Origin of the sequence: Bradyrhizobium sp. th-b2, from assembly GCF_000426785.1 — a bacterium.
Classification (GTDB): Bacteria; Pseudomonadota; Alphaproteobacteria; order Rhizobiales; family Xanthobacteraceae; genus Bradyrhizobium; species Bradyrhizobium septentrionale.
Map to the genome: position 1 here is coordinate 1 of NZ_AUGA01000025.1, position 56,592 is coordinate 56,592.

Annotated in this window: 54 protein-coding genes and 2 pseudogenes (1 of these 56 only partly in view); 25 read left to right on the plus strand and 31 right to left on the minus strand. The window is 64.8% G+C overall.

Annotation, left to right across the window (positions count from 1 at the left end):
• Nucleotides 1-269 (minus strand): transposase (locus tag K359_RS0127315; RefSeq protein WP_029082167.1); only part of this gene is annotated, 269 nt, incomplete at its 3' end.
• Nucleotides 270-364: 95 nt separating this feature from the next.
• On the opposite strand from K359_RS0127315, the gene K359_RS0127320 reads away from it, so the two are divergent.
• Entirely contained in the window at nt 365-682 is a 318-nt protein-coding gene (locus tag K359_RS0127320) for a hypothetical protein (RefSeq protein WP_029082168.1), read from the plus strand.
• 12 nt (nt 683-694) lie between these two features.
• On the opposite strand, the gene K359_RS0127325 is transcribed toward K359_RS0127320, so the two are convergent.
• The 7 genes from K359_RS0127325 to K359_RS0127355 all read right to left on the minus strand — a co-directional run bounded on the left by K359_RS0127325 (nt 695) and on the right by K359_RS0127355 (nt 12,182).
• Nucleotides 695-1,021 carry a BA14K family protein gene (locus K359_RS0127325; protein WP_245284731.1) on the minus strand — a complete coding sequence of 109 codons (327 nt, stop codon included), beginning with the start codon at nt 1,019-1,021 and terminating at the stop codon, nt 695-697.
• A gap of 11 nt (nt 1,022-1,032) precedes the next feature.
• Complete coding sequence (locus tag K359_RS0127330) at nt 1,033-1,344, minus strand: hypothetical protein (RefSeq protein WP_029082170.1); 312 nt, start codon at nt 1,342-1,344, stop codon at nt 1,033-1,035.
• 8 nt (nt 1,345-1,352) lie between these two features.
• Nucleotides 1,353-2,804, minus strand: a complete 1,452-nt coding sequence (locus tag K359_RS0127335; protein ID WP_029082171.1) for an efflux transporter outer membrane subunit — start codon at nt 2,802-2,804, stop codon at nt 1,353-1,355.
• Between the two features lie 33 nt (nt 2,805-2,837).
• Nucleotides 2,838-6,122 (minus strand): efflux RND transporter permease subunit, encoded by a 3,285-nt coding sequence (locus K359_RS0127340; RefSeq protein WP_029082172.1) that lies wholly within the window; start codon nt 6,120-6,122, stop codon nt 2,838-2,840.
• A gap of 3 nt (nt 6,123-6,125) precedes the next feature.
• Entirely contained in the window at nt 6,126-9,233 is a 3,108-nt protein-coding gene (locus tag K359_RS0127345) for an MdtB/MuxB family multidrug efflux RND transporter permease subunit (protein ID WP_029082173.1), read from the minus strand.
• Nucleotides 9,230-10,558 carry an MdtA/MuxA family multidrug efflux RND transporter periplasmic adaptor subunit gene (locus K359_RS0127350; protein WP_051346441.1) on the minus strand — a complete coding sequence of 443 codons (1,329 nt, stop codon included), beginning with the start codon at nt 10,556-10,558 and terminating at the stop codon, nt 9,230-9,232. Before K359_RS0127350 ends, K359_RS0127345 begins: the two co-directional genes overlap by 4 nt.
• Nucleotides 10,559-10,736: 178 nt before the next feature.
• Complete coding sequence (locus tag K359_RS0127355; RefSeq protein WP_029082175.1) at nt 10,737-12,182, minus strand: DASS family sodium-coupled anion symporter; 1,446 nt, start codon at nt 12,180-12,182, stop codon at nt 10,737-10,739.
• Nucleotides 12,183-12,407: 225 nt separating this feature from the next.
• On the opposite strand from K359_RS0127355, the gene aat reads away from it, so the two are divergent.
• Entirely contained in the window at nt 12,408-13,088 is a 681-nt protein-coding gene (gene aat, locus K359_RS0127360) for a leucyl/phenylalanyl-tRNA--protein transferase (RefSeq protein ID WP_029082176.1), read from the plus strand.
• 113 nt (nt 13,089-13,201) lie between these two features.
• On the opposite strand, the gene K359_RS0127365 is transcribed toward aat, so the two are convergent.
• Nucleotides 13,202-14,221: a DUF2155 domain-containing protein gene (locus K359_RS0127365; protein ID WP_051346442.1), complete on the minus strand. Its 1,020-nt coding sequence runs from the start codon at nt 14,219-14,221 to the stop codon at nt 13,202-13,204.
• A gap of 258 nt (nt 14,222-14,479) precedes the next feature.
• Between K359_RS0127365 and K359_RS0127370 the strand changes: the two genes are divergently transcribed.
• From K359_RS0127370 to K359_RS0127385, 4 genes are all read left to right on the plus strand, one after another.
• Complete coding sequence (locus K359_RS0127370; protein ID WP_029082178.1) at nt 14,480-15,259, plus strand: SDR family NAD(P)-dependent oxidoreductase; 780 nt, start codon at nt 14,480-14,482, stop codon at nt 15,257-15,259.
• 36 nt (nt 15,260-15,295) lie between these two features.
• Complete coding sequence (locus K359_RS0127375; protein WP_029082179.1) at nt 15,296-16,237, plus strand: alpha/beta hydrolase; 942 nt, start codon at nt 15,296-15,298, stop codon at nt 16,235-16,237.
• Between the two features lie 176 nt (nt 16,238-16,413).
• The gene (locus K359_RS0127380; RefSeq protein WP_029082180.1) at nt 16,414-17,637 is read left to right on the plus strand and encodes an SLC13 family permease; all 1,224 of its coding nucleotides are present in this window, start codon (nt 16,414-16,416) and stop codon (nt 17,635-17,637) included.
• A 202-nt stretch (nt 17,638-17,839) separates the two neighbouring features.
• Nucleotides 17,840-18,283, plus strand: a complete 444-nt coding sequence (locus K359_RS0127385; protein WP_245284732.1) for a hypothetical protein — start codon at nt 17,840-17,842, stop codon at nt 18,281-18,283.
• Nucleotides 18,284-18,890: 607 nt separating this feature from the next.
• On the opposite strand, the gene K359_RS0127395 is transcribed toward K359_RS0127385, so the two are convergent.
• Nucleotides 18,891-19,829 (minus strand): GlxA family transcriptional regulator, encoded by a 939-nt coding sequence (locus K359_RS0127395; RefSeq protein ID WP_029082183.1) that lies wholly within the window; start codon nt 19,827-19,829, stop codon nt 18,891-18,893.
• Nucleotides 19,830-19,957: 128 nt separating this feature from the next.
• On the opposite strand from K359_RS0127395, the gene K359_RS0127400 reads away from it, so the two are divergent.
• Nucleotides 19,958-20,644: a DJ-1/PfpI family protein gene (locus K359_RS0127400; protein ID WP_029082184.1), complete on the plus strand. Its 687-nt coding sequence runs from the start codon at nt 19,958-19,960 to the stop codon at nt 20,642-20,644.
• Between the two features lie 477 nt (nt 20,645-21,121).
• On the opposite strand, the gene K359_RS0127405 is transcribed toward K359_RS0127400, so the two are convergent.
• Nucleotides 21,122-21,532, minus strand: a complete 411-nt coding sequence (locus tag K359_RS0127405; protein WP_029082185.1) for an NADH:ubiquinone oxidoreductase subunit NDUFA12 — start codon at nt 21,530-21,532, stop codon at nt 21,122-21,124.
• 255 nt (nt 21,533-21,787) lie between these two features.
• Between K359_RS0127405 and K359_RS0127410 the strand changes: the two genes are divergently transcribed.
• On the plus strand, nt 21,788-22,414 hold the full coding sequence (locus tag K359_RS0127410) for a BA14K family protein (protein ID WP_084518525.1): 627 nt from the start codon (nt 21,788-21,790) through the stop codon (nt 22,412-22,414).
• A gap of 66 nt (nt 22,415-22,480) precedes the next feature.
• On the opposite strand, the gene K359_RS0127415 is transcribed toward K359_RS0127410, so the two are convergent.
• Complete coding sequence (locus K359_RS0127415; protein WP_029082187.1) at nt 22,481-23,377, minus strand: DMT family transporter; 897 nt, start codon at nt 23,375-23,377, stop codon at nt 22,481-22,483.
• A 179-nt stretch (nt 23,378-23,556) separates the two neighbouring features.
• Between K359_RS0127415 and K359_RS0127420 the strand changes: the two genes are divergently transcribed.
• Nucleotides 23,557-23,961 carry a response regulator gene (locus K359_RS0127420; RefSeq protein WP_029082188.1) on the plus strand — a complete coding sequence of 135 codons (405 nt, stop codon included), beginning with the start codon at nt 23,557-23,559 and terminating at the stop codon, nt 23,959-23,961.
• Nucleotides 23,962-23,980: 19 nt separating this feature from the next.
• Nucleotides 23,981-26,218 (plus strand): CHASE3 domain-containing protein, encoded by a 2,238-nt coding sequence (locus tag K359_RS0127425; RefSeq protein WP_029082189.1) that lies wholly within the window; start codon nt 23,981-23,983, stop codon nt 26,216-26,218.
• A 350-nt stretch (nt 26,219-26,568) separates the two neighbouring features.
• On the opposite strand, the gene K359_RS0127435 is transcribed toward K359_RS0127425, so the two are convergent.
• Nucleotides 26,569-27,462, minus strand: a complete 894-nt coding sequence (locus K359_RS0127435; RefSeq protein ID WP_029082190.1) for a DMT family transporter — start codon at nt 27,460-27,462, stop codon at nt 26,569-26,571.
• Between the two features lie 821 nt (nt 27,463-28,283).
• Between K359_RS0127435 and K359_RS0127440 the strand changes: the two genes are divergently transcribed.
• Nucleotides 28,284-32,057, plus strand: coding sequence for a vitamin B12-dependent ribonucleotide reductase (locus K359_RS0127440; protein ID WP_029082191.1), 3,774 nt, complete (start codon nt 28,284-28,286; stop codon nt 32,055-32,057).
• 561 nt (nt 32,058-32,618) lie between these two features.
• Here K359_RS0127440 and K359_RS0127450 read toward each other — a convergent pair.
• Together K359_RS0127450 and K359_RS0127455 are read right to left on the minus strand one after the other, a co-directional pair.
• Nucleotides 32,619-32,888: a DUF2312 domain-containing protein gene (locus K359_RS0127450; protein ID WP_029082193.1), complete on the minus strand. Its 270-nt coding sequence runs from the start codon at nt 32,886-32,888 to the stop codon at nt 32,619-32,621.
• Between the two features lie 145 nt (nt 32,889-33,033).
• Complete coding sequence (locus K359_RS0127455; protein ID WP_029082194.1) at nt 33,034-34,158, minus strand: metallophosphoesterase; 1,125 nt, start codon at nt 34,156-34,158, stop codon at nt 33,034-33,036.
• Between the two features lie 329 nt (nt 34,159-34,487).
• Between K359_RS0127455 and K359_RS53155 the strand changes: the two genes are divergently transcribed.
• Nucleotides 34,488-35,321: a hypothetical protein gene (locus tag K359_RS53155; protein WP_051346443.1), complete on the plus strand. Its 834-nt coding sequence runs from the start codon at nt 34,488-34,490 to the stop codon at nt 35,319-35,321.
• Between the two features lie 2 nt (nt 35,322-35,323).
• Here K359_RS53155 and panD read toward each other — a convergent pair whose 3' ends face one another.
• Both panD and K359_RS53165 read right to left on the minus strand, forming a co-directional pair.
• Nucleotides 35,324-35,713, minus strand: coding sequence for an aspartate 1-decarboxylase (panD, locus tag K359_RS53160; RefSeq protein ID WP_051346452.1), 390 nt, complete (start codon nt 35,711-35,713; stop codon nt 35,324-35,326).
• Nucleotides 35,714-36,030: 317 nt separating this feature from the next.
• A complete protein-coding gene (locus K359_RS53165; RefSeq protein WP_035977225.1) occupies nt 36,031-36,297 on the minus strand; it encodes a hypothetical protein in 267 nt (88 codons plus the stop codon).
• Between the two features lie 36 nt (nt 36,298-36,333).
• On the opposite strand from K359_RS53165, the gene K359_RS61580 reads away from it, so the two are divergent.
• Together K359_RS61580 and K359_RS0127480 are read left to right on the plus strand one after the other, a co-directional pair.
• Nucleotides 36,334-36,759, plus strand: a complete 426-nt coding sequence (locus K359_RS61580; RefSeq protein WP_156928690.1) for a hypothetical protein — start codon at nt 36,334-36,336, stop codon at nt 36,757-36,759.
• Nucleotides 36,737-37,744: an LLM class flavin-dependent oxidoreductase gene (locus tag K359_RS0127480; RefSeq protein WP_029082196.1), complete on the plus strand. Its 1,008-nt coding sequence runs from the start codon at nt 36,737-36,739 to the stop codon at nt 37,742-37,744. The genes K359_RS61580 and K359_RS0127480 overlap by 23 nt, the downstream gene beginning before the upstream one ends.
• A gap of 61 nt (nt 37,745-37,805) precedes the next feature.
• Here the strand turns inward: K359_RS0127480 and K359_RS0127485 are convergent, their stop codons facing one another.
• Entirely contained in the window at nt 37,806-38,222 is a 417-nt protein-coding gene (locus tag K359_RS0127485) for a DoxX family protein (protein WP_029082197.1), read from the minus strand.
• Nucleotides 38,223-38,531: 309 nt separating this feature from the next.
• Between K359_RS0127485 and K359_RS61585 the strand changes: the two genes are divergently transcribed.
• Both K359_RS61585 and K359_RS53170 read left to right on the plus strand, forming a co-directional pair.
• Nucleotides 38,532-38,672: a hypothetical protein gene (locus tag K359_RS61585; protein WP_156928691.1), complete on the plus strand. Its 141-nt coding sequence runs from the start codon at nt 38,532-38,534 to the stop codon at nt 38,670-38,672.
• Between the two features lie 159 nt (nt 38,673-38,831).
• Nucleotides 38,832-39,782, plus strand: a complete 951-nt coding sequence (locus K359_RS53170; RefSeq protein WP_165123417.1) for a LysR family transcriptional regulator — start codon at nt 38,832-38,834, stop codon at nt 39,780-39,782.
• A gap of 26 nt (nt 39,783-39,808) precedes the next feature.
• Here the strand turns inward: K359_RS53170 and K359_RS0127500 are convergent, their stop codons facing one another.
• The 7 genes and pseudogenes from K359_RS0127500 to K359_RS0127540 form a co-directional block, all read right to left on the minus strand.
• On the minus strand, nt 39,809-40,333 hold the full coding sequence (locus K359_RS0127500) for a GFA family protein (protein WP_029082198.1): 525 nt from the start codon (nt 40,331-40,333) through the stop codon (nt 39,809-39,811).
• Nucleotides 40,330-40,638, minus strand: coding sequence for a putative quinol monooxygenase (locus K359_RS0127505; RefSeq protein WP_029082199.1), 309 nt, complete (start codon nt 40,636-40,638; stop codon nt 40,330-40,332). Before K359_RS0127505 ends, K359_RS0127500 begins: the two co-directional genes overlap by 4 nt.
• A 26-nt stretch (nt 40,639-40,664) precedes the next feature.
• On the minus strand, nt 40,665-41,948 hold the full coding sequence (locus K359_RS0127510; RefSeq protein WP_029082200.1) for a cystathionine gamma-synthase family protein: 1,284 nt from the start codon (nt 41,946-41,948) through the stop codon (nt 40,665-40,667).
• A gap of 265 nt (nt 41,949-42,213) precedes the next feature.
• The gene (locus K359_RS0127515; protein WP_029082201.1) at nt 42,214-42,474 is read right to left on the minus strand and encodes a PepSY domain-containing protein; all 261 of its coding nucleotides are present in this window, start codon (nt 42,472-42,474) and stop codon (nt 42,214-42,216) included.
• Nucleotides 42,475-42,597: 123 nt separating this feature from the next.
• Nucleotides 42,598-43,335 (minus strand): ROK family protein, encoded by a 738-nt coding sequence (locus K359_RS0127520; protein ID WP_035977228.1) that lies wholly within the window; start codon nt 43,333-43,335, stop codon nt 42,598-42,600.
• Nucleotides 43,336-44,438: 1,103 nt separating this feature from the next.
• Nucleotides 44,439-45,068, minus strand: a pseudogene (locus K359_RS53175) (FMN-binding negative transcriptional regulator); the annotation flags it as partial.
• Nucleotides 45,069-45,153: 85 nt separating this feature from the next.
• Nucleotides 45,154-45,405: a hypothetical protein gene (locus K359_RS0127540; RefSeq protein WP_029082203.1), complete on the minus strand. Its 252-nt coding sequence runs from the start codon at nt 45,403-45,405 to the stop codon at nt 45,154-45,156.
• A 1,187-nt stretch (nt 45,406-46,592) separates the two neighbouring features.
• On the opposite strand from K359_RS0127540, the gene K359_RS63415 reads away from it, so the two are divergent.
• The 7 genes from K359_RS63415 to K359_RS0127575 all read left to right on the plus strand — a co-directional run bounded on the left by K359_RS63415 (nt 46,593) and on the right by K359_RS0127575 (nt 49,764).
• On the plus strand, nt 46,593-46,766 hold the full coding sequence (locus K359_RS63415) for a hypothetical protein (RefSeq protein ID WP_016840760.1): 174 nt from the start codon (nt 46,593-46,595) through the stop codon (nt 46,764-46,766).
• Between the two features lie 10 nt (nt 46,767-46,776).
• Complete coding sequence (gene pdxY / locus K359_RS0127550) at nt 46,777-47,634, plus strand: pyridoxal kinase PdxY (RefSeq protein ID WP_029082204.1); 858 nt, start codon at nt 46,777-46,779, stop codon at nt 47,632-47,634.
• A gap of 17 nt (nt 47,635-47,651) precedes the next feature.
• Nucleotides 47,652-48,278 (plus strand): LysE family translocator, encoded by a 627-nt coding sequence (locus K359_RS0127555; protein WP_029082205.1) that lies wholly within the window; start codon nt 47,652-47,654, stop codon nt 48,276-48,278.
• Nucleotides 48,279-48,623, plus strand: coding sequence for a tRNA-binding protein (locus K359_RS0127560; RefSeq protein WP_029082206.1), 345 nt, complete (start codon nt 48,279-48,281; stop codon nt 48,621-48,623).
• A 141-nt stretch (nt 48,624-48,764) separates the two neighbouring features.
• Entirely contained in the window at nt 48,765-48,995 is a 231-nt protein-coding gene (locus K359_RS0127565) for a hypothetical protein (RefSeq protein ID WP_029082207.1), read from the plus strand.
• Nucleotides 48,996-49,004: 9 nt separating this feature from the next.
• Nucleotides 49,005-49,175, plus strand: a complete 171-nt coding sequence (locus K359_RS63420) for a hypothetical protein (RefSeq protein ID WP_165123415.1) — start codon at nt 49,005-49,007, stop codon at nt 49,173-49,175.
• Nucleotides 49,176-49,527: 352 nt separating this feature from the next.
• A complete protein-coding gene (locus tag K359_RS0127575) occupies nt 49,528-49,764 on the plus strand; it encodes a hypothetical protein (protein ID WP_029082208.1) in 237 nt (78 codons plus the stop codon).
• Nucleotides 49,765-49,799: 35 nt separating this feature from the next.
• Here K359_RS0127575 and K359_RS53180 read toward each other — a convergent pair whose 3' ends face one another.
• From K359_RS53180 to K359_RS0127590, 3 genes are all read right to left on the minus strand, one after another.
• Entirely contained in the window at nt 49,800-51,392 is a 1,593-nt protein-coding gene (locus K359_RS53180; RefSeq protein ID WP_051346445.1) for a hypothetical protein, read from the minus strand.
• Nucleotides 51,393-51,636: 244 nt separating this feature from the next.
• On the minus strand, nt 51,637-52,158 hold the full coding sequence (locus K359_RS0127585) for a DUF1993 family protein (protein ID WP_029082209.1): 522 nt from the start codon (nt 52,156-52,158) through the stop codon (nt 51,637-51,639).
• 152 nt (nt 52,159-52,310) lie between these two features.
• Nucleotides 52,311-52,496, minus strand: coding sequence for a hypothetical protein (locus K359_RS0127590; protein ID WP_156928692.1), 186 nt, complete (start codon nt 52,494-52,496; stop codon nt 52,311-52,313).
• A gap of 188 nt (nt 52,497-52,684) precedes the next feature.
• Here K359_RS0127590 and K359_RS53185 point away from each other — a divergent pair.
• Nucleotides 52,685-53,414, plus strand: a pseudogene (locus tag K359_RS53185) (class I SAM-dependent methyltransferase).
• Between the two features lie 123 nt (nt 53,415-53,537).
• Here K359_RS53185 and K359_RS0127600 read toward each other — a convergent pair.
• Together K359_RS0127600 and K359_RS0127605 are read right to left on the minus strand one after the other, a co-directional pair.
• A complete protein-coding gene (locus tag K359_RS0127600; protein WP_029082211.1) occupies nt 53,538-53,717 on the minus strand; it encodes a hypothetical protein in 180 nt (59 codons plus the stop codon).
• Nucleotides 53,718-54,175: 458 nt separating this feature from the next.
• On the minus strand, nt 54,176-54,757 hold the full coding sequence (locus K359_RS0127605) for a septal ring lytic transglycosylase RlpA family protein (RefSeq protein ID WP_084518527.1): 582 nt from the start codon (nt 54,755-54,757) through the stop codon (nt 54,176-54,178).
• Nucleotides 54,758-55,141: 384 nt separating this feature from the next.
• On the opposite strand from K359_RS0127605, the gene K359_RS61590 reads away from it, so the two are divergent.
• On the plus strand, nt 55,142-56,209 hold the full coding sequence (locus tag K359_RS61590) for a hypothetical protein (RefSeq protein ID WP_051346446.1): 1,068 nt from the start codon (nt 55,142-55,144) through the stop codon (nt 56,207-56,209).
• A 75-nt stretch (nt 56,210-56,284) separates the two neighbouring features.
• Here K359_RS61590 and K359_RS0127615 read toward each other — a convergent pair whose 3' ends face one another.
• On the minus strand, nt 56,285-56,592 hold the final stretch of the coding sequence (locus K359_RS0127615; protein WP_224741651.1) for a L,D-transpeptidase. It continues 322 nt past the right edge of the window; the window shows 308 of its 630 coding nt (coding positions 323-630); its start codon lies off the right edge, out of view — the gene reads right to left on this strand; the stop codon is at nt 56,285-56,287.

Consider the following 56,592-nt stretch of genomic DNA (forward strand, 5'->3'; position numbering starts at 1 on the left):
GTCGTCAATGGCGCTTCGGCCACATCCCGCGGCGGCACAGACGGCCCAATCTCGACCGGCACCAACGGCGCTACACTCGTTTCACCGTGCTTGCAAAGCTCTTTGCGCCACCTGAACAGCTGGCTCACATGAAGGCCGGCCATGCGAGCCACCTCGGAAACAGTGGCTCCGGGCTCGAACGATGCTGCAACTAGCCGTTCCTTCTCATCCTGTGACCACCGACGCCGCCGCTCGACCGATGTGATCACCTCTGCCCGCGAAATCGTCATAGCGCTTCTCCTAGGATTACCCCTAGGACCTGCAGCGCTCGCGTCCGTCAAACAAGGCGGCCCTCAATGGAGGGATACCCTTCCTCTATGCGAGCATGAACCTGATCGGCTTCGACGACTGGAACGTGCTGATGTTGGCGGCAGACGAGCGCACCAGGCAAATGTGCGGCATCGCCGGCCATCCCGGCACCGTGCCTGCCGTCACCGACGTCGTGGCCAAGCACGTGACCGCATGGAAGGCGCGCCACGAGGCTGCGCTGGAATTATACGGCGTCACGGCCACCGGCGGCGAAGGCGGCATCACGCGCGAACAATATGAGACGGAGAAGGACACGCTGCGCCAGGAGATCGTCGACAAGGTCGGCTGGATGAAGCCGCGCATCATCGACGAGCTTGTGCGTATTCAGGGCTAAAACACCCGCCTCTCAATCCTGCCTGTCGCGGTGCCGCCGCGTCCGGTACTGGCGGCAATCCTGACACGGCGTGCCAAAGATCACCTGCGACGGATACGGCCGCGCAGAGTGCCACGGCGTCGAGCCGAACAGGCCCGCCGCCCCGAACCCTGCGCTGAAGGGATCGGCGGCAAAGCTGCCCGGGAAATAGCCGTTGCTGCGAAAATCGCGGTCGTCGTCCCGGCCGTCGAAATACGCGCCGCCGGTGTTGCCGTAGCGCAGCGGCCGCTCCTGTGCCGACGCCGCGGCCGCGCCGAGCGCGATGACGGCGCAGGCGATCAGTCCTCTGATGGCAGTCATGGCCAAAACCCTCATTGCGGATTGGTCCCCCAGTCGCCCTTCCAGGCGATCAGGCGACCCTTGCCGAATTGCAGATAGAGCCCGTCGCTGCGCCTCGACAGCACGCTGCCCCTGACATTGGGCAGCGCGACGAACAATTCATTGCCCGGCGTGCCGCGAACGTAATTCAGGGGAACGCCCAGCGATTGGCTGGCCTGGTCGGCGCTCATGCCGAAGGCAAGCGGAACGCCGTTCGCTGCGCGTTGCTGTGCCCGGGCTGTGCCGAGCGGCGCGCCCAGCGCGATGACGAGGGTAACGACGACGAGTGTGACGAACCGCTGCATGACCGACCTCATTGCACCGCCGCCGCAAGCGTGCCGGCGGGCGTCCAGCCGCCGCCGAGCGCCTGGAACAGGCTGCTCGCGGCGAGCAGCTTGTTGAGCCTCACCGTGACCAGGTTCAGTTCAGCCGTAAACAGCGTCTGCTGCGTCTGCAGCACGGTGATGAGATTGACCGTGCCACCGCGCAGCTGCGTCTCGGAGACCTCGAACGCCTTGCGTGAGCTCGCCACCACGTCGGACTGCAGCCGCTCCTGCAGCGTGAACTGTTGCAGCGCGATCAGCGCCTTCTCGACATCGGCGAAGGCCGACAGCACCGCCTTGCGATAGGCCTGGAGGAATTGCAATTGCTGGCCCTTGGCGAGCTTGAGCTGGCTTTCGAGCAGGAAGCCGTCGAACAGCGGCTGCGTCAGCCCGGCGGCAAGCGTGTAGTACCAGCCGCCCGGTGCAAACAGCGAGGCCAGCGCCACGCTCTGGAAGCCGGTGGTGCCGGTCAGCTGGATCTGCGGGAAGAACGCCGCGCGCGCCGCGTCGACGCTGAAATTGGAGGATGCGAGCTGCGCCTCGGCCTGGCGCACGTCAGGCCGCTGATAGAGCAGTTCCGACGGCATTCCCGGGGTCACGCGCGGCACCGCGATTTGCGTGGTGCTGCCGCCGCGCACCGTGAAATTGGCCGGCGCGCGCGCGACCAGCACGGCGAGCGAAGCGATGTTCTGCCCGACCGTCACCTCGAGCGGCGGGATCGCCGCGCGCTGCGTGGCAACCAGCGCCTCCTGCTGCGACAGATCGAGCTGCGAGGCGGTGCCGCCGGCGAACTGCGACTTGATCAAAGCGAGGATGCGCTCTGCCGCCGCCAGATTGCGCCGGGTGGCCTTGATCTGGTCCTGTGCCGCCAGCACCTGGAAATAGGTATTGGCAACCGTTGCCATCGTGGTCAGCGCGACCACCTCGCGATTGTAGCGGGCACTGGTGGCGCTCTCCTCCGACGCCGATAGCGTGGCGCGGTTCTTGCCCCAGAAATCGACGATATAGCTCGCGCTCAGCCCCAGGCTGTATTGCGAGAACGTCCCGCTCCCGCCGAGCGACGAACTCGATCCCGTGGCCACACGCTGACGCTCGGCATTGGCCGATCCGGAGATCGACGGCAGCAGCGCCGCGCCGGAGACGCCGACCTGGGCATCGGCCTGCACGATCTGGGCGATCGCCACCGCGATGTCGAGATTATAGAGCTGCGCGGACTCCATCAGCCCGATCAATTCGGGCGAGCGGAAACCGCGCCACCAGGCAAGCGCCGGAACTGCCGCGTCGACATCGCCCTTGGCGGCGGCGCGATAGCTCGCTGGCACTTCGAGACTGAGCTCGGGCTTCTCCGCCCCGGGAATGCACCCGGAGAGGCCAAGGCTCAGACCAAGGCTGAGGCCGCCGAACGCCCCTACGCGCAGCAACCGGACCGGTTTCCGCAACACCTGAAGATTTCGCAACGCTGCAACTGTCGGCATTTACTCGCCCGGTTGAAGTGAGGAGCCCGGCGTCCGCATGGCGCCGCCGCGGCGGACGCGCTGGGCCCACAAGCGGAACCGGTCGAGATAGAGGTAGATGACCGGCGTCGTATAGAGGGTCAGGACCTGGCTCAGGATCAGGCCGCCGACGATGGCGATGCCGAGCGGCTGCCGCAGCTCGCCGCCATCGCCCATGCCGATGGCGAGCGGCACCGCGCCGAGCAGCGCAGCCATCGTCGTCATCATGATCGGTCGGAAGCGCAGCAGGCATGCCTCTCTGATGGCCTCGAGCGGCTCCAGCCCGCGCTTGCGTTCTGCCTCCAGCGCAAAGTCGATCATCATGATGGCGTTCTTCTTCACAATGCCGATCAGCAGGATGACGCCGATCAGCGCCATGATACTGAACTCGGTCTTGAATGCCATCAGCGCCAGCAAGGCGCCCACACCCGCCGACGGCAATGTCGACAGGATTGTCAGCGGATGAACGAAGCTTTCGTAGAGCACGCCCAGCACGATGTAGATCGTCACCAGCGCTGCCAGGATCAGGAATGGCTGGTTGGCGAGCGAATCCTGGAACGCCTTCGCAGAGCCCTGGAAGGTGCCGCGGATCGTGGCCGGGACGCCGATCCGGTTCATGGTCGCCTCGATGCTTCCGACCGCGGTGCTCAGCGACACGTTTGGCGGCAGGTTGAACGAGATCGTGTTGGCGACCAGGAGGCCCTGGTGATTGACCGCAAGCGGCGTCGCGCCCTCTTTGAAGGCGGCGACGTCCGACAGCGGGATCATGGTCTCGCTGCTGGTAGAGACGGCCGAACCGGTCGAGGCCACGCCCTTCCCGGTCGACCCGATCGAATTGGTGGCCTGATTGCGTGCGGCCTGGGCATTGGCCGAATTGGCGGCGCTTGAGGTCCCCGGCGCCGCCACCGTGCCCGCCACCGCGTTGGTGGCCTCCGAGCCGCCGACCGATCCGCCCGACGTGCTGATATAAACGTCCTTTAGCGTCTGCGGGTTCTGCCAATAGCGCGGCGCGACCTCCATGATGACGTGGTACTGGTTGCGCGCGACATAGATGGTCGACACCTGCCGCTGGCCGAAGGCGTCGTAGAGGGTGTTGTCGATCTGGCTGACCGTGATGCCGAGCCGCGCCGCGGCGTCGCGGTCGATCACGAGATCGGACTCCAGGCCCTTGTTCTGCTGGTCGCTGTTGACGTCGGCCAGGTTCGGATCGCGCTGCAGGGCCGCCGCGATCTTCGGCGTCCATTCATTGAGCTCCTCCAGCGTCGATCCCTGCAGCGTGTACTGATACTGCGCGTTGGACTGCCGTCCGCCGACCCTGATGTCCTGCACCGCCTGCAGGAACAGGCTCGCGCCGGGCACCACCGACATCTCACGCCGCAGCCGCGAGATCACGCCGTCGGCGCCGATCTTGCGCTGGTCGAGCGGACGCAGCGAGACGAACACGAAGCCGGAATTGGTTTGCCCGCCGCCGGTAAAGCCGACCACCGTCTCCACCGCCGGATCGCGCTTGATGATGCCGACGAACTGCGCGAGCTTCTGCTGCATCAGCTGGAACGAGACGCTCTGGTCGGCCTGGATCGAGCCGACCAGCCGCCCGGTATCCTGCTGCGGGAAGAAGCCCTTCGGAATCACGTCGTAGAGATAGAAGTTGAGGCCGAACACCGCCGCCAAGATCAGCATCACCGACTGCGGATGCGCCAGCGCTGCGGTCAGCGTCCTGCGGTAGAAATTCAGCATCGCCTCGAAGAAGCGCTCGCTGGCCCAATAGAGCCGCCCGTGGCCGCCTTTGTCCGGCTCGAGCAGTACCGCGCACATCATCGGCGTGGTCGAGAGCGAGACCGCGAGCGAGATCAGGATCGAGATCGAGATCGTCATCGCAAATTCGCGGAACAGCCGGCCGACGATGCCCTGCATCAGCAGGATCGGGATGAACACCGCGATCAGCGAGATGCTCATCGACAGCACCGTGAAGCCGACCTCGTTGGCGCCCTTCAACGCCGCCTCGAGCGGGCTCAAGCCGTCCTCGATGTAGCGGGTCACGTTCTCCAGCACCACGATGGCATCGTCGACCACGAAGCCGGTCGCGACCGTCAGCGCCATCAGGGACAGATTATCCAGGCTGTAGCCGAACAGGTACATCGCCCCGAAGGTTGCAACCAGCGACACCGAGACCGCCACGACGGGAATGAATGTGGCGCGCGCACTGCGCAGGAACGCGAACACCACGATGATGACCAGCAGCACGGCCAGGACGAGGGTCCGCTCCACGTCCCTGAGCGAGGTGCGGATGGTGGTCGAGCGGTCCACGGCAAGGCCGATGTCGATCGCCGGCGAAATCGAGGCTTGCAGCTGCGGCATCAGCCCCTTCACCAGGTCAACGGTACTGATGATGTTGGCGTTCGGCTGGCGGTAGAGGATGAGCAGCACCGCGGGCTTGCCGTTGGCGAGCCCGGCGTTGCGCAAATTCTCGACGCCGTCGGTCACCTCGCCGACATCGGAGACGCGGACCGGCGCGCCATTGCGATAGGCCACGATCAGCGGCTTGTAGTCGTCGGCCTTGTTGGCCTGGTCGTTGGCATAGACCTGGTAGCGCTGGTCGCCGACATCGATGCCGCCCTTCGGGCTGTGGGCGTTGGCACTCGACAGCGCCGCCCGGACATCCTCCAGCCCGATGCCGTATTTGTAGAGCGCCTGCGGGATCAGGTCGACGCGGACGGCGGGCAGCGAGCTGCCGCCGACCACGACCTCGCCGATGCCCTCGACCTGCGACAGCTTCTGCGCCAGCACCGTGGACGCGGCATCGTAGAGAGCGCCGCGCGTCAGCGTGTCCGACGTCAGGGTCAGGATCAGGATCGGCGCGTCGGCCGGATTGACCTTGCGGTAGGTCGGATTGCTGCGCAGGCTGGTCGGCAGATCGGCCCGCGCCGCGTTGATCGCGGCCTGCACGTCGCGCGCCGCGCCGTCGATGTCACGATTGAGGTTGAACTGCAGCGTGATCCGGGTTTGGCCGACCGAGCTCGACGACGTCATCTCGCTGACGTCGGCGATCTGGCCGAGATGCCGCTCCAGCGGGCTGGCGACCGTGGTCGCGACGTCCTGCGGGCTGGCGCCGGGCAGCGTCGCCTGCACCGAGATGGTCGGAAAATCCACCTGCGGCAGCGGCGACACCGGCAGCTTGAAGAACGCGACAATGCCGGCGGCCGCAAGTCCGAAGGTCAACAACGTGGTTGCGACGGGCCGGCGGATGAAGGGCGTTGACGGATCCATGGTTCAACGCGACTCGCTCGCCTCGCCGACCTCGTCCGACCGCCCGGCAAACCGCAGCGCGAGGCGATCGAACCAGAGATAGATCACCGGCGTCGTGAACAGCGTCAGCAGCTGACTGAGCAAAAGGCCGCCGACGATGGAGATGCCGAGCGGATGCCGCAGCTCGGAGCCGGCGCCGCTGCCGAGCATCAGCGGCAGCGCGCCGAGCACTGCGGCCATCGTCGTCATGATGATCGGCCGGAACCGCAACAGGCAGGCCTGGTAGATCGCCTCGCGCGGCGGCTTGCCCTCGTTGCGCTCGGCATCGAGCGCGAAGTCGATCATCATGATCGCGTTCTTCTTCACGATACCGATCAAGAGGATGATGCCGATGATCGCAATGATCGTGAGATCCTGCCCGGCCATCATCAGCGCCAGCAACGCGCCGATGCCGGCCGAGGGCAGCGTGGAGAGGATGGTCAGCGGATGGATGAAGCTCTCATAGAGCACGCCGAGCACGATATAGACCGTGATGATCGCGGCCAGAATCAGAAACAGCTGATTTGAGAGCGACGACTGGAACGCCAGCGCCGCGCCCTGGAAGCTCGTGATCATGCCGAGCGGCTGGTTGATGTCGGCCTGCGCCTGCTTGATCGCGGTCACCGCGCCGCCGAGCGAGGCGCCCGGCGCCAGATTGAACGAGACGGTTGCCGAAGGGAATTGGCCGAGATGCGATACCTGCAGCGGCGCGGTCTCGACCCGCATCTTGGCCATCACCGACAGCGGCACCGGCGTCGAGCCCACCGATGACGGCAGATAGATCGACGACAGCGAGTCCAGCGAATTCTGCAGCGACGGGTCGGCCTCCAGGATCACGCGGTACTGGTTCGAATTGGTGAACACGGTGGAGACGATGCGCTGGCCGTAGGAATCGTACAGAGCGTTGTCGATGGTGGCCGGCGTAATGCCGAACCGCGCGGCCTGGTCGCGGTCGATGTCCACAAACACCGAGAGCCCCTGCGCCGAGATGTCGCTTGTGACGTCGCTTAGTTCAGGCAATTCCCTGAGCTTGTCGACCAGCTTCGGCGTCCATTCCGCGAGCTCGTTCGGATCGGCGTCCTGCAGGATGAATTGGTACTGCGTCCGGCTCACCGTGCCCTCGATGGTGAGGTCCTGGACCGGCTGCATATAGAGCGTGATGCCGGTCAGCGCGGCCGTGCTCGCCTTGATCCGGTCCATGATCGTCGCGACGCCGGCCTTGCGCTGCTCATGCGGCTTCAGATTGATCAGGATACGGCCGCTGTTGAGCGTGGTGTTGGTGCCGTCGACGCCGATGAAGGACGACAGACTTTCCACGTCCGGATCCTTCAGGATCGCGCTGGCGAGCCGCTGCTGCCGCTCAGCCATCGCAGCATAGGACACCGATTGCGGCGCCTCCGAGATCGCCTGGATCACGCCGGTGTCCTGCAGTGGAAAGAAGCCCTTGGGGATGACGATGTAGAGCAGCGCGGTCAGCCCAAAGGTGGCGAGCGCGACCAACAGCACCAGCGTCTGGCGATCCAGCACCCAGTTGAGCATCCGGGCATAGATCGCGATGACGTAATCGAACCCTTCCCGGCTGAGCCGCTGGAAGGTGTTCTCGCGTGTCATGCTTTCCGGCTTCAGGAGCTTGGCGCAGGCCATCGGCACCAGTGTCAGCGACACCACGGCGGAGATCAGGATCGTGACCGACAGCGTGATCGCGAATTCGCGGAACAGGCGGCCGACGACATCGCCCATGAACAGCAGCGGGATCAGCACCGCGATCAGCGACACCGTCAGCGAGATGATGGTGAAGCCGATCTGCTCGGAGCCGCGCAGCGCCGCCTCAAGTGGCGTTTCGCCCTCCTCGATGTAGCGCGAGATGTTCTCGATCACGACGATGGCGTCGTCGACCACGAAGCCGGTCGCGATCGTCAGCGCCATCAGCGACAGATTGTTCAGGCTGAAGCCGAACAGATACATCGCCCCGAGCGTGCCGACCAGCGACAGCGGCACCGACAGGCTCGGGATCAGCGTGGCGCGGGTCGAGCGCAGGAACACGAAGATCACCAGCACGACCAGGACGACCGCGAGCGACAGCTCATACTCGACGTCGCGGACCGAGGCGCGGATCGTGACGGTCCGGTCGGTCAGGATGTTGAGGTCGATCGCGGCCGGCAGCGTGGCCTGGAGCTGCGGCAGCAGCGCCTTGATGCCCTGGACCACCGAGATGACGTTGGCGCCGGGCTGGCGCTGGATGTTGAGGATGATCGCCGGCGTCTCGTTCATCCAGGCGCCGAGCTTGTCGTTCTGCGCGCCGTCGATGACGTTGCCGACGTCGCTGAGCCGGACCGGCGAGCCGTTCTTGTAGGCGATGATCAGCGACCGGTAGTCGCTGGCATTGCGGATCTGGTCGTTGGCGTTGATGGTGTAGGCGCGCATCGCGCCGTCGAAATTGCCCTTCGGCGTGTTGACATTGGCGTTGCCGAGCGTGGTGCGGAGATCGTCGATGTTGAGGCCATAGGCCGCGAGCTTGCGGATGTCGGCCTGGATGCGCACCGCGGGCCGCTGGCCGCCGCTGATGCTGACGAGGCCGACACCAGGCAGCTGCGAGATCTTCTGCGCCAGCCGCGTGTCGACGAAATCGTTGACCTGCGTCAGCGGCATGGTCTTCGAGGTCAGGCCGAGCGTGAGGATCGGCGCGTCGGCCGGGTTGACCTTGGCGTAGATCGGCGGCGCCGGCAGGTCCGACGGCAACAGATTGCCCGCGGCATTGATCGCGGCCTGCACCTCCTGCTCGGCGACGTCGAGCGAGATCGACAGGCCGAACTGCAGCGTGATCACCGACGAGCCGGCCGAGCTCACCGAGCTCATCTGGTTCAAGTTCGGCATCTGGCCGAACTGCACCTCGAGCGGCGCCGTCACCGACGAGGTCATCACGTCGGGGCTCGCGCCCGGATAGAAGGTCTGCACCTGGATGGTCGGATAGTCGACTTCCGGCAGCGCCGCGACGGGCAGGAATCTGAACGCCAGCATGCCCGACAGCATGATGGCAATCATCATCAGGGTCGTCGCCACCGGCCGCAGGATGAATGGCCGAGACGGGTTCATTTCGTCTGCCCGTCCTCGGAACGCTTGCGGTGGCCGCCTCCCGCCTTGTCGGGTTCGGCGCCGCCCTTGCTATCTCCCATCGCCGCGCCGTTCGCGCCACCCGTCGCCGCGCCCTTGGCCGCAGCGGCCGGGTTCGCGGCATCGGCGGCGGAGCGCACGATCACCTTGGCGCCCTCGCGCAACTTGTCGGCGCCATCGATCACGATGCGGTCGCCGGGCACCAGCCCCGTGAGCACCTCGACCCGGTCGCCGTCGGTGACGCCGAGCTTGACCGGGCGCACCGAGACCGTGCTGTCGGCGTTGACGAGATAGACAAAGGTGCCGGGGACGCCGCGCTGGATGCCGGCGGTCGGCATCGTGGTGGCGTCCTTGTGGGTATCGAGCAGCAGGCGGATGTTGACGAACTGGTTCGGATACAGCGTGCGCTTGTCGTTCTCGAACTGGGCGCGCAGCTTGATCGTGCCGGTGGTCGCGTCGATCTGGCTGTCGAAGGTCTGCAGCGATCCGTCGGCGAGCTTGTTGGCGCTGCTGCGGTCATAGGCCGCAGTCGGCAGCACGGCGCCTTCCTTCAGCCGCTTGGCGACCGCCTGCAGATTGTCCTCCGGCAGCGTGAACAGCACGCTGATCGGCTCGAGCTGCGTGATCACGACAAGGCCGTTGGTGTCGCCCGGCGTCACATAGTTGCCGAGGTCGACCTGGCGCAGGCCCACGCGTCCGTTGATCGGCGACACGATGTGGCAATATTGCAAATTCACCTCGGCGGACTTCACCGAGGCGCGGTCGGCTTCGACAGTGCCCTGATACTGCGCGACCAGCGCGACCTGGGTGTCGAGCGTCTGGTGCGGCACCGCGTTCTGCGTGGCGAGGTTCTGGTAGCGGGTGAGATCGACCTGGGCACCCTTCAGCTGCGCCTCGTCGCGCGCCAGAGTGCCCTTGGCCTGCGCCAGCGTCGCCTCATAGGGCCGCGAATCGATCTCGGCGATCAGGTCGCCCTTCTTGACCTCGTCGCCCTCCTTGAAATCGATCTTCATCAGGTAGCCGCTGATCTGGCTCCTGATCGTCACGGTGGCGAGCGACGTCACGGTGCCCAGCGCATTGAGGCTGACGCCGATATCGCCCTTGCCGACGGTCTCCGGCACGATCGACATCGGCCCGGCATTGCGGCCGCCGCCGGCCTGTTGCGGCGGGCTTTGCTGGCGCGTCCACCAGACGATGCCGGCAAGCACCGCCAGCACGAGAAATCCGGTCAAAATCCCTCGGCCGCGCGACGTTCGCCTGACCGGCTCGGGCGCGACGATCGACGGGTCTTTTATATGCTGGTCCATAACTTGCCCACGAAGAAACACGAAAGAGCTCGCGCGACTCTATGTGTCCCCTGAGATCCGCGCGCGCCACATTCGGGAAGCATTTTGATCGCTTCCGCCAGACAAAGCGCGTTAAGAATCGGAAAGGAAAGTCCCTCCTTCCCGGCCGGCCGCTGTTTCCCGCTGGATTGTGGCTATTTTACCCGATCGTTTGTAACCAGGGCAACACGATCAGCAACAATCCGGCAAAGTAGATCGCGCCGAAGATCAGCCCGAACTTCCAGAAGTCGCCTTTGCCGATATAGCCGCTGCCGTAATACATCGGCGCCGGTCCCGTGGCGTAGGGCGAGATCACGCCCATCAGCCCGAGCGAATAGACACACAGCAGCATCAGGGTCTGCACCGAGAGCCCGGGAATACTGGAGCCAACGGCGAGCACCACCGGCAGCACGGCAGCGGCGTGCGAGGTGATGCTCGAGAAGAAGTAATGGATCCAGAAGAAGAACGAGACGAGCAGGATCATTCCGACGAACGGCGACATCCCGGCAAGCGGCTTCGCGTAGCCTTCGGCCACCCATTTGATGAAGCCGATTTCGTTGAGGCCTGACGACAGCGTGAGCAGCGAGGTGAAATAGAAGAATACCTCCCACGCGCTCTTCTCGGCGACGATGTCCTCGAACGCGATCACGCCCGTGAGCAGCATCAGCGAGATCACGACGAACACCACCGTGGTCGCGTTGATGAAGTTCGAGCCGAGCAGCGGCACGCTGATATTGGGATTGGAGCCGCAGATCCACAGGAACATCGCGAGCAGCACCAGCACCGCCATGATCCATTCGTGCCGCGACGGCGGGCCCATCTTGGTGAGCTCGCCCTCGCTCCAGGTCACGATCTCCGGGCTCTCCTTGATCTCGGGCCGGCAGATCACGTAGCTCAATAGCGGCACCAGCAGCAGCAGAAGGATACCGAGCGGCGCGAAGCCGATGAACCATTGCGACCAGCCGACCTCGATATTGACCAGCTTCTTGGCGATCGAGAGCGCGGCGGCGTTCGGCGCCAGCGCGGTGAGAAACAGCGAGCTGGTCACGGCCGTGGTCGCAAACGCCGTCCACATCACGAAGGTGCCGATCTTGCCCGCGGTCGGACCGGGCTCGGAGCCATAGATGCGCGGGATGTTGCTGACGATCGGATAGATCGTGCCGCCGGAGCGTGCGGTATTGGACGGCGTTGCCGGTGCCAGCACGAGATCGGAGAACGCCACCGCATAGCCGAGCCCGATGGTGCGGCGGCCGAGGCCGCGCACCAGGAGCAGCGCCAGCCGGCGGCCGAGCCCGCTCTTGCGGTAGCCGATCGAGAACACGAAGGCGCCGACGATCAGCCACACCGTGCTCTCGGAAAAGCCGCCGAGCATCCAGCGCAGCGACTTGTTCGGATCGGGCTCGACATAGCCGCCGACGCCGGCGACCGTCAGGCCGATCAGGCCAACCGCGCCGACCGGCATCGATTCCAGGATCAGCCCGGTGATCACGGCGGCGAACACCGCGAAATAGTGCCACTGGTTGGCGTTCAGCCCCGCCGGCACCGGGACCAGATAAATCACCAGCCAGACCAGCAACGGCGCAAATGTCCGCCATGACCACTTCATGCAGCGTCCCCCTCAGCTGTGTCGATTGTCGGGCGTGCAAACCGCCATGTCCCGGACGGCGCCGCCATCTTTTTGTTGCAATGTAGCACGGTCGCGCAGTCCGTCTCGGGAAACTGCAGCCGAACGGCGCGGCCTGTGGAGGAACCGGCGCGTCTCGTCAACACCGTGCGACACCCGAGGGCCCCCCCATCGCAAGACCACGCACGCTTTGCTATTCTCGTGACCATGACGTCACGAGACTCCGCCTCCTCCGAAATCACGCCCGAGGTGCTGCTGCGCGCCTATGCCTGCGGCATCTTCCCGATGGCGGAGAGCGCCGACGACCCGACCCTGTTCTGGGTCGAGCCCGAATTGCGCGGCGTGATTCCGTTCGATGGCTTCCGTATCGCCTCCCGCCTGGCGCGCACCGTGCGCTCGGATGCGTTCACGATCACCGTCGATACCGCGTTCAAGGCCGTGATCGCCGGCTGCGCGGCACCGCAGCCCGGCCGCGACGACACCTGGATCAACAAGCGCATCCGCGACCTCTATCTCGGGCTGCACGCGTCAGGCCATTGCCACAGCGTCGAGGTCTGGCAGGACGACAATTTGGTCGGCGGGCTCTATGGCGTCAGCCTTGGCCGCGCCTTCTTCGGCGAAAGCATGTTCCACACCACACGCGATGCGTCGAAGGTCGCACTGGTGCATCTGGTGGCACGACTGATCGCGGGCGGGTTCGAGCTGCTCGACACGCAATATGTGACCGAGCATTTGAAGACGTTCGGCGCGATCGAAATCTCGCGGCGCCGCTATCGCACGCTGCTCGACAAGGCGATCACTGGCACGCCGGCGGATTTCGGCAAGCTCGACGCGACGCAACCGGTGAAGGGCGAGCAGGCGCTGGCGATCATCGCGGCGCGCAATTAAGGGCTCGTGTCCCGGACGCGGGACCCATCTCACTCATTCCCATCGGAAGCATAGGCCCCGGCCCAGCAGCGCATCACTTCGCGCTGTGCTGCGTCTGGGGCACGAGACCGCGTCTAGTTTCCGAACAATCCGCCGAACAAACCGCCCGGCCGCTGCTGCTGGGGCGGTGGAGGTGGCGGCTGCTGCTGGTATTGCGGCTGCGGCGGCGGACGCGGCGCGGCCTGCTTCGGCGGCGCGCGCTTCTGGGCCGGCGGCGGTGGCGGCGTCGGTGCCTTCGGCGGGTCGGGCGCGGCGGTCACGATGGTCTGGTCCGGCCCTTTGCAGTCGGTCAGCCAGATGTCGTAGATCGGATGCTCGACGCCATGCAGGCCGGGGCTAGCCGCGAACATCCAGCCCGAGAATATCCGCTTCACCTCGCCCTGCAGCGTGATCTCGTCGACCTCGACAAATGCGTCGGTGTTGGCGGCTTCGGTCGACGGCCGCGTGTAGCAGGCATCGGTCTTCACCCGCAGCGCGCCGAACTGCACGGTCTCGCCGATTTCCTCGTCGAAATTGATGATGCGGCCAGTGATCTTGTCGAGGCCGGAGAAGCTCGCCTTCTTGTTGGTGATCTTGGTCGAGGGCGGCTCCTGGACCACCTCGTCGCCCGGCTGCAGCGCCGCCGGCGTCTGCGGCGGAGTGCCCTGTGGAGCCCCCTGTGGCGTGCCCTTGGGTTGACGTTGCCCCGGCGGCAGGCCCGGCAAGGGATTTGCGCCGGGCGGCGTATTGGCAACGGCAGGACCGCCGGGCTGCGGCGGCTGCACGGCAACGCCGGGCTGGGTGCCCGGCGGAGCGACCGTGGTGCCGGGCGGCGGCGCCAAAGGCTGCGACTGCACACTGCCGGGCGGCGGAACCGCCTGCCCTGGTGGCAACGCCCGCGGCTGCGTCGGCAGCAGGCGGCCGCGCGGCAATTCCGGCACTTCCTCGTCGTCGTCGCTGGGTGGCTGCACCTGACCGCGCGGGATCGAGCCCGGCGGACGCGGCGCGGGATCGGAGAAAATCGTTCCGATCTGCGCGCGCGCGGGCGGCGCAAGCGAGATGGTTGAGGCGGCAACCAAGGCCGCAAAGCCAGTCAGGGCAATGGTTCGAAGCATCTCGCGCGGCTTTAAAAGGCGAATCGGGCTCGCGACATTGTACCTTGATATCGGCCGCTCGCAGGGCACCGGTTAACACGCCAAATAGGGCGGGGAAAGGGCGGGTCCGGCGCCCTCCCCGGCGCTCTGGTCAGCCACCGGTCTGACACTGGTAAGCCCCGGGGACACGTGGGATAGTCAGCACGCAAAAGCCGCGCGGCGACGCGCGAAAATCAGGAAAATCCGGATCGAACCGGACCAGCCAGAGGAAACCCAGACATGCCCGATCGCATCAGGCTCGACGGCCGGGTTGCCGTCGTCACCGGGGCTGCTGGCGTCATCGGAACCGCCACGCTTCATCTGCTCGCCGAACGGGGTGCGCGGATTGTCGCAGTCGACCGCAAGGAGGCCGATCTGTCGGCGGCCCTCACGGAGCTGCCGGCCTCGGCCGAGGCGCTGGCGATCGCAGCCGACGTCACCGACGAAAGCGAGGTCAAGGATTATGTCCGCGCCGCCGTCGACCGCTTCGGCACCATCGACGCCTTCTACAACAACGCCGGCATCGAGGGCGACATCAAGCCGATCCCGGAATATTCGCTGGAGAGCTTTCGCCGGGTGCTCGACGTCAATGTCGTCGGCGTCTTCCTCGGTATGAAATACGTACTGCCGGTGATGCTGAAGCAGAACAGGGGCAGCATCATCAACACCGCCTCGATCGCGGGCCTGATGGGATCGCCGATGATCGCGGTCTATAGCGCGAGCAAGCACGCGGTGATCGGACTGACCAAGAGTGCGGCCTGGGAATGCTCCGGCACCGGCGTGCGCGTCAATTGCGTCTGTCCCGGCATGATCGACAGCCGCATGCTGAGCACGATCCTGCAGGGCCGCAGTGGCGGCAACGCCCCGCCGCCTGTCGAGAAGATCGTCGACCGCATCCCGGCGCGCCGGCTCGGGCTCGCAAGCGAGGTCGCCTCCATCGTCGCGTTCCTTGCCTCCGATGAGGCGAGCTACGTCTCCGGCTCCGCCTACACCGTCGATGGCGGCCGCACCGCCGCGTAACACTTCAGTCCAGCATCGCAAGAAGGTTTGTCGTCCATGCCCGTCGTTCTCGATCCCGATGCCGCCGCTGTCTACAAGGCCTTCCAGGAGGCCGGCCGCCCCGCCTATGAGACGCTGACCGCACCGGAAGCGCGCGAATATTATCGAGCCGCCCGCGTCGTCTCCAACCCCGAGCCGCCGGCGCTGGAATCCAGCAAGCCGCTTTCGATCCCGGCGCCGCACGGCACCATCCCGGCGCGCATCTACACGCCGAGGACGCTGCGCAAGACCGACGGGCTGGTGCCGTGCCTGGTGTTCTTCCATGGTGGCGGCTGGGTGATCGGCGATCTCGATACCCATGAGGTGGTCTGCCAGAAGCTTGCCCATGAGGGCGAGCTGATCGTGATCTCGGTGGACTATCGGCTGGCACCCGAGCACCGCTTCCCCGCCGCGGTGGATGACGCCGTTACCGCGACCCGATGGGTCGCCGCCAATGCAAAGAGCCTCGGTGTCGACGCCGCGCGGCTGATCGTCGGCGGCGACAGCGCCGGCGGTAATCTTGCGGCTGTGGTTGCGCTCACCGCCCGTGACGGCGGACCGAAGCTTGCCGCCCAGCTGCTGATCTATCCCGCGACGGAGTTTTCGCGAAAGCATCCCTCGCATCGCGAGCCCGAGACCAGCATCCTCCTGACGCATTCGGTGATCGGCTGGTTCGCCAACCACTATCTCGGCGGCGCCGACGGCAGCGACTGGCGCGTCTCACCGGCGCGCGCGACAAGCTTTGCCGGACTGCCGCCGGCCTATGTGCTGACCGCCGGCGCCGATCCGCTGCGCGACGAAGGCGACGAGTACGCGAAATTCCTCAAGGACGCCGGCGTGCCCGTCACCTACCGGCATTTCCCCGGCCAATTCCATGGCTTCTTCACCATGGGCAAGCTGCTCAATCAGGCCAATGTCGCGGTGTCAGAGATCAGCGCCTGGCTGAAGACGCTGGGCTGACGGCCGGCCGGCGAGTGGACAACCGGATCGGGCGACGTGGTCTGGCGTCCCCCGATCATGGCTCGAAGCGGCGAGCGCAGCTTGCGGCGCTAGCGCGCCTTGAAGTTCCCCGCGTCGCGCGATAGTGCGGCCGGGCGCGCGTCACGCCGCCGGGCACTCCAGCCATCGAGATCGTCTTGCTCACGCCTGTCCTCCTCTACGGTATCCCGCTCGACTTCCTCCTGTTCGCGCTGACGCTGCTCGGCGTCGCGATCTTCCATCACCACACGCTTGCCGTTGCGTTGACCGGCCTGACGGCGATCGTTGCCTACAAGCTGTTGTTCGCGGGCTTCGCGAAGTTCGGCGCCGGCTTGCCTGGTCTTGTGCACCACATGGAGCATGAGTGGGTCACGCTCGCGAACCTGTTTCTGCTGCTGATCGGCTTTGCGCTGCTGTCGCGCCATTTCGAGGAGAGCCGCCTCCCCGACAAGATGCCGGCGCTGCTGCCCGATGACTGGAAGGGCGGCCTGATCCTGCTCGTGCTCGTGTTCGTGCTGTCGGCCTTTCTCGACAACATCGCAGCCGCGCTGATCGGCGGCACCGTCGCGCGCCACGTGTTCCGCGGCCGGGTGCATATCGGCTACCTCGCCGCCATCGTTGCCGCATCGAACGCGGGCGGCTCCGGCAGCGTCGTCGGCGACACCACGACGACGATGATGTGGATCGACGGCGTCAGCCCGCTCATCGTCGTCGACGCCTATGTCGCCGCCATCGTCGCGATGCTGGTGTTTGCGGTGCCGGCCTCGCTGCAGCAGCATCGCTTCTCCCCGATCGTGAAGGACGCGCCGTCCGGCCTGAAGATCGACTGGGCGCGGGTTGCGATCGTGGCGGTCATCCTGCTCGCTGCGCTCGCGGCCAATGTCACCGCCAATCTGAAATTCCCCGCGCTGCTCGATGCACTGCCGGTGTTCGGCCTCGCCGTCTGGGCCGCGATCCTGCTGACCTCGCTGCTGCGCCGCCCGGACTGGTCGGTGATGCCCGAAACGTTGAAAGGCACCGTGTTCCTGCTGGCGCTGGTGACGGCGGCCTCGATGATGCCGGTCGAGGAGCTGCCCGCGGCATCATGGCAGACCGCGCTCGGGCTCGGCTTCGTCTCGGCCGTGTTCGACAACATTCCGCTGACCGCGCTGGCGTTGAAGCAAGGCGGCTACGACTGGGGCTTTCTCGCCTACGCGGTCGGATTTGGCGGCTCGATGGTCTGGTTCGGCTCTTCCGCGGGCGTCGCGGTCTCCAACATGTATCCGGAAGCCAAGTCGGTGGTCCGATGGATCACCCAGGGCTGGCCGATCATGGTGGCCTACGTCGTCGGTTTCTTCGTGATGCTCGCGCTGCTCGGCTGGCACCCCGACGCGCCGCATTGAGCACGCCGGCTCCGCCCTACCCCGCCCGCGCCGCCCGGCGCGGCGATTGCGGCAGCTGGCCGCAGGCGCGCGGCTGTTCACCAACCTGCTCTCGCTAATGTGGAATTTGCTATGCTGCATTGCACAATGAACTTACGTCAAACTTGTGGAAAAGCGAGACAAATCCGTTGACATTGCTAAACTCCGTTTGTCGTAACAACTTATGGAGCGTCGCATGAGTGTTAGTGCAGAAGTCCTCGCCCGCGCCCCGCTGGAACAGTTGCAGGGCGAAGTCGACACGATGAATTCGCATCGACCACGCAGCAACATTCGGCCTCTCTCACCGATGCCGGACTACGTCGAGCACCGCAACGGCGTCAACGAGGTGGGCAAGCTGTCGGCCGAGGCGGTGGTGCGCGAATACGAAGCGGCGGTGAAAGAGATCGAGGCCCTTGGAACGGAACTGCAATTGGCCGCCAAGAACTGCGAGGCAATGGTGGCAGGCGTCCATGACATGATCGCGGAAATCAAGGAATTCGCCGCAGGTTACCGCGATCAGGGCAAGCGTTTCTTCCTGCAGATCGAGGCCGTGGCGTTGATGACCACGGAGGTCAGGGATACCTGCGAAGCACTCAAGAAGAAGATCGCGACCGACACATTGAGCTAGCGATATTTCGGCTGGGGCACGTTTCGTGCTCAGCGCTTTCGTGGATTTCTGCGATCGTGGGCTGATCCTGCGTGCGGTGGCTGCGCTATTCCGGCGCGGCGGAACTGCTAGTTCTGTTCAAAATTAGGTCGTTCAACATCTTGCCCCGCTTCGGCGGGGCTTTTGTGCTGTGAGGGCAATCTCTGCGCGCGGCGAGTCCTCAAATTGGCCGGACCGCCGCCAATGACCGATTTAACGCGCGTCAGGTGCACGCTCGGCCATGTCCGTTGCCGGAGGCAAAGCGGATATCGCGGACCAGCGGTCGTTAAAATCCGTAGCCGGGAGCGTGTCCGCGCCGGAGGCGACAACGCCGTCGGTCCGGGAAGCGTGCGACCTCATCGTAGCGGCGGTTGCCGTGACAGCTAGCAGGGCGACAGCCACGAACCCGGTAATCGTTCGATGCTTTGTCATTAGAACCTCCTCGGGTCCCCAATGCCCACTCAAGGTAAGTCACGGGAACCTTCGCGCTGGTTCATCAGTACAAAAATATCATCGATCGTGTGAGATCGGACAACGAGCTTGTCCCAAACTCAATTGCCTCTGCCGACAGCGCCGATGAATTTGGCGCCTACCCCACCCTGGCGGCCCGGCGCAGCGATTGCGGCGGCTGGCCGAAGGCGCGGATGAAGGCGCGGCGCATCCGCTCGGGATCGCGGAAGCCGGTGATCTCGGCGACGCGCTCGATCGCCTCGCCCGACGACTGCACTCGCTGCCGCGCCACCTCGATCCTGAGCCGCTCGACCGCTTTCGACGGCGTGGTGCCGGTCTCGGCGATGAAGGCGCGGGTGAAATGCCGCGAGCTCATCCCGGCCTTGTCGGCGAGGTCCTCGACCGTCAGCGGCGCGTCGAGATGCTCGCGCGCCCAGGCGAGCAGCGGCCCGAACCGTCCGTTCGGCGTCTTCAACTCCAGCAGCGAGGAAAACTGCGACTGCCCGCCGCTGCGCCGATGATACAGCACGAGCTGCCGCGCGGTGTTCTGCGCGATCTCGTCGCCGTAATCCTCGGTGATCATCGCGAGCGCGAGATCGATGCCGGCGGTGATGCCGGCCGAGCTCCAGATATTGCCGTCGCGGACGAAGATCTGGTCCGGCTCGAGCTTGACCTTCGGATAGGTCTTCACGAAATGCGGCGTGCGGTGCCAATGCGTGGTGGCGCGGCGGCCGTCGAGCAGGCCCGCTTCGGCCAACACATAGGCACCCGAGCAGACGCTGGCGACCCGAATGCCGCGGTCCGCCATCCGCCGCACGAATAACAGCGTGGTCGGACAGGTCGCCGCTCCGCCCACGCCCATGCCGCCCGAAATGATCAGCGTGGTGATCGCCGCCGACGGCTTGAGTCCGCGCGCGAGCATCTCGACGCCGGACGAAGAGCGCACAGGCCCCGGCTTCATCGCGATCGTCCTGATCGCCGGCGCGTTGTTGGAAAGGCGCGCGGCGATCTCGAAGGCCGATATCGGGCCGGCCGCGTCGAGCAGCTGGAAGTCCGGAAAGATCAGGATGCCGATCATCGCCAAATCCTCGCAAACGGCGTTACGTTCCGAATGGCCTTACGTCTTAAAATGAGGGAAATACGCCATTTTGGACGGAAGGCCATCATGGCATCGTGGTTCCGTCAAGCGCTATTTGGAGACTTCCGATGTCCGAACCCCTGCAGATTGGATTGCTGATCTTCCCGAAAGTCACCCAGCTCGATTTCACCGGTCCGCTGCAGGTGTTTTCGGCCGTCCCCGGCGCCAAGGTTCATCTGATCTGGAAACGGATCGAACCCGTTCCGACCGATTCCGTCATGGTGCTCACGCCGACCATGACGTTTGCCGATTGCCCGCAGCTCGACGTGATCTGCGTGCCCGGCGGGGCCGGCACCAACGACATGGTGGGCGACGAGGAGATGCTCGCCTTCCTGCGCAAGCAGGCCGCCGGCGCGAAGTACATCACCTCGGTCTGCACGGGATCGCTGGTGCTTGGCGCGGCCGGCCTGCTCAAAGGCTATCGCGCCACCACGCATTGGAGCGCGATCGATTTCCTGGCCGGCTTCGGCGCGATCCCGACGAAGACGCGCGTCTGCGTCGACCGCAACCGCTTCACCGGCGGCGGCGTCACGGCTGGAATCGATTTCGCGCTGACGCTAGTGTCGGAGCTGGTCGACCGCAAGGCCGCGGAAGCGATCCAGCTTGGGATCGAATACAATCCCGCACCGCCCTTCAATGCGGGCTCGCCCGACACCGCGCCGGCCGAGATCCTCGCTCTGGTGAAGGAGCGGATCGCGCCGTCGCAGACCCGCCGCACCGAACAGATGAACCGTGCCGCGGCGCGGCTGTCCTGACGCAGAGCCCTTTCCGTTCCGATGGAATCGGAACGGGCTCTGGATTCTTGTATTGACGCGTTTTCTTCACGCGAACCGGGATCCACTACGCTCGAAAACGCTTCAGGATCGCCGCAAAGAAAAAGGCCGCCCAGTTTCCCGGGCGGCCCTTCCTGTCTCACGGTAGCCTCACATTTGCGGGCGATTTCAGGACATCTGTACCGGGGGCCTATCTCCCGGCCGCATCCAACTCGGAGGCCGCTGCTTATCGGGACAGTCGCGATCTGGAGCCCGATCCGACGCGATGGTCTCCCATCTCCGTAAGATGGCTTCATTGAGCCGCGAACCCGTGCGCGACGCAAGCGGACATGTTCGGCTGCTGCCCGACTGTCCCCGCTGTTACCGTTGTCCACAGGCGCGCCATGGGTCGCCACGACGCGCGTGCGGTGCACGCGCGGCGTGACGCAGATGCACGTCAGAAACGGCAATGCGTGAAGGTTAGCTTCCCGGCGTCCAGGCGTGGTAGTCGCCGGTCGCCTTGGGGCGGCGGCCGCTCGCCAGCGTCGAGCCGGACGGACGGTAGGCCTGCGCGGTGCCGGTCATGTTCGGCAGGTGCGGCTTCTCCCATTCCCGCGCCGTGTAGGTCTCTTCGGTCGGGGGCACGTCGACGGTGTGATGCAACCAGCCGTGCCAGCCCGCCGGGATACGGGACGCTTCCGCGTAGCCGTTATAGACCACCCAGCGCCGCTCGAAATGCAGCGTCGGGTCGATCTCGCCGCCCTTGGTGCGATAGTAGCGATTGCCCTGCTCGTCCTCGCCGACCAGCTCACCGAATCGCGAGGTCCACAATTGCGTGCCAAAGGTCTGGCCGTTCCACCAGGTGAAGAATTTCAGCAGGAATTGTTTCATGCGTGGCCGGTCGTCGGTTCGAGGCAGTCAGGCTCTGATGCCACCTCAAACCCCAAATGTCCAGCCGTCGCCAAGGTAACCGCGCACTCCCCGAACGGACCCGATCACGAACCCGTTTGGCGACCAAATGACGCGGTCACGGGCGGTTTTGTTCAGCCACCATACATGCGCCGCCTGCCAAGCAAAGATGACGCACAATCAATGTGGAACGCAGGAACGTCCGACCGCAGAAATGGTTAGACATCACCCGTTTTGATGGAGTCGAAAATGATCAACCTGAAGGTTCTGAGCACTGCCGCGGCGCTGGCGCTTGCGCTGCCGATGGTGATGCCGAACGTCTCGTTCGCGCAGTCTGGTGCACAGATGGGCGCGATGGGCGGCGGTGGCGCGCGTGGCGGTGGCGGTGGCGGTGGCCACATCGGCGGTAGTGGCGGTGGCGGCGGCCATATTGGCGGCGGCGGCGGATTTGGCGGCGGTCGTGGCGCGGCCATGGGAGCCGGCCCGCGCGTTGGCGGCGGCGGCCAGTGGGCTGGTGGCGGTGGCGGTGGTCGCCAGTGGGCCGGCGGTGGCGGCGGGCGCTGGCAAGGCGGTGGTGGCGGTTGGCACGGCGGCTATCGCCGTGGCGGCGGCTACTGGCCGGGCGCGGTTGCCGGTGCAGTGGTCGGCGGCGCCATTGCCTCGGGCGCGTATTACGGCTCGGGCTACGGCTATGGCCCCGGCTATTACGATGACAGCTACGGTTATTACGATGAACCGTCTGTCGCTGTGGAAGCCGTGCCGAGTGGCGGCGATGCCAGCTACTGCGCGCAGCGCTACAAGTCCTACGACCCGGGCTCGGGCACCTATCTCGGCTACGACGGCCAGCGGCACCCCTGCCCGTAACCGCAGTCTGAACTTCCAGTTAGCAAAGGGCGGCGGCAACGCCGTCCTTTTTCATGTGCGTAAGATTCACGTGCGCAAGGCCACCGCGACGGCAGCGAACGTCACCACCAGCGCCGCGATATCGCTGGTGCTGAGCGGCTCGCGCAGCATCGCCGCTGCCGCCAAGACGCCGATGATGGGCACCAGCAGCGTGCCGATCGATGCGGTTGCCGCCGGTAGCCGTTCCAGCGCCGCAAACCAGCAGACATAGCAAAGGCAGAACTGGATCAGCGTCATGTAGATCATCGACGCCCAGCCGAACCGCGACAGCGCGACCAATTGCGGTTGCTCGATCAGGACGCCGATGATCGCAATCGGCACGCAGCCGATCGCAAGCTGCCAGGCCGCGAGAGACAATGGCGGCATCGCGAGCTTGAAGGACTTGGTCAGCACCGTGCCAAGCCCGACACACACCGCGCCCGCGAGCGCAAACAGAATGCCCGGCAACTTGCCGAGGCTTGCGTCGAGACCGCCGCCGCCGATCAGCGCGGCGATGCCGGCGAGCGCCACCGCAAGCGCGAGCGCGCGCGGCAGCGACACACGCTCGCCGAGCACCGGCCAGGCCACCAGTGCGACCCACACCGGGATCGTGATCCCGAGCACGGCCGCCTCGCTGGCCCGCAGCCAGATCAGCGCCAGCCCCATCGAGGCGACCCAGCCACCGATCGCCAGTGTCGAGACCAGCGCAAGCCGCCACCACATGCCCGGCGGAACACGCAGCGTATGCCCCCGCACGACCGCCACCAGACCGAGCGCGAGCGCGCCGACCACGCCGCACAGACCGCGCGAGGACAGCGGCGGCCACTCGCTCAGGAGAAATTTCATGATCGGGAAGTTGAGTCCCCAGCCGGTCGAGGCTACCACCAGGAATGCGAGGCCAAGCGGTGACAGCGGAGCGCGGCCGGCGGCTGGAACTGCGGTCATGGACCTGTCGTAAAGGGAATGGACAAATACAAGTGATGTGTCAGGGCTAGCTGGAAATCAGCTTGTCAGCAAACAGCATATGCATTCTATGATACAGACTTTCCGTCGCGGTTCCGCCTTAATCGGCAAACGGGCCAAGCGAGTCGCCGGCACGCGAGGCCATAGCAAGAGGATGCATCGTGCCGAGCGTTCTCGTGGTCGATGACGACCCGATGGTGTGCGTTGCCATCGAGGTCTGTTTGCAGCGCCAGGGCTTCGAGGTCACCGTCGCCGACGGTGGTGAGGCGGGCATGCGTGCGCTCGAGAACGGCACGTTCGACGTGATGGTGGTCGACGTCTTCATGCCGCATATGCGGGGCTTCGAGGCGATCCGGATCTTCCACGAGCGCGCCCCCGATATTCCTGTGATCGCGATGTCGGGCTACGCTTTCGCCAATGCCGACCGCGCGCCGGACTTCCTGCGGATGACGATCGAGCTCGGTGCGTCCGCCTGCCTGCGCAAGCCGTTTACCCCGCAGGCGCTGATTGCCGCCGTGAACGAATGTCTCGCGAAGTACACTCCTTCCGCTCGTCTTTCGAAGTAATTGCTCGTACTAATCGTCGATGGCTTCCCAACGTCTCATCCTCGGCAGCGGCCTTGCGATCCTTCTCGTCATCAGCGCGGCGTCGATCGGGCTGGACGTCAGGTCGCGCAGCGAGATTGATTCGGTCGAGCGCACGCTCAGCATCCTCAAGCGCATTTCGGATGCGCGGGCGCTGCCGCGCAGCGTCGAGAGCGCGGCACGCGGCTTCGCGCTGACCGGCGACGCGTCCTTCGCCGACGAATTCCGCGAGCAGAGCACAGCCCTCACCGCTGCCTTCGACGGCCTGATGGCCGCGGTGACGTCGGCCCCCGAAGAGGCGCAGCTGATCACGGGCACCAGGAGAGACGTTCAGCGCGCCATCGCGCTCGGTGCCGAACTGATCCGCTTGCGCAACGCGGGCGACACCGCCGGCGCCGCCGCGCTGATCTCCGCGGGTGAGAGCCGCGCGGTGATGGACAAGGTTGGAGCGGCGCTCGACCGCCTGGTCACCGAAGAGCGCCGCCTGCTCGGGATTCGCACCGGACAGTCGAAGACCAACGGACGGCTGCTGCTGGCGATCGACCTCGCCGGCGTGGTGCTGATCCTGCTGCTTGCGGTCGCGCTGACGCTCGCGGCCCGCCGTGCCAGCCGCGAATTGCAGGGCGCGCTCAGCGCGACCAAGGCCACCAATTTGTCGCTCGAGGGCAAGGTCGCCGAACGCACCAAGGATCTTGGCGCCGCGCTCGAAGGGCTGCGCCGCTCCACCTCGGTGATGGAAACCACCTTCCGCAGCATGGCGGAGGCGGTGCTGGTGATCGACAGCGCCGGCGTCGTGCTGCTCTCCAACCCGGCCGCCGAGAAGATGCTGCGCTACAAACCAGGCATGACGCTCCGGCAGCTGCGCGCGATGAGCAACGTATTCCAGTCCGACGGCGAGACGCCGATGCAGGCCGACGACATGCCCTCGGCCAAGGCGTTGCGCGGCGAGGAATTCGACGGGCTGGAATTCGTCGCCAAGCCGGTCCGCGGCGCCCCCCCGATTCACCTCGTGGTGTCGGGTTGCCCGCTGCGCGACGGCGACGACGCCATCACCGGCGCCGCGCTGATCTATCACGACATCACCGCCTCGCGCGAAACCGAGCACAAGCTGCAGCAGGCGCAGAAGCTCGACGCCATCGGCAAGCTCACCGGCGGCGTCGCGCACGACTTCAACAACATGCTGACGGTCATCACCGGCACCACCGAGACGCTGGTCGACAGCCTGCGCAACCAGCCGAAGCTGGCGCAAACCGCCGAACTGATCGACCGCGCCGCCGAGCGCTGCCGCGAGCTGATCCAGCATCTGCTCGCCTTCGCCCGCCGCCAGCCGCTCGAGCCGCGCACCGTCGACATCAACGGCACCGTGGTCGATATCGCAAAACTGCTGCGGCCGACGCTCGGCGAGCAGATCGAGATCGATTCGGTGCTCGCCCCCGATGTCGCCAGCGTCCATATCGATCCGTCGCAGCTTGCCAACTCGCTGCTCAACATGGCGATCAACTCGCGCGACGCGATGCCGAACGGCGGCAAGCTGCTGTTCGAGACCAGCAACATCGTGCTCGACGACGCCTATGCTGCGACCAACCCCGACATCACGCCGGGCCGCTATGTGCTGCTCGCGGTCAGCGACACCGGCACCGGCATGTCGCACGCGGTACAGGACAAGGTGTTCGAGCCGTTCTTCACCACCAAGGAGGTCGGCAAGGGCTCCGGCCTCGGCATGAGCATGGTCTACGGCTTCGTCAAGCAGTCCGGCGGCCATATCAAGATCTACAGCGAGGAAGGCCACGGCACCACGATCAAGCTCTATCTGCCGCCTGCCCGCGGCCAGGTCGAGGCGACGGCGCCGGAGCCGGAGCCGGTGCGGCGCGGCAGCGAAGTCATCCTTGTGGTGGAGGACGACCAGCTGGTGCGCAACTACGTGGTCACGCAGCTTGGCGCCCTCGGCTACAAGACCATTGCCGTGCCCGACGCCCGCGCCGCGCTGGCGCTGGTCGACAAGGGCGAGAAGTTCGACCTGTTGTTCACCGACGTGATCATGCCCGGCGGCATGAACGGCCGCCAGCTCGCCGACGAAGTGAGAAAACGGCGGCCCGGCCTCAAGGTGCTCTACACCTCGGGCTACACCGAGAACGCGATCGTGCATCACGGCCGCCTCGACGAAGGCGTGCTGCTGCTCGCAAAGCCCTACCGCAAGGCGCAGCTCTCCAGCATGCTGCAGCAGGCGCTCGGCGAGTGATGCGACGCCTCGACCTCTCCTCGGTTGCGGCAGGGCGATCGCAGGGGTGCACTGCCAAAATATCGAAAACAACCCCATGCAAAGGAGCCGACGGCCGCCGACGTTCGCCACGGTGCCTCGACACGAGGGGCTAAATCAGCGACATTTTTCCGTTATTCAGAAATCATGCAGACACCCTTCACCTTGGGGCTGTCGCATATTGCATTTGCGGACTTCTGCAACTGACGTTGCCACGTCGTCATGGCCGGGCTTGTCCGGGCCATCCACGTCTTCTTTTGCTCAGAGGCCAAGACGTGGATGCCCGGCACAAGGCCGGGCATGACGAGTTTGTGGCGCAGAGCGAGACGCAGCTACCGCGTCGCCAGCGCGACGCCGGCGAGCGTGAACAGCAGCGCGGTGATCTGGATCGGCCCGAGCGGCTCGCCGAGCGCGACTGCGGACGCCACCACGCCGATGACCGGCACTGCCATGGTGCCGATCGCCGCGACGGAGGCCGGCAGGCGGGCGAGCGCGGCAAACCAGGCGACATAGGCGACGCAGAACTGGATCAGCGTCGAATAGACCAGGAGCCACCAGCCGACCGTCGTCACCCTCTCGATATGCGTGGTCTCGATCAGGAGGCCAACGATTGCGATCGGCACGCAGCCGAGGCCGATCTGCCAGGCCGCGGCCGGGATCGGCGGCATCACCAGCGGGTATTTCTTCGCCAGCACCGTGCCGAGCGCAAAGCCGAACGCGCCGCAGAGCGCCATGATGATTCCCGGCAGCTTCTCCTTGCTCGCGGAAATGCCGTTGCCGCCCATGATCGCGGCAAGTCCCGCGAACGCCATCACCAGTGCGATGGTCCGCAGCAGTGTCGGCCGCTCGCCGAGCACCGGCCAGGCCAGCAGCGAGGCCCACACCGGCATGGTGTAGGCGATCAGCGCGGCCTCGCTCGCCGGCAGCCAGAGCAGCGCCAGCCCCATCAGCACCATCCAGCCGGTGACGTTGAGCGCCGCATACAGCACGAGCCGCGGCCACAGCCGGGGCTCGACATGCAGGCTCTGCGCGCGGATCACGGCCAGCAGCGCCAGCAGCACCGCGCCGATCACGCCGGTGGTGCCGCGCAGCGTCAGCGGCGGGAGCTCGCTGAGCAGGAATTTTGTAGACGGCCAGTTGAACCCCCAGCCCACCGAAGTGATGGCGAGGAACATCAGGCCGGCGGGCGCAAGGCGCGGCCGCGCGTGAGGCTTCTGGTCTGTCATGGAACCCGGCGGGGGATGTGAGTCGGCCGCAGCTTGCCCGCGATCTTGTCGCCCGACCATCACGCCCCTGACATGCCTGATCCTTAGTTTGCCCGTAGCCCTACGTGAGTCCCTAAAATTCAATCCGGGACGGCGAATAAAAACTTCGCCTGTGAACAGCGGGGCGAAACTCCAATCCACAGGCGGAGCGAATTTTTTTGGCTTGGGAATCCCTGAGGACTCACCGATAGTTGGCTCGATCACAGGCGCGGCACCGACCCCTGTTATCCCCCTCCATCCACCATATTTAGTGTTTGATTCAGAAACTCGTACTAGTCCTTGACGGGTGAGACGGACATGGCCTAGTTTTCAACCTGTTCGGCGCGAGTGTGTTTGGGTTCCCGCCGGTCGCTCCCACAAGGGTACCAAAATGACCACTCCGCCAGGCCTTCGGGCCGCGGGTGAAGGACTTGTCTGCCCTGATTTTGGGCCGAGTCTTTTGGGCCAGGTTGGGGACGACAAACGGGCCGAGAAGGACCCGGAAACAGAGGCCGGAACCGGCCCGCAAGAAGCGTACGCGTGACGTGTCGCGTGAAGCGTTTTGGGGCGTTGAATGCATGACCCGGAGGGCCCGTAACGTCGGGATCCGCGCCGGGATCGTGCCGCCGCAGGGCCGGATCAAGCCGGACCCCTCGCGGATGAGAGAACAGGCCGGGTCCACCGGCTGAGCTGCGGATGACGGGAGGCGTGCTGACGCGTTTTCCCTGAGTCCGCGAACAGATAACATTCCGGCAACCTGCGAAAAACGTGGGACCGGGCAGAAGAAGAGACGGGGCTCGACCATGCAAATCGATCGGCGCAATACCACCAGCGGACAATCACCCTATGCCGGGATCAATTTCCGCCTGACCACATCAGAGATCCGCAATCCGGACGGCTCGGTCGTGTTCCGCGCCGAGAACGTCGAGGTGCCGGATTTCTGGTCGCAGGTCGCCTCCGACGTGCTGGCGCAGAAGTATTTCCGCAAAGCCGGCGTTGCCGCGCGCCTGAAGAAGGTCGAGGAAGAGACCGTGCCGTCCTGGCTGTGGCGTTCGGTGCCCGACACCGAGGCACTCGCCCTGCTGCCCGAGAACGAGCGCATCGTCGGCGAGACCTCGGCAAAGCAGGTGTTCGATCGCCTCGCCGGCTGCTGGACCTATTGGGGCTGGAAGGGCGGCTATTTCTCCACCGAGGAAGACGCCCTCGCCTTCTTCGACGAGCTGCGCTTCCAACTGGCAAAACAGATGGTCGCGCCGAACTCGCCGCAGTGGTTCAACACCGGTCTCCATTGGGCCTATGGCGTCGATGGCCCGGGCCAGGGTCACTACTACGTCGACTGGAAGACCGGCAAGCTGACGAAATCGAAGTCGGCCTATGAGCACCCGCAGCCGCATGCCTGCTTCATCCAGGGCGTCGGCGACGACCTCGTCAACGAGGGCGGCATCATGGACCTCTGGGTGCGCGAGGCGCGCCTGTTCAAGTATGGCTCCGGCACCGGCTCCAACTTCTCCAGCCTGCGCGGCGAAGGCGAAAAGCTTTCCGGCGGCGGCCGCTCGTCCGGCCTGATGAGCTTCCTCAAGATCGGCGACCGCGCCGCGGGCGCAATCAAGTCGGGCGGCACCACCCGCCGCGCCGCCAAGATGGTCGTGGTCGATGCCGATCACCCCGATATCGAGACCTATATCGACTGGAAGGTGAAGGAGGAGCAGAAGGTCGCAGCTCTCGTCACCGGCTCCAAGATCAACCAGAAGCACCTCAAGGCCGTGATGAAGGCCTGCGTCAACTGCGAAGGCAGTGGCGACGACTGCTTCGATCCCGAGAAGAACCCTGCCCTGCGCCGCGAGATCAAGCTCGCGCGCCGCAGCCTCGTGCCCGACAACTACATCAAGCGCGTCATCCAGTTTGCCAAGCAGGGCTACAAGGACATCTCGTTCGACATCTACGACACCGACTGGGATTCCGAGGCCTACCTGACCGTCTCCGGCCAGAACTCCAACAACTCGGTCTCGCTGAAGGACGACTTCCTGCGCGCTGTGGAAACCGACGGCGACTGGAATCTGGTGGGACGCACCACCAAGAAGGTGACCAAGACGCTGAAGGCCCGCGACCTCTGGGAGAAGATCGGTTACGCCGCCTGGGCCTCCGCCGATCCCGGCCTGCACTTCAACACCACGATGAACGACTGGCACACCTGCAAGGCGTCCGGCGACATCCGCGCGTCCAATCCGTGCTCGGAATACATGTTCCTGGACGACACGGCGTGCAATCTGGCGTCGGCCAACCTGCTGACGTTCTACAACACCTCGACCAAGCGGTTCGATATCGAGTCCTACGAGCACCTCTGCCGGCTCTGGACCATCGTGCTGGAAATCTCCGTCATGATGGCCCAGTTCCCGTCGAAGGCGATCGCGGAGCTGTCCTACGAATTCCGCACCCTCGGCCTCGGCTTTGCAAACATCGGCGGCCTCTTGATGACCATGGGCCTGCCCTATGACAGCAAGGAAGGCCGTTCGCTCTGCGGCGCGCTGACCGCGGTCATGACCGGCATCTCCTACAAGACTTCGGCGGAGATGGCGGCCGAGCTCGGCACCTTCCCGGGCTACAAGAAGAACGCCGCGCACATGCTGCGCGTGATCCGCAACCATCGCCGCGCTGCGCATGGTGAAAGCCGCGGCTATGAGGCGCTCGCCGTCAATCCGGTGGCGCTCGATCACGCCTCCTGCCCGCAAGCCGACATCGTCACCCGCGCCAAGCTCGCCTGGGACGACGCGCTGGCGCTCGGCGAGGTCAACGGCTACCGCAATGCCCAGACCACGGTGGTGGCGCCGACCGGCACCATCGGCCTGGTGATGGATTGCGACACCACCGGCATCGAGCCCGACTTCGCGCTGGTGAAGTTCAAGAAGCTCGCCGGCGGCGGCTACTTCAAGATCATCAACCAGGCGGTGCCGGCCGCACTGCGCGCGCTCGGCTATCGCGAGAGCGAGATCGCGGAGATCGAGGCCTACGCCGTCGGCCACGGCTCGCTGTCGAATGCGCCCGGGATCAACGCCTCGACCTTGAAGACCAAGGGCTTCACCGATGAGGCCATCGCAAAGGTCGAAAAGGCACTGCCGACCGCGTTCGACATCAAATTCGCCTTCAACAAGTGGACCTTTGGCGAGGATTTCATTCGCGACACGCTCGGCATCGGCGCCGAGGCGATTGCCACCCCCGGCTTCGACCTGCTCGCCGCGGTCGGCTTCACCAAGCGCGAGATCGAAGCCGCCAACGTGCACATCTGCGGCGCGATGACGGTGGAGGGAGCTCCTCACCTCAAAGCCGAGCACTATCCGGTGTTCGACTGCGCCAACCCGTGCGGCAAGATCGGCAAGCGTTATCTCTCGGTCGAGAGCCACATCAGGATGATGGCGGCTTCCCAGCCGTTCATCTCGGGCGCGATCTCCAAGACCATCAACATGCCGAACGACGCCACGGTAGAGGACTGCAAGTCCGCCTATCTGCTGTCGTGGAAGCTGGCGCTGAAGGCCAACGCGCTCTACCGCGACGGCTCGAAGCTGTCGCAGCCGCTCAACTCGCAGCTCATCTCCGACGATGAGGACGAGGACGATGCGGTCGAGGCACTCTACGAGAAGCCGATGGCGGCGCGTGCCGCCCAGGTCTCGGAGAAGATCGTCGAGAAGCTGGTCGAGCGCATCATCGTGATGCGCGAGCGCGAGAAGATGCCCGATCGCCGCAAGGGCTACACCCAGAAGGCTGTTGTCGGCGGCCACAAGGTCTATCTGCGCACCGGCGAATATGACGACGGACGGCTCGGCGAGATCTTCATCGATATGCACAAGGAAGGCGCAGCACTCCGCTCCTTCATCAACAACTTTGCGATCGCGGTTTCGCTCGGTCTGCAATACGGCGTGCCGCTGGAAGAATATGTCGACGCTTTCACGTTCACGCGCTTCGAGCCCGCGGGTCCGGTGCAGGGCAACGACTCCATCAAGTATGCCACCTCGATCCTCGACTATGTCTTCCGCGAGCTCGCGGTGAGCTATATGAGCCGCTTCGACCTCGCCCATGTCGATCCGAACGAAAGCGGTTTCGACGCGCTCGGCAAGGGCGTCGAGGAAGGCAAGGAGCCGGATGAGGCCCCCACGCACCAGGCGACGAAGTACGTGTCGAAGGGCTTGACCCGTTCGCGCACCGACAACCTCGTCGTCATGCGCGGCGGCTCGGCCGCAGTCAGCGGCAACGCCGACAACGCCCCCGCCGGCGGCAGCCGCGTCACCGCGCTGGCCCCGCACGGCGCAACCGCCCGCGGCGTCTCCGACACCATCGAAGGCGCCGTCGCCCTGAAGCAGGAGGTCAGCCACGACCTCTCGCCAACCGAGAAGCTCGAGGCGCTGAACTGGAGCAAGGCCGGCACCGCCGCGGCAGCAGCTCCGTCCAAGGCCGAGCGCCGCGCCGAAGCGAAGGCCAAGGGCTACGAAGGCGAGATGTGCTCGGAGTGCGGCAACTTCACGCTGGTGCGGAACGGGACCTGCATGAAGTGCGATACGTGCGGAAGCACGACGGGGTGTTCGTGAGGAATATAACGCAGCACATCGGACTGCAGATCAACCCCGCCGTCAAAACCGGCGGGGTTTTCGTCCTTGCAGCGCATGAATCCCCAGATCGCCTCATCCCAAGGGAAAAGCAATCCTCGACCGAGACCTACAGCTTTGCCTCGGTCCCCGCTCGACAGGCACCGTCACCCGAACATCGGGAAACGACGAAACGGAAGGCTACGTTACGGCCCATTTCCGATACGCATCGACATCGTAACGCGCCGACTCTAGCAGAGCACACATCGCGTTGGTCATCTCGGTCAAAACCTCGGGGTCTGACAAGAGAACATCGTCTACATCGACAATGGAGCTTACACGGCTAGCCACTTTTTCCGCCAGTGAGCACTCGTCAGGAGCGGTCGCTTTTGCTGCCGCAAGCTTGATCGGGTCATTTGTTGGGATGTGCGTCGGCTCGAACCGAATAGCTATTGAAACCATAACCGACAGCGGGCACCTCGTCTCCGGCAGCGTTGAGCGGATTAGCCGAAGGCGCACTCCGCCGCACGGCGGCTTACGCTCCGTCAATTCGCCCTATTTACCTCACGCCGCCTTCGCTTCCTTGTCTGCCGGCGCCGTTTCCATCGCTCGCATGTAGAGATCGAGCAGGGATTCGCGTTCGTCGCGCTCGTCCTGGTCCTGTTTGCGCAGCTTGATGATCTCCTTGAGGATCTTCACGTCGAAACCATCGCCTTTCGCCTCCGAAAAAACTTCCTTCTTCTGCTCGCTCAATTCCCCGATTTCAGTGTCGAGGTTCTCGATCCGCTCGACGAAGGAACGAATTTTTCCGCCGGGAATGGTGATGTCGGACATGGTGCCTCCTTGCTGAATGAGGCCGTGAAAATGAAAGCAAAGAGATGACCAATGTCTTAACCCACGCGACCGCTGCGGCGTGTTCATAGCTGAGGTATTCTTGTGACGACGATGCGATCGCATCATCGCATGCGAAACAAATCGCTCAGGCGTCATCAGACACGCGCAACGTGATCCGGGTCAATTCGGACGGGCGGCCGAGCCGCAAGGCAAAACCCGGCCATAGCGCGGTGCCGTTGTTGACGTAGAGCGTCATCCCGTCGACGTCGTAGCGGCCCGAGACGAAGCCGGCGTTGGCGCGCGCGGCCAGGCGGTCGATCCCCAGGATCAATCCGCCATGCGTATGTCCGGAGAGTTGCAGGGCGACGCCGAGCCGAGCGGCGTTGCGTGCGTCGCTCGGCTGGTGGTCGAGCAGGATGACGGGCGCGCCTTTGGGGGCGCCGTCGATGACAGCGGCAAGGTCGCGGACGGGATGCCCCCTGCGGCGCGACGCGCGGTCGGTGATGCCTGCGATCACCAGCCTGCCGCCGCCGCGTTCGAGAACGACGTGCCTGTTCTCGAGCGAGCGCAGGCCCAACGCGGCATAGTGCGCCATCCATACGTCGTAGCCGAAGATATACTCGTGGTTGCCAGAGATCACGTAGACGCCGTCGGTGGCCTTCAGGTCCCGCAAAGGCTCGACGTCTTTGCGCCGCGCATCGACGGTGCCGTCGATCAGGTCGCCCGTGATCGCGATCAGATCCACGCCGAGCTTGTTCGATCGCGCGACGACGGCGCGCGCCCACGGCGCAGGAAACAGCCGGCTGATGTGAAGATCGGTCAGTTGCAGGATGGTGTAGCCGTCGAGCTGTGGCGGAAGTCCGCGGATGCCGACTTCGACGTCTTTCAGCGGCGGAATCCGCATGGCCTGATGGACGCCGATCGCGGCGGCTGTGGCCGCAAGCGCAGCAAGCGCGTAGCGGACGCCGTCAGGCGCGCCCACGATGCCGCCATGGATCAGCGCGGCGACCAGTAATCCGGCATCGAGCGCCAGTTGCAGCAACGCCAGCAGGACGATCGCACCGAACGCCCAGTTGAAGAGGACGACCACCGGACGTGGAAACTCCGGCGAGAATTCCGATCCCGACGACAGTCTGTTCCAGCGGTGAAACTGCAAGGCGACCAGCACGAGCACCGCGGCGACGATCTTTGCCGGGAGCGGCCAGTCGAGCGGCCAGATGAAGCGGGCCAGAATCAGCAGACTGGTCAGGCCGAAGATGAGCTGGGGAATCGGTTCGCTCCGGATTGGATCGGTGGGGCTGTGTGGTGGGCGCTCAGCGAACGTAGGGTGGATCGGCTGCAGGCGTAAGCCGCCATCGTCAGCACGTTTCGGCGAGTTGCGCTTCGCTGAAACACCCCGCGCGCTTTGCGGTGGAGCAAGGCTGACGCCGCCGCAGCCGTCCGCCCCGGCAAAGCCGACGGCCGCGTTGAAGCTTTGGTGGAGGTCTCCAGGCACCCTCCCCGCCGGCGTCATCAAGCGATCCTCCCGAAATAGAACTTGAACATCGCTCATTTTCTTGATCTATTATTGAACAATGTTCATTTTTGACGGAACCGGCGATGCAAACCACCTCCTGGACGGACGGATCGATTGGGGCCAACCGGCCCGTGAAATCGTGGATCAAATACGCCCCGACGATCGTCACGACAGGTGCGATCGTGATCCTCGCGCTGCACGGACGCATTGCGCAGCCGGCCGGCTACAACGATTTCGCCGACCGGTCAGTCATCTCAGGCATTCACCACGCAGCCGATGTGTTTTCCAACACAGGCTTCGCGCTGGTCGCCCTCTGGGGCTGGCTGGCGCTGCGCCCCCGGCGCAACAGCGATCAGCTTCGCGCCGGATGGCCCGGCTACCGCTTGTTCCTGATCGGGCTGTTCCTGACCGCCTTCGGGTCCGCGTACTATCACCTCGACCCCGGCAATGCCCGCCTGATCTGGGACCGCCTGCCGATCGCGCTTGCTTGCGCCGGCCTGCTGGTCGGCGTCCGCGGAGACACAAGGCCCGGATTGAAGACCGAACTCGAAGCGATCGTGCTCGGGCTTTTTGCTGTCGCCAGCGTCGCATGGTGGGTCTTCACCGACCAACATGGCGCGGACGACCTGCGGCCGTATCTGTTGTTGCAGGTGCTGCCGCTCATCCTGATCCCGCTATGGCAGTCGATCTATCGTGCTCCGCGCGCCGATCGCATCGCTTTCGCCGCCGCGATGGTGCTGTACGTTCTGGCCAAGATCACGGAGGTGCTCGACCATCAGATCGCCGGCACGCTCGGCTTCGTCAGCGGACACACCTTGAAGCATCTGATCGCGACGGCAGCCACGGCCGCCGTCGTCTGGGGGCTGACGCGGCGTTTCTCCGCCGGCGGCCGTCGGTTGAACGACGCGGCGAGCTGAGCCTACGCGTCGGCCAGCGCGACAGCCGCTGAAACGCCAGCCGGCTCCACGCGCCGGTTGTTCTCGTCGACGATCACCACGCGCGGCCGAAACCGGCGCGCCTCCTCGGCATCGAAGCCGGCATAGGCGACGATGATCACCTTGTCGCCCGCCATCGCCAGGCGCGCGGCGGCGCCGTTGAGGCCGATGGTGCCGGAGCCGGCCGGCGCCTCGATCACATAGGTCGAGAACCGCGCACCGGTGTCGATGTTGTAGATGTCGACGCGTTCGTTGATCAGGAAGCCGGCGGCCTCGATCAGATTGCGGTCGATCGAGATCGATCCCTCGTAGTGCAAGTCCGCTTCGGTGACACGCGCGCGATGAATCTTGCCCTTCATCAAAGTCACTTGCATCGAGGCCATCCCGTATCGTTGCGTCGGAATTTTCGTGCTCGCCAATACGGGCCTCACGACGCCGGGTCAATCGTCGCGGTGCGACGGCGCGCCGCGCGTGCGGCGTTGCATCGATACGATTATCCTGAGATTGCGGATCGCTGTGGTGGGAATGGGCTACGGATCGCAACGATCCGAGAACGATCGCGCTGCAGATCCGCGATCAGGGAGCAGATTCTTATCTCGCAATTCCTTGGCAGGCAGCGAGCGAAAGGCGGATTGGCCCGGGGAACGCGCGTTGTGCGGCCCCGTTGGCCAACCCGCCCTGTTCGTTGTCCTCAGCGCGTGGAGCGTCCGACCGTTTCGGTCTGGCCCGGCGCGGTCGCGGTCGTGACCTTGCGCGGCGTCAGCACGCTGCGTTGATGCGGCGTGGCCGAATTCGCCACCGCCGACTGCTGCTGGACACCGGCCGCACCAAGCAGCTGGACCTGCACGGGCGAGATCGGCAAGCCCGCCTTTTCATAGGCCGGCAGCTCCGCCGCGCCGGCGGTCACAGCGGTCATCGCGACAATAGCGGCCGCGATGGACAGAGAGATCTTCTTCACGTCACTTCTCCTCGATAGCATTGGAATATCGAGCTAATGCTCGATTTGCTGCACCGCAATACCATACATGACGCATTGCACAATTTTGTGATGATGGATGCAAGTGCATCGAATCGCATGACAGGCGCGGGTCGCCGCCCTGTCGGCACAGCGCGTGACGCGAACAGGGATCGGCGCGCTGTGCTGCGCGACGTCGACGCGCAGCGCGCTTTTGCGATCGACACGATGATCACGCCACGCGACGGACGACGATTTGACATCGATGTCGTCGCGCAACGCTGCCAGTCGATCACCGATCGGGCTCGGCAGATTGACCCGCTCAGCGACACTATCCATATGGGACGGACGAACCGGCTGATATCGGCCGCTTCGCCCTCACCCGGACACAGCCTGATACCACCGGCCTCGTCCCCCACGCACCGCCTGTTCCGGAGCTCCCGTGACCGCACTGTCCATCCTTGATCTCGTCCGCGTCACTGAGGAGACCGATGCGCGCGGCGCGCTGTACAACGCGCGCGATGTCGCCGTGCATGCAGAGGCGCTGGGCTATCGCCGCATCTGGGTGGCCGAGCACCACAACATGGCGGGTATCGCGAGCGCCGCGACGTCGGTCGTGATCGGGCATATCGCGGCGGGCACGAAAACCATCCGGGTCGGCGCCGGCGGCATCATGCTGCCGAACCACGCGCCCTACGTCATCGCCGAGCAGTTCGGCACGCTGGCGCGGCTGTTTCCCGATCGTATCGACCTCGGGCTCGGCCGCGCGCCGGGGACGGATCAGCTGACGCTGCGCGCGCTCCGCCGCACGCCGGAATCCGCCGAGAATTTTCCGCAGGACGTGCTTGAGGTGCAGGCCTTCCTGGCGGCCGCCGGTCCCAACCAGCGCATCCAGGCGGTGCCGGCCGCGGGCACCGACGTGCCGCTGTGGATTCTCGGTTCGAGCAATTTTGGCGCAATGCTGGCCGGCGAGCTCGGCCTGCCCTACGCCTTCGCCTCGCATTTTGCTCCCGAGCTCCTCATCCAGGCGCTGCAGATCTACCGTGCCCGCTTCAAGCCGTCGGAGCAGCTCGAGCGCCCCTACACCATGGTCGGCGTCAACATCATCGCCGCCGACACCGACGCAGAAGCGCGGCGGCTTGCGACCACGCAGCAGATGTCGTTCACCAATATCTTCCGCGGCGCGCGCGGCCTCAGCCAGCCGCCGATCGACGACATCGAGACCTACTGGTCGCCATCGGAAAAGGTCCAGGCGATGCGGATGCTGGAGCGCTCCATCATCGGCTCGCCCGACACAGTGCGTGCCGGGATCGACGCGCTGGTGGCAGAGACCGGCGCCGACGAGCTGATGATCGTGTCCGATGTCTACGATCACCAGAAGCGGCTGCGGTCGTTCGAGCTGATCGCCGAGGCTGGCGGAATCAAGGCCGGCGGGATCAAGGCCGCCTGACCTCCTCACGCGCCCGACCGCTGCCGCTTTGGCGCAGCAGCGGTTCAGGTTCGCGTCCTGCTCAGTGAGCAGCGGCAGTTTGCGGCACCGCGTGCTTCGCGCGGTTGTCCAGGCTAAAAGCGCCGGCGCCGAACGCCGTGATCTGCAGCAGTCCGCCCGCCATCATCACGTTCTTCAGGAAATGAATCATCTGGTTCTGGTCGGCGAAATTGCTGTGGAACGCGACCGCGGCCGCGACCGAGAACACGGCGAGCGCCAGCGCCACGGCGCGGGTCTGATAGCCGGCAATCAGCAGCAGGCCGCCGCCGAGCTCGACGGCAACCGCCACCGCAAAGGCCAGCGGCGGGAACGGCAGGCCAACCGCGCTGATCATGCCGGTGGTGGCTGCATACGCGCCGAGCTTGCCGAGGCCGCTCATGGCGAACGGCAGGCCGATGAGAAGACGGCCGGCGAAGGGAAGATAAGTGGTAGCGCTCATGGTCGTGTGTCCTTGTTCGGGTGAATGAGTGCGGCGAGCGCCTTCCGTGGCCCCGCCGGTCGCGAACCGCTTTGCTGTCCGCTTCCCCCTCGTTATCGCCCTGCATCGGCCGATCGATTAGTCGGCCAGTTTCAGACGGATCGTTCCACCAGGAGAACGATCGCGCCGGACCGGCGAACCGATGCCGCCCCGGGCGACGGGCCGGATCGCGCAAAATCGTTCAGGCAGTGGAACGCTGCGTCTGACAAACGCCGGCTAATGCGGCCGATCGATCGTCCCTATAACGCTGTGCATCGAAGGAGACGGACCATGTGCGACATCCTGAAGAACAACCTGATCAACGCCCTGCGCAGTTTCCAGCACGCTTGTCTGACGCCGGTGATCCGGGACGATGACGACGACGATGGCGACATCGCAACGCCCAAGACCAGCCTGGACGATGGCTGGTGAAGCCGCGACTAGGCTCTCGCACCGGCCACAGGCCCGCCGGCACGGCCATAGCGGCGCGGAGATCGGCGGAGCATTAGCGTCCGCTCCGATGCCTGTCGCGCGGCGTTGCGGCCGACGGCAGCGATTCGGCGTTGAAAATCGAAGGGAACTATGATGCGGATGGATGTTCTGGTCCCGCCCGATACGGGCGGAATGGAGCCGGTAGCGCCTCCCATGCGGGACTTCAACGATCTCTATTTCTTCGCGGCGGTGGTCAAGCACGAGGGGTTTTCGGCGGCGGCGCGCGCGCTCCGCCTGCCGAAGTCCAGGATCAGCCGCCATGTCGCGTTGCTGGAGGAGCAGCTCGGCGTTCGCCTGATAGAACGCTCGACCCGTCGCCTGAGCATCACGGCCGTCGGCCGCGACGTCTATCGCTACGCGCAAACCGTGGTCGATGCCGCGGAGGCCGTCGATGAAGTCGCCTTGCGGATGAAATCCGAACCGCAGGGCCTGGTCCGCATCGGTTGTCCGGTCGGCGTGCAACGGGCGCTGGCGCCGAAATTGCCCGAGCTGTTCGCCAAATATCCACGCCTGCGGGCGCAATTCCTCATCACCAACCGGCCGATCAACCTGATCGAGGAGCAGGTCGACGTCGCCATTCGCATCCGCGACAGCCTCGATACCGACAGTGAGATGCAGATGCGCAGGATCGGGACCACCCGGAGGATTCTGGTCGCGAGCCCGGCCTTGCTGAGGGAGCACGGGGCGCCCAAGACGGCAGGCGATCTTGCAGGGCTGCCAATCCTCGATGCCACGGAAACGCCGGGCCCGCGCACATGGGAGCTTTCGGGCCCGCGCGGGCAAAAGGCCTCGGTCGCGATCGAACCGAAGGTTTCAGCGGGAGACTTCACCATTCTCATCCAGGCGGCCCAGGCCGGGATCGGCATCGCGCTGCTGCCCGAACTTGAATGTCAGGGCGCACTCGGCGAAGGCAGGCTGGTCCGCGTTCTGCCGGACTGGAGCATCAAGGACGGCATCATCCATCTCGTGTTTCCGTCCCGGCGCGGCATGTTGCCCGGCGTTCGCGCCACCATCGATTTTCTGGCCACCGCGCTCAAGGCCCAGATCTAGTCCGGTGTGGCGGGCGTAGGGTACGCCTACGGCACGCCCTCGAAGCCCGGCCGCCTGAACCCCATCGCCATCCACGCACCGAGCAGCTTCAGCATGAACTTTCCGGAGTGGCCTGGATAGTTGGCGATATCGTCCGGCAAGATCACACCCTCGGGCCGGTCGGCCGTCATCATCCGCATGGTTGCCGGCGGGATATCGCCGGGCAAGCGGCCACGATAGACCGAGAGCCAATGCCCCTTGGTGAAGTCGAGGAACATCGCCGTGTTGCAACAGCGCGCGACCATTCGTCTCGTCGGCGACTCCGGCTTCAACCGCCGCTCCTCCAGGAGCTCTCCGCCACTGCTACAGCGCACGCGATCCTTGCAATACAGCACGTAGTCCGTGCCACCATCCTCGGCCAAAACAGCATCGGCGCCGGAGGCCGCCTGATGCCGCCGCCCCGCCTGCTGGCAACTCGCGCAATAGCAGATGCCCCGCAGGATTGGGGATCCTGCGATCTCGAGCGCGACCCTGCCGCAGCGGCACGATGCCGAGGCGCGCTCATCGGTCATTTCGCATCGCCTTTGCTCGCAATCTCGTTCGCCGACACGATGATCACATCGCCGTCGAGGATCAACTTCGCAATATCGAAGAACTGCGCCACGGCCGGCGAATTGTTGTGTCCGTCCATGGCCGCCTGATCCAGATATCGCTCATAGGTCGCGAACACGCAGGGATCCGACGCATCCTGCGACACGTAATAGCCGATGGTGGAAGGCTCATTGGCCCGCACATGGTCGACGACATCGAGCAGGGCCTGACGCATCGTTGCCTCGTGGCCCTTTTTGGCCCTGATGACCGCCGTGATCGTCAACATGCTGCTTCTCCTGCCCTGCGCACTTGCTACACTCGGCTCAACGCCTGCGCGATGTCGGCCACCAGGTCCGACGGATGCTCGATCCCGATCGAGAGCCGGATCGTCGTATCCAGGACGCCGATCTTTTTCCTGATATCGGCCGGCACGCCGGAATGCGTCATCGTGGCCGGCAGGCTCGCGAGCGACTCGGTGCCGCCGAGGCTCACCGCGAGCTTGAAAATCTGCAAGCTGTTGAGGAATTTCTCCGCGGCCTCCTGCCCGCCAACGATGTCGAAGGCGAAGGTCGAGCCGGCGCCGGAGCACTGGCTGGCGAATACGCGGCCGGCAAGCGAGGCCGCATCGTGGTGCGCCAGATAATGCACCTGCGCCACCTTGGGATGGTCGCGCAGATAGTCGGCGACGATCCTTGCGTTGCGGTCGGCCTTTTCCATGCGCAGGCTCAGCGTCTCCAGCGAGCGGCTGATCATCCAGCAGGAATGCGGATCGAGCTGGGTGCCGATCGCGCCACGCAGCGCCTTGACGTCCTTCATCAGCTTCTTCGAGCCGAGCGCTGCGCCCGCGATCAGGTCGGAATGGCCGCCGACATATTTGGTCAGCGAGTACAGCGAGAGGTCGGCGCCGTGCTCAATCGGCCGTTGAAACACCGGCCCGAGCAGCGTGTTGTCGCAGGCGATGATCGGGATAAAGCCCTGCGCCTTGCCGATCATGTCGGCGATGCGACGCGTGAGCGCGATATCGACCAGGCCGTTGGTCGGATTGGCTGGGGTCTCGATGAAGATCATCGCAACCCGGCCCTTCTTCATCGCTTCGTCAGCGGCAGCGCGGACGACGCTCTCGTCGAGGCCGTCGGCAAAGCCCACCGCGCTGATCGAGAAGCCCGCGAGCGTCCTGGTGAACAGCGTTTCGGTGCCGCCATAGAGCGGCTGCGAATGCAGGATCACGTCGCCGGGCCGCGCAAAGGCGAAGATCGTCGTCGAGATCGCCGACATGCCCGAGGAAAACAGCGCGCAGCTCTCGGTGCGCTCATAGATCGCAAGCCGATCCTCGACGATCTCGCTGTTCGGATGATTGAAGCGGGAATACACCAGCCCTGCCCCCATGCCCTCCGGAGGCTCGCGCCGGCCTGCGACGAAATCGAAGAAGTCCTTGCCGTCCTCGGCGGTCCGGAACACGAAGGTCGAGGTCAGGAACACCGGCGGCTTGACCGCGCCCTCCGACAATTGCGGGTCGTAGCCGTAATTCAGCATCTGGGTTTCCGGATGCAGCAAGTGGTTGCCGATGTGGGTTCTGGACGGAAACGGTTTGACCACGGCCTGTCTCCTTGTCTTGAGGGGGAGCCGCATCGGCGGCCGGACCTTAAGAATCTGCCGCAAGCATACTCCACCTTTGTGCCATTCCGCCAAAGCACGGCATCGTGCAGTTCTGGATAACAAACGGCCGGCGTGCGCCCTGCGCCGCCGGCCGTCCGAAAACCGTAGTCAGTATCGCGGGTCGCGCGTGTCACCTGCCGGCTGACACAAGAAAAGCCGCCGATGCGGGCTACGTGTGACTTGCTCACACCGAGAGAGGACGCGGCTACCAGCCGCGGTCCACATTGCGCACCTCGCCGGTCCGCGCGTCGACATCGACCTGCATCCAGCGGCCGAGACGGTCGCGGCCCTCGACCTCCCACTCGTCGCCGAGGAACTGGGTGTTGGACACCGTCACGATGCCGAGATTGGTCGCGACGTCGAGCGCCGCCTCCATCGAGATCTGGCTGCCGGAATCAAAGGCCATCGCCGGCGTCGCCGCGCCGATCGCAAGCGCCGCGACGAGTGGAATAATCAAGCTTCGCATTGTCACTCCTCATGGATGTTATGCCGCATAAAACGAGCGGCGCACCCGATCAGTTCCGGGAACAGGGATGACGGAGCAGCGTGAAACTTCGGCAGTTGCGGCAATTTGGTGGCGCTTCCAGCGTCAACGCGGCGCGCTGCTCGCCTTGCCCGTGCCCTTCTTCCACATCCGGAAGCCGCCCTCGAATGCGTTGGCATTGTCGCCGAACCTCACCTTGGGCGGCGGGTTGTCGACCTTGTCGGCATTGCCGCCGCCGAGCACGATGTAGTCGGGCTCCAGCGCCGCCGACAGGCGCGCGATGACGTCGTCGACGCTCTTGCGCCATTTCTTCCGGCCACGACGCTCGAGGCCTGCGGCGCCGACATAGTCCTCGAACGTCTCGCCCTTGCGGTACGGCAGATGACCCAGCTCCATCGGCTCGAACACGCCTTCGACGATCATCGCGGAGCCGAGCCCGGTGCCCAGACCGAGAAACAGCATCCGCCCGCCCTGGTAGCTGCCGATCGCCTGCATCAGCGCGTCGTTCACGACCCTGGTCGGACGTCCGAACGCTGCGTGAAAATCAAAGCCGGCCCAGCCACGGCCGAGATTGTGCGGCTCGGCGAGCGGACGGTTGTGAACCACCGGCCCGGGATAGCCGACCGAGATCACATCATAGGACCAGTCCTTGGTCAGCGCTTTGACCTGTCGCACCATCTCGGTCGCGGACAGATTTGGACCCGACTCGAACTCGCGCCTGATGCGCTCCCTGTCGGTCATCACCTTGACATGCGTGCCGCCAATGTCGATCGCCAGCACCGTGCGCCGCGACGCGGGCTTTCTCGCTTTCCTGGTTGCCTTCTTGGCTGTCTTCCTGGCCATCAATCCGCACTCTCCTGCGCGCCAAGTGGAGCAGAGAAACGCATCGCGCGCCACAGCCGCGTTCTGCATCTGACTCCAATTTGTTCGCGGGGAACGAATCGGAATCGAAAAAATCAGCGCAGTTCAAGCGTTAAAAAGATGTATTCACGGGTCGCGCCCGGGCAAGTGATGTTGTGTCATGGTGGGATTATTGCGCTCGGCGCGGAATATCATGCGGTACTCCACGCGCATTGCGTTCAGTTGCCTCACGGGCAGAGCGACGAATAGCACCACAAGCGCGTTCTCCATCCGACTCCAATTTGTTCGCGAGGAACGAATCGGAATCGAAAAATCAGCGCGAAACGAATCTTAATAAGAAGTATGCACCCGTCTTCACAATGCGAAAGGCTGGATCGGACTGCGTGGTCCGGATGAGCGAAGCAACATCCGGGACCCCTCCGTGGCGGCTCCCCGTATATCGCGAAGCTCATGCGGGCTACATGGGATCGCGCGCCGCGTTCCGTACCTCATCCGACTCCGTTTTGTTCGCAAAGAACGAATCGGAATCGCGCAAATCAGCTCGACGCGATTCTTAACAATACGTTTGCGTGACTTCGGTGCTGATCGATTTGTAGGGTGGTTTAGCGCAAGCGTAATCCGCCATCTCTGCACGACATCAATGCGGCGGGTACGCTTCACTAACCCGCCCTACGCGCTGTAGCTCACTTGGACGCGCGCTCCTGCTCGACAATTTTCAACAGCACGAGGGTCATGCGGGTCGCCTCAGAATGCGAGACAGTTGGATCGATGCTCTTCGAGAAGGTCCATATGTCGTCTATTACTGTCAAGCTGCGCTCTTGGTCGTTCGAGCCGACCACCTTGCGAAATCGCTCCATGAGTTCGTCATTTAAAGCAACCTGTCGCGCCAACGGTTCAAGCTGCTCTTGAGTCCGGATAGGCTTCGCAGGTGGCAAACCAGCATCGTCTCTGTTTCGAACCGGATAATCACCGGATCGAAGGTTGAGCTTTGGCCTCTCGTCGTTTGATATTCTCGTCCCGTGCTCGGCGGGCGCCTCACTTGACCCATCAGCCTTGCCCGCGACCCACCGGACAAGTTCCTTCCCATATTCAAGCTCCGGCCGCAGCGCGCGCATCTTCGCGGCCAGCCGGCGGCTTGCCGTCTCCTCCGCATCCGCGAGGCGATTGACCAGCGCGACATAGTCCGCATCGCTCTTGTGCTGATTGAGCTTCGACTGGCCCTCGATCTCGTCGACGACGAGATCGATCACCCGGATCGCCGACAGCATCTGTTCGCGCTTGGTGGGCTCCATCTGCGCGAGGTCCCAGGGCTGCTTCGGCAGCCGCGCCTCGGAGGCCGCGAGCAGCGCATCGCCATGGCCGCGGTTCTCGTCGAGCCCGCGCAGTTGCGCGACGCCGGACAAATGCACCACTTGATAGAGCCAGGTCGAGACGTTGTCGCGCGAGACATACCAGTCGTTCGAAATATAGGCGTCGTCACCGGAGACGATCAGCAGGAAGCGCCTGACACCGTCGGCAAGCTCGACCAGCGGGTTCTTCGCGGTGAGATGGATCTGCACGATCACGCGATCGTCGCGCCGCTCGATCACGAACGGTACGTGGGAGGCCCGCGGGCCGCGCGCATCGGCGGCGACGATGGCGCCGAAGCCGCGCGCCGCCGCAAAGGCCAGCGCGCGGTCGTCCTCGATGCGAAACTGGGGTCGGAGGATGTGCATGGCGGCGGCGCTCGCGGCTGGAGAGAGACGACCCAGCAAGGCTAGCGCAAGTTTCGTCTGATATCACCGCCATGCACCATCAGGCTCAGCAGATCATCGCGTTGTCGCCGACATCGCAGACGCCGCCGGGCAGGTCGCGGGGCTGCGCGTCGGACTCGCCGAAGCGCGGAGCCGCCATGTGCGGAGGTCCGCCGCTCCAGTGGCTGGCGGCAGCGGCGCCGGCATGACCCTTCGCGAACGCGTATGGCCCGGCCGTCGGGGCTTCGTGCGCGATTGCCGATGTCGTCAGCATGGCGAGAGCGGCCAATCCCGCCGCGATGTGTTTGATCCTGATCATGAGTTACTCCTTTTGTATCAGGCACGCCGGGGCATTGCTTGCCCGCCTGCCGATCGGTTCGCGCTCACACCATGATCGACCGCCGGCTGGTTCCGACGCCATGGGGCAAGCGTTTGGATACAGGACGGTCGAACCGTGCATCCTCTTCCACTGCAATCCGACACAATCGGTTGATCGGACCGTGACCGGCGAGATCCCCCGCACAGGGCCGCAAATCAAATCCGGTTGCGCCGCCTGCGACAAATCAACCCGACGGGCAACTCGGCAAAACCTGTCAATATCGGCATAAGAAAATATTCCGCTTGGCGTTTCACCCAACTCAGATGTTCAATTGCCCCGTCTCACCCGATCGAGGGGCGCTTCGCGATCGTCACGGGTGTTGCGGTGAGATGCGGTGGACGCCGAGCGCGCAGTCGACGAATGCGTGTGACGCGGACGGTGAAGTCGTGTGGTCCTGACGCCCTAGCGGCCGGTGTCCCCCGCGAGATGCGAAGCATCCTCGCGAAGGCGGTGACAAACAAGCCCAGTCTCGCCGGGGAGAGCACGAAGTAAGCCGTACAACCATCGCGCAGGGAAAGCCGGGATGTTCCCGGTTACACCTGTGGTCCTACCTCCCGTGCTTTTTTGTTGGACCCATGGGTGCGATCGGCACCCGGCTTTCCCTGCGCCCTCTGCGAGAGAGAGGGCGGAACAAAATGCAAGGCTCGGACAAATCATGTCGCGAGAATGCAGATGTGTGGCTCACAAGTGGCGCAACAAATTCAGTGTCGTCCCGGCGAAGGCCGGGACCCATAACCACAAATGCCGATTGTTGCGTGACGCTGGGGCAACAGCCTGTTTCCAACAACACAACCCTGTGGTTATCGGTCCCGGCCTTCGCCGGGACGACGGTGGAGTGTGCGGAGAAAGTCGCGCGACGAACACGAAGCTGCTTTCTCATCCACATCTGTCATCGCCCGGCTCGTCCGGGCGATCCAGTACGCCGCGGCCTCTCGGCTCAAGCACCAGAGCCTCTGGAATACTGGATCACCCGCATCCGCGGGTGATGACACCGAACGAGCTGTTTGACATTCGAATCCGAACCTACCCCGTCATCCCCGCGCAAAGGCGCGATCCGCCGTTGAACTCGCTGATATCGGCGGGTTACGCTGTCACCAGTCTCACGCCCTCCCGCTGGAAGGACCACTATGAACGGCAATCGATATTATGGCGTCCGCGTCGAGGGTGCGAAATATGGCGTGGGATTCGGCTCGGCGCTGGCGATTGCGATCTCCTACACCAAGAACCATTCGATCCTGTGGGCGATCATCCACGGCATCCTGGGCTGGCTCTACGTGATCTATGCCGCGCTGTTCGGGTGATGCGGACGACATGACCGTCATCTCGATCCAGTCGCAGGTCGCGTGGGGCCACGTCGGCAACAGCGCTGCCACCTTTCCGATCCAGCTGCATGGCATCGATGTCGTCGCCGTGCCGACCACGCTGCTCAGCAACCGGCCGGGCTATCCGACCATCCGCGGCCGGGTGCTCGACGTGCAGCTGGTCGCCGACCTCTTGCGCGGCATCGAGGAGCGCGGCGCGGTCGAGCGCGCGCGGATGATCCTGTCGGGCTATCTCGGCTCGGCCGACATCGCCGTCGACGTCGCCGATTTCGTCACCCGCGCCAAGGCCGCGAACCCGGGTCTGCTCTATTGCTGCGATCCCGTGCTCGGCGATCGCGACCGCGGCATGTTCGTCCGACAAGATATTCCGCCGCTGGTGCGCGACCAGCTCTGCCCGCTCGCCGACATCATCACGCCCAACCATTTCGAGTTCGAATTCCTCTGCGGCGCGCGCGTCACCACGACCGATGAAATTGTCGCGCAGGCCCGCGAGCTGATGGCGCGGGGACCCGCGACCATCGTCATCACCAGCGCCGAGCTTGCCGGCACGCCCGACGGCGAGATCGAGACGCTGGCGATCGAGCGTACCGGCGCGTGGCGCGTGCGCACCCCACGGGTGCCGATCAGCCCGTCCGGCACTGGCGACCTGTTCGCCGCGCTGTTCGTCGCCGCCCGCGTGCGCGGCCTCGCGACGCCGGACGCGCTCAGCCATGCCGCGTCAGGCATCCACGGCGTGCTGCAGCGTACGGCGCAGAGGGGAACCGAGGAAATGCGCATTGTCGAAAGCGCCGACGTGATGCTTGATCCGAAGCCACGCTTCGCAACGATCGCCATTTCCGCTGCCTGACATCCGGGACACGTCCGATGATCGATATCACCACCCTCCTCACTTTCGCCGCCGTCGTGCTCGGCCTGTTCCTGATCCCCGGGCCGGCCGTGCTGCTGGTGCTCGCGCGCTCGGTGACCGGCGGGCGACGCGTCGGCGTCGCGACCGGGTTCGGCATCGCGCTCGGCGACCTCGTCCACACCGCGATGGCAACGTTCGGCCTGTCGGCCGTGCTGATGACCTCGGCGCTGGCGTTCTCGATCGTCAAATATGCCGGCGTGATCTACCTGATCGTGCTCGGCGTCCGCGCTCTGTTCGAGAAGAATGACGAGCTGCATCTGCCGGCGCCGCAGCCGGTCGATCCGCGGCGCGCGTTCCGGCAGGCGATCTGGGCGGAAATGCTCAATCCGAAGACCGCGCTGTTCTTCCTCGCCTTCCTGCCGCAGTTCGTCCACCCCGGCCACGGCTCGGCGGTGGCGCAGTTCGCGACGCTTGGCCTGATCTTCGTCGCGATGAGCGCGGCCTACACCTCGCTGCTCGCGCTCGCCGCCGGCCAGATCAGCCCGTGGATCAGGCGGCATCGCCGCATCGGGCAATGGCAGGGCCGCGTGGTCGGCACGATCTATATCGCGCTCGGCGTCCGCCTCGCCTTCCAGGAGCGCTGAATGGTCCCGCTCAAGCCGCAAGCCAGCTACGACGACTTCGCCCGCCTCGATATCCGGATCGGCAAGGTCGTCGAGGTGCAGCCGTTTCCGCGCGCCCGCAATCCCTCTTACAAGGTCGGCGTCGACGTCGGCACTGATCGGATCATGTGGTCGAGCGCGCAGATCACCAACTACGAGCCGGCGGCGCTGCTCGGCTCGCTGGTGGTGTGCGTCTGCAATCTCGGTGCGAAGAACATCGCGGGTTTCACCTCGGAACTGCTGATTCTCGGGGCGAAGGACGCAGATGGCAGGGTGATCGTGCTCGGCCCGCGCAGCGAGGTGGCGGTCGGCGAGCCGATCTTTTAACCTTAACCGCCGATCACGGCCGCGTGATTCAAATCGTCAGGAATCCCCGTAGTTTACCGATGGGGGATGACCCGGATTCTCCGTGCCCGCGCGCACTGCTATTTTTGTGCGTGAGAATCGCTTCGGCATGGGAATTGGAAGATGTCTGCAGTTTTCTTTCACTGCTCCGACGACAAGCACGTGATCCTGGATCGCATCGGCACCGCGATGGATCTGACGGACGTGCGCGTGTATGCCGAGCAGCTGGCCCGCAGCTACATGATGACACCGAGCGCGGAAGACTGGCGCAACTGGGCGGTCCACGTCACCGACGACATCGGCACCGAGATCTTCGACCTGCCCTTCACCGCCGTGCTCGGCGGGCTGCACTGAGGGCGTGTCATGAAATCGATGGAACTCACCTTGCAGCCCCTGCGCCGCCGCCTCGCCCGCCTTGTTACGGATTGCCTGGCGCTGATCGAGAGCATCTGCCACCCCTATCGCCCCGAGCTGTATTACATGCGCGGGCCCGGTCCGAAATGCCGCGCCAGGCAAGCCACGCTGCGCGACTAGTTCCGAGTCGTTCGCGACGAAAACCGCATCGCGACGAGAAAAGGCCGGCGGGCGTAACGCCACCGGCCTTCTCCTGCAGCTGCCGGTTCCCGGAGCCCGGTTCCGCCGCAATTCCACTTGGCATTCCACTTGGGCCCAAGCTTGCGACGACAGTTTTAATCAAATCTTAACGGCATGGCGGTGAGCTGGATCGCAGGACTCCTTCGCCGTGCGGCGCGTGCTTGATCGTTCATCGTGCTGGATGTGCTGCACACCGTTTTTGCGGGATCGCCCGACGATTGTGCGCCACGCATCTTAGGGAATGCACGACTCAGTGTTACCCTGTGATGCAAACCGAAACGGAGACTTCGGAATGCCGTACTACACCTTCGATCTCGTGGTGGGGGACGAGTTCCGCAATCAAGGAACCATCATCCTCGAAGACATCAGCCTCGCCTCCGATCGCGCCGACCAGCTCGCCTGCGAGCTGTCGCAGGTCAAGCCGGAGCTGAAGGCACGCGGCTGTGCCGTGCGCGTAACCGACATCGACCGGCGCGAGCTGTACCGCACGCCGCTCGATCCTGTGCCGCGGTGGCGCCGGATCGGCTAACGCCGGCAGCTTGGGGCGTTGCGTGATCGCGCCGGTCAGCGCGCGGTCTTGATCATGCTGCGCCCGGCGACCGGGTCGACCAGGCTCGGCAGGAAGCTGAAATTGGCCGACGTCTTGTTGTCGACCAGCGTCGCGAAGTTGTGACAGCTGACGCAGGAGCCAGGACCCGGCAGGCTCGGATCGCTGCCATTGTAGTTCTGGATGTAGGTCTCGAGCGTGGTGTTGGAGAGCATGCCCGGCACCGCATTGGCCGGCACGGGATTCGGCGGCGTCGGCGGTTCGAGCTGCCCGCCCCATTGTGTGCCGATCAGCATGTAATTCTGGAACACGCTCTTCAGCGAGCCCAGCGCCATCCGCCATTGCTCGTTCAACACCGTCGTCGTCGGATAGATCTGCCAGCAGCGCACCGCCTGCGGTATCGCCGTTGCCTGGCTGGTCGCGCCGTGCGCATAGGGCCGCGTCGGATTCCACGGGAATTGCGTCTTGGTGCCGAGCAGACCCTGTGGCGCGATATTGGTGCCGAGCCCCGACTGCGCCGGATTGTAGAAGGAATAATGCGCACCGGGCGCTGTCGCCGCCGGTCCGCAGCTCGGCTTGTTGATCCAGTAGGTCGGCGACGTGGCGCTGCCGCAGCCGTTCGACACGTTGCACGGCGCCTGCGCCAGCGGCGCGTTGTCGATATGCTCGAAGGTCGCCCAGATCCATTGCGGCAGCAGCGCCTTGTTCTGCTCGACGAACGGATTGCGCTGCAGGATATGCATGCCGACCAACCCCACCTTCTCGCTGCGGCAGAACGGCTTGCCGTTGCGGACGAGATCGCCGGAGACGGCGAGCAGGATGTTCTGGGTGTAGTATTTCGACGCGTCATCCTTCGCCGGATCGAGGATGCGCCAGGCCGCCTTGATCTCGATCGAGCCGTTCTTGCCGTCGGGCACCGACGCCGACGCGGTGAAATCGGCGCCCTTCGGATTGGCCTTGATGAAATTGCGCTGCCCGTCGCGCGTCGTCAGCGTCTGCGCCGACAGTCCCTGCGGCGCGCGCAGATACGACGCCTCGATCGCATTGACGCGCCGCTCGAACAGCGTCCAGTTGCCGTTGACATCGATCAGCGGCAGATTGGTCGAGGCCTGCAGGAACTCCTCGTTGTTCGGCGCCGGCTTACCGTTGCCATAGGAGCCGATATAGAAGATCGGCAGGGCAAGCGCCTGGGGGCAGCCGGCCCTCACCTTCGAATTGCCGAACAGCGCGCTGACCTTGGGATAGGCCTGCCAGACCCGCGGTCCCGGCGCCGTCAGCCCCTGTGCGGCCGACTCCACGCCGCTTGCCGCCCAGTTAAGCGCGACGAACATCTGCCAGGCCATGTTGTCGAACGGCGTCTGCACGTCCTCGGATGCACTCCGGGGCGGATCGCCATAGAGGCCGTTGTAACCGACGGTCAGTCCGAGCCGCGAATCCGGGCCGATATAGGCCGGCAGCTTCGAGCACAGCGCGCCGGTGTTGCCGGTGACGCAGAACTGCGCCTGCGGCTGATATGAGGACTGGGTCTGCGCAACCGGCCGCAACGGCGACGCCACGATTGCCATTGCGACCAGCAGCGGCAGCACGATTCCGACAAGCAATGTCTTCATGAGAGGCCCCGAACATGTCCGGCCAACGGCGTTCAAGCACGCACGACGAAGCGCCGCCGAACCGCCTTCACCGGCAGTCAGCAATTGAGTTGAAACCATCAATCGCACTACCTGAGATTTATAGCATCGTTCGGACCGCGCCACAAACCGTGACGTTGATTCACTATCTAAGATTGTATATACCAGCGAACGGCAGCGCGCGGCGAACATCTCCCCGTTCAAGACCGGCCGGTGCGAGGCCCCGTCACTTCTTCAGATTCAATCGGCCGATGAAGTCGCGCTTGCCGAGCGGCGCGCCCTTGTGGCGCAGGATGTCGTAGGCGGTGGTTGAATGGAAGAAGAAGTTCGGCAGCGAGAACGACATCAGGAAGCCTTCAACCGTGAACAGCATCGACCGCTCTCCGACCTTGAAGGTGATGTCGCGCCCGAGCAGCGCGTTGACCGCATCCGGCGTCAGGTCAGACAATTCGCTGTGCGCGTCCTTCACCAACGCCTGCAGGCCGGCGTAATCCAGATCGGGCTTGCCGGACGGCGGGGCGAACACGCCGTTCTTCGCGGCCTGCATCGCGCCGCGGGAATGATGCGCGAGCGAGACCACCTGAAAGCGGAACGGCAACATATCCGGAAACAACCGGGTCTCGACGATCTCGGCCGGATCGATGCCTGCCTCCTTGAAATGCGCCAGGCTCTTGTCGAGAAAGCCCGTGGCGGCGCCGAGGACCTGCAAATAGTTGGCAACAGTCGCGTCGTAGAGTGAGAAGGTCATGGCGAATCCCCCAAATCAAATTTGTCTGCGGCTTTGCCTGAACAGAGTTCCCGGAATTTCCGGCGAAGGCAAGCGGCGCTGCGGAGTTCGCAAAACGAATGGTGCGGCGCGCAGCGCCGGATCATTCGATCAGCCATCGCCGTTTCCGGCAGTCAGCTCTGATGCGGTCCGCGCATCATCTTCATGGCGTCCTCGACGTGGCGCCAGTCCCGGGCTTGTTCGGTCTCGCCCTTGCTCTCGCAGTCGACGGCATTTTGCGCCGCCTGGGCGATCGCTTGCGGGCCGTACGTCTGCAACATTTGCCACGCGATAGTGTGGATTTGCGTCTCGGCTATCATGACGCGCTCCTCCGCTGCCGAATGCCGCGGGGACAGGCGTGACCGCGTGCCCCGCGCGCTCACATTAAAACCGCCGAACGCGCTGTCTGGTTCCAGGATCACCGCCGAACTCGACGGATTCGGCGGTTCCCACGCGCCGCGCCGGCGGTTACAGAGAGATCACTCCGACCGACACGAGTGCCGCGACCATGGCGCAGAACATCTATGACGATCCCGGCTTCTTTGCCGGCTACAGCCAGTTGCCACGGCAGGTCCGCGGACTGCTCGGCGCGCCCGAATGGCCGGCGATCCGCGCCATGCTGCCCGATATCGTCGGCAAGCGCGTGGTCGATCTCGGCTGCGGCTTCGGCTGGGCATCGCGCTGGATGCGTGAGCAAGGCGCATCCGCCGTGCTGGGTTGTCGACCTCTCGCAGAACATGATCGCCCGCGCCACGGCGATGGCGCAGGATCCGGCCATCGCTTACGAGATCGCCGACCTCGAAACGCTCGAGCTGCCAAAGGCCACCTTCGATCTCGCCTACAGCGCCCTCACCTTCCACTATATCAGGGATTTCGATCGTCTGGCGCGCATGCTGTATCGCACGCTCGTTCCGGAGGGGCACCTGGTCTTCACCATCGAGCACCCGGTCTACATGGCACCCGCCCATCCGGGCTGGGGGCAGGACCAAGACGGCCGCAAGACCTGGCCGGTCAACCGGTACTTCATCGAAGGCGAACGCCGCACCGACTGGTATGCGCTGGGCGTGCTGAAATATCACCGCACGATCGGCACCACGCTCAACGCGCTGATCGGCGCCGGCTTCACGCTGCGGCATATCGAGGAATTTTCCCCGACGCGGGAGCAGATCAAGGCCATGCCCGAACTGGCCGACGAACTCGAACGCCCGATGATGATGCTGGTGTCAGCGCAGCGCTAAAGCATGATCCGGAAAAGTGCGAAGCGGTTTTCCCTCGCGACAAACGCAGCGCGTTTGCGCGGAGATCATGCTCAAAACAAAGAGCCAAAGCGCGATTCAACCCAAGCTCATCGCGCTTGAACCTTACGCTGCGAGCAGCTTGTCGAATTCCTCGGGCGGGTATGATTTTCCGTCCTTGTCGGTGATCACGACCTGCCATCCTTCGCTCGCCCAGACCTTGGCCTTGGCAACGATGATGAAGGTGCTCTCCCGCTCGATCCTGACCGTTTCGTTCTCGCGTTCTGCGATCATCTTGTAGGCCAACGCTTGTCCCTCGCCGACGCATTCTGCTCGGTGGTGTGTTGGCAGCGGCGTTGGGCCGCAATTCGCCGGGAGCGTGACAATTTGGTGAAAGCGATGGCGCAGGATTTGGCGGAACGCAACGTGCGGTCGCGCCTACGCCAACTTCCCATCAAGGTCGGCATATCCGGCATGTGCCAGGTCTTATGCCAAGGACTTTCCGGAGATGGCTCGGATCCGCCCATCAACTCATGCAGCGAGCAGAGCTCAAAGAAAAATCCCGCCTTGGAGGGACAACGCCAAGGCGGGGAAGGTTCACTGGGTAGAAATCCACGCGCCTGGAAATGGAGAGCGCGGGGAAGTAGCGGCAACAATTCTATTTGCTGCGCTCGTTCGGACAACAGGATTAAAGCGCGCGAAATGCCGGGACTTTTTCCCGATCGAGCTGGCAAAAATCCCGAACCTGGCTTCTGCCGCGCCGTTCACTGCACGACGTCGAGCCTGACATTGGCGACGCCCTTGCCGACCATGCCGAGCGACTGGGCGGCGGAATAGGAGACGTCGACGATGCGCCCGGGAACGTAGGGTCCGCGATCGTTGACGCGCACCGTGACGGAACGGCCGCTCTTGACGTCGGTGACGCGCAGCCTGGTGCCGAACGGCAGCGTGGGATGCGCGGCAGTCAGTTCGCGCCCATCGAACTTTTCACCGCTCGCGGTTGGCTGCGCCTCGCTGTAGAAGCTCGCGACGCCGTGCGACGCGATCCTGGTGTCGCCGGTCTTGCGCGAGGCGTAAGGCGTGTGCCTGCGCGCCGCTGCGACACGTGTGCGCGGCGCAGAGGATGCAGCCCGCGTCGGCTCGATCGAGGCTGGCCGGCTCGCGAGCGCCTGTGAGCGCTGGCTGACGACGGAGGACTGCGCGCAGGCCGCGAGCGAGGCGGCGCCGATCACCACGGCGAACAGCCTGAGCGGCTTTCGGGCATGCGCAAACAGCATCGAGGGCGCAGCACAGTGCGAGCTGCGTTTGACGCCGACGTACGAGATGACTGCATCGTCGCGTGACATGTTGCACCCCCAACTTGCGCCCCAGCCCAAGCCGAAAATCCAACAGCTGCCTATCAGCCGAATCCAAACGGGGCGGAACGGTGGCGGACACGGTCAGACGTGCCGCACGTAACCCGATTTCCCCTCGGCTGTGGTGGATACGCCACACAACCGAGGGAGATTCAGTCCGGAAATGCAGTACGGCGCCCCTCGCGAGCGTACGTGGACGCTCGTGCCCCCTTTGCCTCCAGCTTCGGTTCCCGAAACTCCCCAACCTCTCCACCCTCTCGCCTTGCTTTGGTCAAACCGGACTGGAGTCGTGGGGACAGGGTCAGGGGTCGATACAGAGCGCTAATTTGCCGGCCGCCTATTTGCGGTTGACCTTGGACTGAAACGGGGACCGCCATGCAATCCACACTGAAAGACGCAGATCCGCACGATATTTTCGCGATTGAGCCGAGCTTCACACCGGCACGTAAGGACGATGCCGCCACACCGGCACAAGCCGGCAAGGCAGCGCCGGAGCAGCGCGAGCCGTGGTTCGGCCCGAGCCTCGCGCCCTCGGCGCCGCCGATCGCGCCCGTCGCCTCGATGCCACCAGTCACGCCGGTGTCAATGACGCCGGCACCGGCCGCGCCGGAGTACAGCGCCGCAAGCCATGACGGCAGACTGGACGACATCAGACTGGAGCGCGCGCCGCGCCCCACCAACAAATGGGCGGTCCGCGCCTTCTGGTTCGTGTTCGCGATCGCCGGCGCCATGGGCACCGCGGCGTGGCAACACTACGGACATCGCGTCAAGCAGGTGGTGGCGGAGTACGCGCCCCAGGTCGAGGCCCTGACGTCGCTGCTGCCAGGCAGAGCCACTCCTGCTCCCGACCAGGCGAGCCCACCCGCGCAGGCGGCTGCCGCCGATCAGTCGGCTGAGGCCGCTCCGGCCGCTGCGCCACAGGACATCGCCACGGCCGCGCCCACACCTGCCGCAGCACCGGCGGCCGCAGCGGTGCCGGTTGTGCCCGCCGCCCCGGCAGCGCCAGCCGGAGCCGCCCCCGACCAGTCGCAGTTGCTGCAGTCGATGGCGCGCGATCTGGCGTCGATGGGACAGCAGATCGAGCAGCTCAAGACCAGCATCGATCAGCTCAAGGCCGGCCAGGATCAGTTGACACAGCGTGTCGCGAGGACGACCGAAACCAGGGCCATCGAGCCACGGCCGGTCGTGCCGCGTCCGCGCGCCGCGATCACGCCGCCGCCGGCGGCACCCCATGTGGCCGTTGCTCCGCCGCCGGTGCGCCGGCCGGCCCAAGCCTACATCCCGCCGCCGCCTCCGCCGGCATCTGCAGCGCCGCTGCCGGCGCCGGTTGCGGCCGCACCGCAGGCCGCGGCACCGCGGCCGGTGCAACCGCAGCAGCAGTCCAGCGTGGTTGATGCCGATGATGGCGGCCCCGTCGTTCGGCCGCCGATGCCGCTGCGCTGAAGGCCAGCCGGCGATTGAAAAGAAATGCGGCCGATCGCGATACGCGATCGGCCGCCGCACATCGCATGATGCGAATTACGCGCTCTGTCCCGGCGGCAGCACGACCACGGTCGCGCCCGGCTTGACCCGCTGGTAGAGATCGATGACGTCGGGATTGTTCATGCGGATGCAGCCCGACGAGATCGCCTGCCCGATATATTCGGGCTGGTTGGTGCCGTGGATGCGGTAGAGCGTGTCCTTGTTGCCCTGGTAGAGGTAGATGCCCCGGGCGCCGAGCGGGTTGGCCGGTCCGCCGGCGACACGCGCCGGATACGGCCCGAGCCGCTCCTGGATATCCTTGGTCGGAACCCAATCCGGCCATTCGGCGAGGCGGCCGACGGTGG

What these genes read in the sequence shown, in the direction of transcription:
- K359_RS0127575 (WP_029082208.1), top strand. Translation starts at nt 49,528, where the DNA reads ATGCCGTACTACACCTTCGATCTCGTGGTGGGGGACGAGTTCCGCAAT.
- K359_RS0127515 (WP_029082201.1), bottom strand. Translation starts at nt 42,474, where the DNA reads ATGCGAAGCTTGATTATTCCACTCGTCGCGGCGCTTGCGATCGGCGCG.
- K359_RS0127400 (WP_029082184.1), top strand. Translation starts at nt 19,958, where the DNA reads ATGTCCGAACCCCTGCAGATTGGATTGCTGATCTTCCCGAAAGTCACC.
- K359_RS0127590 (WP_156928692.1), bottom strand. Translation starts at nt 52,496, where the DNA reads ATGATAGCCGAGACGCAAATCCACACTATCGCGTGGCAAATGTTGCAG.
- K359_RS0127440 (WP_029082191.1), top strand. Translation starts at nt 28,284, where the DNA reads ATGCAAATCGATCGGCGCAATACCACCAGCGGACAATCACCCTATGCC.
- K359_RS0127555 (WP_029082205.1), top strand. Translation starts at nt 47,652, where the DNA reads ATGATCGATATCACCACCCTCCTCACTTTCGCCGCCGTCGTGCTCGGC.
- pdxY (WP_029082204.1), top strand. Translation starts at nt 46,777, where the DNA reads ATGACCGTCATCTCGATCCAGTCGCAGGTCGCGTGGGGCCACGTCGGC.
- K359_RS0127450 (WP_029082193.1), bottom strand. Translation starts at nt 32,888, where the DNA reads ATGTCCGACATCACCATTCCCGGCGGAAAAATTCGTTCCTTCGTCGAG.
- K359_RS0127605 (WP_084518527.1), bottom strand. Translation starts at nt 54,757, where the DNA reads ATGTCACGCGACGATGCAGTCATCTCGTACGTCGGCGTCAAACGCAGC.
- K359_RS0127425 (WP_029082189.1), top strand. Translation starts at nt 23,981, where the DNA reads ATGGCTTCCCAACGTCTCATCCTCGGCAGCGGCCTTGCGATCCTTCTC.
- K359_RS53155 (WP_051346443.1), top strand. Translation starts at nt 34,488, where the DNA reads ATGCAAACCACCTCCTGGACGGACGGATCGATTGGGGCCAACCGGCCC.
- K359_RS0127375 (WP_029082179.1), top strand. Translation starts at nt 15,296, where the DNA reads ATGCCCGTCGTTCTCGATCCCGATGCCGCCGCTGTCTACAAGGCCTTC.
- K359_RS0127365 (WP_051346442.1), bottom strand. Translation starts at nt 14,221, where the DNA reads ATGCTTCGAACCATTGCCCTGACTGGCTTTGCGGCCTTGGTTGCCGCC.
- aat (WP_029082176.1), top strand. Translation starts at nt 12,408, where the DNA reads ATGACGTCACGAGACTCCGCCTCCTCCGAAATCACGCCCGAGGTGCTG.
- K359_RS0127355 (WP_029082175.1), bottom strand. Translation starts at nt 12,182, where the DNA reads ATGAAGTGGTCATGGCGGACATTTGCGCCGTTGCTGGTCTGGCTGGTG.
- K359_RS61585 (WP_156928691.1), top strand. Translation starts at nt 38,532, where the DNA reads ATGTGCGACATCCTGAAGAACAACCTGATCAACGCCCTGCGCAGTTTC.
- K359_RS0127540 (WP_029082203.1), bottom strand. Translation starts at nt 45,405, where the DNA reads ATGATCAGGATCAAACACATCGCGGCGGGATTGGCCGCTCTCGCCATG.
- K359_RS53180 (WP_051346445.1), bottom strand. Translation starts at nt 51,392, where the DNA reads ATGAAGACATTGCTTGTCGGAATCGTGCTGCCGCTGCTGGTCGCAATG.
- K359_RS0127560 (WP_029082206.1), top strand. Translation starts at nt 48,279, where the DNA reads ATGGTCCCGCTCAAGCCGCAAGCCAGCTACGACGACTTCGCCCGCCTC.
- K359_RS61580 (WP_156928690.1), top strand. Translation starts at nt 36,334, where the DNA reads ATGCTCGATTTGCTGCACCGCAATACCATACATGACGCATTGCACAAT.
- K359_RS53170 (WP_165123417.1), top strand. Translation starts at nt 38,832, where the DNA reads ATGGATGTTCTGGTCCCGCCCGATACGGGCGGAATGGAGCCGGTAGCG.
- K359_RS61590 (WP_051346446.1), top strand. Translation starts at nt 55,142, where the DNA reads ATGCAATCCACACTGAAAGACGCAGATCCGCACGATATTTTCGCGATT.
- K359_RS0127350 (WP_051346441.1), bottom strand. Translation starts at nt 10,558, where the DNA reads ATGGACCAGCATATAAAAGACCCGTCGATCGTCGCGCCCGAGCCGGTC.
- K359_RS0127520 (WP_035977228.1), bottom strand. Translation starts at nt 43,335, where the DNA reads ATGGCCAGGAAGACAGCCAAGAAGGCAACCAGGAAAGCGAGAAAGCCC.
- K359_RS63420 (WP_165123415.1), top strand. Translation starts at nt 49,005, where the DNA reads ATGAAATCGATGGAACTCACCTTGCAGCCCCTGCGCCGCCGCCTCGCC.
- K359_RS0127500 (WP_029082198.1), bottom strand. Translation starts at nt 40,333, where the DNA reads ATGACCGATGAGCGCGCCTCGGCATCGTGCCGCTGCGGCAGGGTCGCG.
- K359_RS0127320 (WP_029082168.1), top strand. Translation starts at nt 365, where the DNA reads ATGAACCTGATCGGCTTCGACGACTGGAACGTGCTGATGTTGGCGGCA.
- K359_RS0127330 (WP_029082170.1), bottom strand. Translation starts at nt 1,344, where the DNA reads ATGCAGCGGTTCGTCACACTCGTCGTCGTTACCCTCGTCATCGCGCTG.
- K359_RS0127405 (WP_029082185.1), bottom strand. Translation starts at nt 21,532, where the DNA reads ATGAAACAATTCCTGCTGAAATTCTTCACCTGGTGGAACGGCCAGACC.
- K359_RS0127415 (WP_029082187.1), bottom strand. Translation starts at nt 23,377, where the DNA reads ATGACCGCAGTTCCAGCCGCCGGCCGCGCTCCGCTGTCACCGCTTGGC.
- K359_RS0127385 (WP_245284732.1), top strand. Translation starts at nt 17,840, where the DNA reads ATGGAGCGTCGCATGAGTGTTAGTGCAGAAGTCCTCGCCCGCGCCCCG.
- K359_RS0127370 (WP_029082178.1), top strand. Translation starts at nt 14,480, where the DNA reads ATGCCCGATCGCATCAGGCTCGACGGCCGGGTTGCCGTCGTCACCGGG.
- K359_RS0127410 (WP_084518525.1), top strand. Translation starts at nt 21,788, where the DNA reads ATGGAGTCGAAAATGATCAACCTGAAGGTTCTGAGCACTGCCGCGGCG.
- K359_RS0127325 (WP_245284731.1), bottom strand. Translation starts at nt 1,021, where the DNA reads ATGACTGCCATCAGAGGACTGATCGCCTGCGCCGTCATCGCGCTCGGC.
- K359_RS0127340 (WP_029082172.1), bottom strand. Translation starts at nt 6,122, where the DNA reads ATGGATCCGTCAACGCCCTTCATCCGCCGGCCCGTCGCAACCACGTTG.
- K359_RS0127395 (WP_029082183.1), bottom strand. Translation starts at nt 19,829, where the DNA reads ATGATCGGCATCCTGATCTTTCCGGACTTCCAGCTGCTCGACGCGGCC.
- K359_RS0127485 (WP_029082197.1), bottom strand. Translation starts at nt 38,222, where the DNA reads ATGAGCGCTACCACTTATCTTCCCTTCGCCGGCCGTCTTCTCATCGGC.
- K359_RS0127585 (WP_029082209.1), bottom strand. Translation starts at nt 52,158, where the DNA reads ATGACCTTCTCACTCTACGACGCGACTGTTGCCAACTATTTGCAGGTC.
- K359_RS0127345 (WP_029082173.1), bottom strand. Translation starts at nt 9,233, where the DNA reads ATGAACCCGTCTCGGCCATTCATCCTGCGGCCGGTGGCGACGACCCTG.
- K359_RS63415 (WP_016840760.1), top strand. Translation starts at nt 46,593, where the DNA reads ATGAACGGCAATCGATATTATGGCGTCCGCGTCGAGGGTGCGAAATAT.
- K359_RS0127435 (WP_029082190.1), bottom strand. Translation starts at nt 27,462, where the DNA reads ATGACAGACCAGAAGCCTCACGCGCGGCCGCGCCTTGCGCCCGCCGGC.
- K359_RS0127565 (WP_029082207.1), top strand. Translation starts at nt 48,765, where the DNA reads ATGTCTGCAGTTTTCTTTCACTGCTCCGACGACAAGCACGTGATCCTG.
- panD (WP_051346452.1), bottom strand. Translation starts at nt 35,713, where the DNA reads ATGCAAGTGACTTTGATGAAGGGCAAGATTCATCGCGCGCGTGTCACC.
- K359_RS0127505 (WP_029082199.1), bottom strand. Translation starts at nt 40,638, where the DNA reads ATGTTGACGATCACGGCGGTCATCAGGGCCAAAAAGGGCCACGAGGCA.